Origin of the sequence: Streptomyces sp. NPDC051664 (genome assembly GCF_044453545.1) — a bacterium.
Lineage (GTDB): Bacteria > Actinomycetota > Actinomycetes > Streptomycetales > Streptomycetaceae > Streptomyces.
Window position 1 is genome coordinate 114,161 of the sequence record NZ_JBITCU010000015.1, and the last position, 56,763, is coordinate 170,923.

Consider the following 56,763-nt stretch of genomic DNA (forward strand, 5'->3'; position numbering starts at 1 on the left):
GCGTTCACGGACGGCTGCGGGCACCTTCGCCGCGATGGCTTCGACCTTCTTCTCCCGGATCCGGTGCTGGTCGGGGCCGATGTTGATGCCGGTGCCCCGCTGCCCCTTCGGATTGATCTCGTCGGTCGCGGCGTCGCTCGTACCGCAGGCCGTGAGGAGTCCGGCGGCGGTGAGGGTGGCGAGCGTGGCGGCGAGGGTACGGCGGACGGACACGTGGGCGCTCCTTGCAGACGGTGCGGAAGGGGTGGGCAGGGACATGGCAGGGTCACAGGACCTTGGAGAGGAAGGCGCGGGTACGCGGGTGTTCCGGACGGTCGAGTACGTCGGCGGGGGCGCCCTGCTCGACGATCCGTCCCTCGTCCATGAAGACGACGGTGTCGGCGACCTCGCGGGCGAAGCCGATCTCGTGCGTGACGACGATCATCGTGGTGCCGCCGTGCGCCAAGTCCTTGATGACATCGAGGACTTCGCCGACCAATTCGGGGTCGAGCGCCGAGGTCGGCTCGTCGAAGAGCAGCAGCTTCGGTTCGAGAGCGAGCGCGCGGGCGATGGCGACGCGCTGCTGCTGCCCGCCGGAGAGCTGCTTGGGGTACGCCCCCGCCTTGTCGGCGAGTCCGACCCGGGCGAGGAGCTTCTCGGCGGCGGCGACCGCGTCCTTGCGGGGGCGGCGCAAGGCGGAGACCGGCGCCTCGATGATGTTCTCCAAGACCGTGAGGTGCGGGAAGAGATTGAAGTTCTGGAAGACGAAGCCGATCCGGGTGCGCTGGCGCAGGACCTCGCGTTCGCGGAGCTCGTAGAGCTTGTTGCCGTCCCTGCGGTAACCGACCAGGGTGCCGTCGACGCTGATCCAGCCGTTGTCGACCTTCTCCAGGTGGTTGATGGTGCGCAGCAGCGTGGACTTGCCGGACCCGGAAGGGCCGAGGACGACGGTCACCTCTCCGGCGCGTACGGACAGATCGATGCCGCGCAGGACTTCGAGGGTTCCGAAGCTCTTGTGCACGGCCCGGATCTCGACCATGGCGTCCGGGACGGCATCCGTGGAATCGGTGGTCGTGGCGCTCATCGCGCGGCCCCCTTGGCGTAGTGACGTTCGACGTAGTACTGGAGGACGGAGAGCACGGTGGTCAGGAGGATGTACCAGACGGTGGCGACCATCAGCAGCGGCACGACCCTGCCGTTGCGTCCGTAGACGACCTGGACCTGGTAGAAGAGTTCGCCGATCGCCATCACGGAGACGATCGAGGTGCCCTTGAAGAGCGAGATGATCTCGTTGGCGGCGTTCGGCAGGATGGAACGCATCGCCTGCGGCAGCACGATCCGCCACAGCTGTCGGTGCCGGGGGATCCCGAGCGCGGCGGCCGCCTCCAACTGGCCGCTGTCCACGGCGAGTACGCCACCGCGGACGATCTCCGCCGCGTAGGCCGCCTGGTGCAGTGCGAGCCCGAGAACGGCCGCGCTCATCGCGCCGACGAGGTTCATCGTGTCGAAGGAGAAGAAGCCGGGCCCGAACGGGATGCCGAACTGCAACTCCTTGTAGAGATAGGCGAGGTTGAACCAGAAGAGCAGCTGGACGATGAGCGGTATGGAGCGGAACGCCCAGATGTACGCGTAGGCGACCGCACCGAGGAACGGGCTGGCCGACAGCCGCATGAAGGCGAGCACTATGCCGAGCGCGAAGCCGAGCACCGTGCCGTAGAAGGTCAGTTGGAGGGTGATCCAGACGGCCTTGAGGATGGTCTCGGCGGTGAAGAAGCGGGCGAAGACGTCCCACTCCCAGCCGGGGTTGGTGACCAGACCGTGCAGGAACTGGGCGAGCAGGACGGCAGTGGCGACGACGGCGGCCCAGCGCCAGGGGTGACGCACGGGGACGACGGTGAGCGCGCCGTAGTCGATGGCGGAAGCGGCTTCGGACTGTGGCCCGGTCGTTCTGTCGAGAGGTGGATCGCTGGTGAGCGACATGAGATTCCTTGGGATGCGGGCCATGGGGCCAGGGGGGTAAGGGGGCTGAGGAGGTGGGACGGCACCGCGGTCAGGCGCTGAGGCGGTCGCCGCCGTCTGTTCCGTCGCCGCGGTCGCCGCCGTCGCTACAGAGCAGGTCGCGGAGGAACGCCAGAGCCGTCCGTGCGGTGGCGTCGTTCTGCCGGAACGCCGGGCCGCCGGTGCGTGGCCGGGTGAAGGCGCCGCTCACCCGTGCGGTGGTGTGCGGGCCGAGGGCGAAGCGCCGGGGGTGCGGGCGGCCGTCGCGGCCCAGGATCCGGCCGTCGTCGGGGTCGACGGAGAGCAGTCCGGTGGCGGTGGCGGCGGCTCCGTCCTCGTACAGCGCCTGGAGGATCGGGCTGCGGGTGCGCTCCAGTGACGGATCCGGAAGTCGGGCCTCGACCAGCGCGCGGGCCTCGATCCACTCCCCCGGCACGGTGGCACTGCCGGCCCGGAAGACGCCCCGTTCCTCGTCCGCCTCGACGGTCATCCCCGCGCCGAGGAAGCGGACGACTCCGGCCCGGGAGAGGGCGAGCAGCTGGTGCAGCCGCGGTCCCGGCGGGCCGGACGCGAGGTAGCTGAAGAAGCCGTGCCACCAGCCGCCGATGTCGCCGAGCCGCATCAACTGCCCGTAGACAGAGAGCAGTCCGAGGAAGACGGCGAGGTCCTCGCTGTGCGCGGGGTCATGGCGACGGTCGAGGTCGGCGCTGATGTACTCGCGCAGCCCGACCTGGAGTGCGTCGTAGGACGGGTGGCGCACGCCGTCCAGCGGGTGGTCCAGTGCTTCGAGGTCGAGCCGGTCGGCGGGGTCGGGGACGGCGGCGACGACGAGTGCGCGCAGTTCCTGGCTGCCCGGGTCGGCGGCCGCGTACTTCTCCTCGAAGACCTGCCAGTCGACGGTCGTGCGCTCGGCATGGGCGGCGAAGAGCCGGTGGTAGTGGGCGTATCCGAGCTCCTTGTCGACAAGTGGCCACACATCGCGCCGGAAGTCGAGCGGGCCGGGCCGGCTCAGGAGCTCTTCGGTCCGGTCCGGGCCGAGGAAGCGCGGCAGCGGCGGCCGCTCACCCTGCCGGCCGTAGCCGATCTTGGAGTGGTACGGGACACCACGCCGCGATCCGATGTGCAGCACCGGTTCCTTGCCGGAGGGCAGGTACTCGCCGTTCTCGTACCGCCCCCCGCGTCCCTCGGTGAGCAGCACCATCAGATCGATGAAGGCGAGCCCGAAGCCCCGGACGACGACCGGTTCACCGGCGGGCAGGACGGTCAGGTCGCTGTCGGCGGTGAAGCCGGGCGGCAGGTGGACGAGCCCGTGCCGGTCCGCGAACTCCGTCAACTCGACGTGTTCGGGCGCTGGTTCGGCGTCGAGGTGACCGATCGTGAGCACGACGAGGTCGGCGGTCAGCGGTTCGGCGTGCCCCTCCAGCCAGACGTGCTGACGGCCGTCACGCTGCCCGGTGACGCGCAGGGCGTGCCCACGGTGCTCATGCACGGTGATGCCCGCCGGAAGTGCGGCCACCGCCTGCTCGTACACCCATCCCAGATAGACACTCTGCAGCCGTCTGCTCGGGAAGTCCTGGCTTCCCAACGCCTTTATCTGGGCGAGGAGTTCCGGCTCGGCCCCGAGGGTGACTCGGCCGTCGCGGACGTCGGCAGCCCAGGTGTGCAGCGCGGGCCCCGGACGTATCGGCCCCTGCTGCTGGACCGTGTCGTCGGTGAACATGGTGACGTCCTCGGCCATGGAGTTCATCCAGAGCAGCGGGGACTGGTCGTGCCGCCAGATCCGGCCGCCGCCGGGCGGGTGCGGGTCGACGATATGGATGTCCAGCCGCCGGCCCTCGTACAGCTCGGGGGCGTTGGCGGCGATGCGCTCGATGAGACCGGTGCCGCGCGGTCCGGCGCCGACGATGACGAGGGCCGGCCCGACGCTCACCGGGCACCCGCCGTGCCACGGGCGTAGTGCCGTTCGATGTAGTACTGGCCGACGCCGAGCAGCGAGGTGACCACCACGTACCAGAGAGTGGCGACGAGCAGCAGAGGGATCACCTGGTAGGTGCGGTGGTACACGAGCTGCACCGAATAGAGCAGGTCCTGCACGGCGATGATGCTGACGATCGAGGTGCCCTTGAGCGTGCCGATCAGCATGTTCCCGGCGGGCGGGACGATGGAGCGCATCGCCTGCGGCAGCACGATCCGGCGGAACCGGCGCCAGGCGCCGAGGCCCAGCGACTGTGCAGCCTCGATCTGCCCGCGCTCGACGGACAGGATGCCGCCGCGGACCACTTCGGCCGCGTACGCGGCCTCATGCAGGGTGAGGCCTATGACGGCGACCGTGACGGGCCCGAGGAGGTTCACCGTACGGACACCGAGGATCTCCGGGTAGAGCGCGCCGATGTTGAACCAGAAGAGCAGCTGGACCAGGATCGGGGTGGACCTGAAGAGCCAGACGTAGCCCCAACTGACCGCCTGCAGCACGCGGTTGGTGGAGAGCCTCAGTACGGCCAGCACGGTGCCGAGGGCGAAGCCGAGCGCCATGACGAGGGCGGTGAGCCAGAGAGTGAGGCCGAGGCCACGCAGGACGGAGTCGGTGGTGAAGTAGTCGCCGACGACGTCCCACTGGAAGGCATCGTTGCGGATGACGGAGTTCAGCGCCAGGGCAAGTAGCAGCAGGACCGCAACGGCCAGCGCCCACTGGCCTGTTCGACGCACCGGGACGATCCGCAGGCGGTCGGCGTCATTGTCCTTGCCGCTGTTCTCGGACAGCGGGTCCGGGCGTGATTGAGGAAAGGCATCTGTCTGCGCAGACATGCGAAGGCTCCGTGGATGCAGAGATCGAACACGGGACGTGCCTTCACGGAAGAACACAACGCGGACCGGGCCCCTCAGCGCGATCCGTCTCCGAGGTAAGCGCTGTTCACAACATATTGTCAAGCCTGTCCACACTGTGAGCCATACGTCTCAGGTCAGTTGACGGACCGGTGGATCGCCTGTTCCACTTGGTCCATGCATTCGCAGCAGTGGCTGGTCAAGCGCTCCCACATCGACTTCGGTCGCGTGTGGTCCTCCTCCTGTTGAGCTGACCCCCTGCGGTTTCTCGCGTCCGTGCCTCGCGCCGTGTCCGGCGCCTGAGCACCGTTCCCTGCGCGTCTTCACGTACACAACACCGATGCACCCTCCCCTCAGGCTGTTCGCCGTTCCGAGCTTCTTCCGCCCTTCCTTTCTTCCTTCGCCCCGCCCGTGGCCGTGCTGCCGTGGCGCGCCGCCCGGCGCTGCCCGGCTGCCCCCGCACGGTCGACGAACCTGGAGAACCACACCTCATGCCCCGTACCCGGCACACCGCCGCCTTCGCGCTGATCACCGTCGCCGCAGTCGCTCTCACCGCGTGCGGGTCCGGCGATCCGGCAGCCGCTCCGGCCGGCGCGGCCGGCCCGGTCACCTCCGCCAAGGGGAAGATTCCGACGCAGGACGTCGTGTCGTCGGTGAAGAAGAACAAGGCCGCGGCCGCGCTGCTGCCCGCCGATGTCCGAGCATCCGGCACGCTGACCATCGCCTCCAGCGTCGGCACGCCCCCCGGCGCCACCTATCTGCCGGACGGGAAGACCGTGGCCGGCACCGACATCGACGTCGCGGACGCCGTGGCCGGGGCGCTGGGGCTGAAGCTGAAGCGCGAGGTGGCCGCCTTCGAGGCGATCCTGCCTGCGCTGGGCAGCGGGAAGTACGACCTGGGGACGGGGAACTTCGGGGTCACCGACGAGCGCCGCCGGACGATCGACTTCGTCACGTACCTCAATGACGGGCAGGGCTTCGCGGTCCGCGACGACAGCAAGCTGGCGAAGGTCACCGATCTCACCCAGCTCTGCGGCCTGACCGTGGGCACCGCCGCGGGCACCACCTTCGAGGTGACGCTGGAGGAGAACAAGCACCGGTGCGCCGAGGCGGGCAGGAAGCCTTACGACGTGAAGACCTACTCCGACCTGGCGGCCGTCTGGGCCTCGCTCCAGCAGGGCCGCAGCGACGTGGTGATGTCGACCATCAACGGGTTGCGCTATGCGGTCGAGCAGCAGGAGGGTGTGCGCTTCCTCAATGAGTTCAAGCGGCTCGATGTCGGCTTCGCGTTCAAGAAGGGCACTCCGCTCGCGCCCGCCTTCCAGGCGGCGGTCAACGGGCTCAAGGCGGACAGGACGTACGACCGCATCCTGAAGAAGTGGGGCATCGGAGCGTCGGCGATCGAGTCCTCGCGGATCTCGCCGCCCGAGATCAAGTGACCCCGGGGCCGCCGGGCCGGCCCGAGGCGTGGCTCAGCAGTCGCACCCGCAGTCGCAGCAGTCGCAGGAGCTGCAGCAGTCCCCGCAGTTACTGCAGCAGTCGCACGCATCGCAGCAGTCGCTGCAGTCGCACTGGCTGCACAGCCCCTCGCGCCGCTGCCGGCTCCACGGGTCCTCGAAGGTCCCGCAGCACATCTGGCAGGTGCAGGCGAGGCCCGCCCACACCAGGCAGCCCGTGATCAGCCCACGCCGGTCGCGCGGCGGCTCCGGCGGGGGCTGAGGCGGGCCGAACGGACTGCCGGGGTTGTTCGGCGCGTACGGATTGCCCGGCGGCGGCCCGAAGGACCCGGTCCGCCGCAGCCCCGCCGCCTCGCCCGGCGGCGCCTTCGCGGAGGACTCCGTCTGCTGCCGGGCCGTCAGATCCCGGCGGGTGTGCTGCGCATCCGCCTGGTGCGAGCACGTCTGCGTGGCGAAGGCCCGGTCCACCGAACGCCGCAGTTCGTGCACGAGCAGCACATGTGTCAGTTTGTCGTCGGTGAATTCGGCGTCGCGCAGCGCCAGCCGTACACCGCGCAGCGCGTCGTCGCACAACCGCCGGGCCTCGGCGCGCGTGGTGCGTGTGGCGGTGAGCGGGTTCCAGGCGCCCGACGCGGCGTCAGCTTCCTGGTCCTCCACGGCATCCAGCAGATGCGCGAGCCGCCCGAAGAGCCGGCCGGCCTCGGCGAGAGGTTCGGCGTTCTGCGGTCGGCCCGCGAGCGCGGCGGTGTGGGCGAAGGCCGCCGCGGTGGCGGTCTCGGTGGGTTCGGTGACCGTCAGCAGCGGGGTGCCCGGCCCGGCCAGCCGTTCGACGCCGGTCTGCCGGTCGACGGCGTCCACGAGGACGGCGGTGTCGAACCCCAGCTCCGCGCCGGTACGCGCCCCGGCCCGGTCCCAGCCCGCGGCGACCCGGCGGGCGGCCGCGGCGACCGGACGACGCCTCAACAGCCCGTCCCGGTCGGCTATGTGGTCCCGTACCTTCGCCGAGGCGAGCACCAGCGAGACGGCGGCTGCCAGTCTGGCCCCCTCGCCGCGGGCTACCGGAGCGGTGCGCATGGAACGCAGTGGGCAGGGCCCCGCAGTGCGTCGCCATCCGGTGGTGCGCTCAGCCTGAGCCTCCGTCAGAACCGAGACGATCAGGCCGTCATAGTTCGTGACGATCCGGGCGAACTGCCCGTGGTCCGAGCGAAGCGCGAGGCAGAGCCCGCAGAGATGGGCCATCCACTCGGCCTTGAGGCCCTCCGGCAACCGATGGGCGCAGGGCCTGACTATTCCGAACACGACGATCCCCCGAGAGTCGTTCAGACGTGCGCCGCACTCGTGCGTGTGCGCGACGGGCATCGTATCGAGTGACCCGTTCACCCGTACGCACCCCACGTCACCCGTACGGACCGGGACATCATATTTTCTTTTCACCAGGGGCCCTATGCAGGAGGAACCTTGACGAATCGCCACATCTTCTGCACCAGTAACGTCACGAATCCCCTGCGCGCCGACTATCCACTTGGCGCACGATCCGCATCATGGTCGACCATAGGGATACGAATGAGATGCGGAACACCAAGGAACCGCGGTGAGAGGAGGCGTCCATGGGATCGGTGCGCAAGGCGAGTGCCTGGCTGGGCCTCGTAGAGGACAACGACGAGCGTTACTACGACGACGACGACGAGTACACCGAGGGTGCACGGACCGGGACCGGCAATGCCTGGGTGACCGACCCACGGGTGCAGGTGGTCTCCGAGGCGGCCGAGGAGACGGGCCGCCGGATCGCCACAGTCACCCCGGACAGCTTCCGGGACGCCCGCGGCATCGGCGAGCTCTTCCGGGACGGCGTCCCGGTGATCATGAACCTCACGGCGATGGACCCCTCGGACGCGAAGCGTGTCGTGGACTTCGCCGCGGGGCTGATCTTCGGACTGCGCGGGTCGATCGACCGCGTCGCCACCCGGGTCTTCCTGCTGACCCCGGCCGACACCCACGTGGTCAGCGGCGAAGCCGCCGGCCGACCGGCCGACGGCTTCTTCAACCAGAGCTGAGCAGGGCGCTCGCCGGATCGGTCCGGCCGACGTCCCGTTCTACCGGAATGCGTCCAGACCGGTGAGCGCCTTGCCCAGCACCAGCTGATGCATCTCCACGGTGCCCTCGTAGGTGAGCACCGACTCCAGGTTCGTCGCATGCCGCATCACCGGGTATTCGAGCGAGATCCCGTTGGCGCCGAGAATTGTGCGTGAGGTGCGGCAGATCTCGATCGCCTCCCGCACATTGTTGAGCTTTCCGAAACTGACCTGTTCCGGGCGGAGCCTGCCCGCGTCCATCCGACGGCCCAGATGGTGGGCGAGCAGGATGCCCTTGTGCAGTTCGACGGCCATGTCCGCGAGCTTGGCCTGAGTGAGCTGGAAGCCGCCGATCGGCCTCCCGAACTGTTCCCGGGTCTTCGCGTAGTCGACCGCTGCCTCGAAGCTGGCGCGTGCGGCGCCCATGGCTCCCCAGACGATGCCGTAGCGGGCGTGGCCGAGGCAGTTGAGCGGGCCGCGCAGGCCGGTGACCCCGGGGAGTACGGCATCGGCGGGCAGCCGTACCTCGTCGAGTACCAGCTCACTGGTGACGGAGGCGCGCAGCGACCACTTGTGCTTGATCTCGGGCGCCGAGAAGCCGGGGGTATCGGTCGGCACGACGAAGCCGCGGATACCCTCGTCGGTCTGTGCCCAGACGACGGCCACCCCGGCCACCGAGCCGTTGGTGATCCACATCTTGCGGCCGCTGAGGACCCAGTCTCCCCCACTCCCGGCTTCGCCCGAGCGGGAGGTGCCTCCCGGCTCTCGCTTGGCGTACGTCCGCATCCCGGCCGGGTCGGAGCCGTGGTCCGGCTCGGTGAGCCCGAAGCAGCCGATGATCTCGCCGGCCGCCATCCCGGGCAGCCACCGCTCCTTCTGCTCCTCCGAGCCGAAGCGGTGGATGGCGTACATGGCGAGGGAGCCCTGGACGGAGACGAGCGAGCGGATCCCGGAGTCCGCCGCCTCGAGCTCCAGGCAGGCCAGTCCGTACTGGACGGCGGTGGCGCCCGCGCAGCCGTACCCCTGGAGGGACATGCCGAGGGCACCGATCGAACCGAGCTCGCGGGCCAGCTCACGGATGCCGGGCAACTCGCCGTCCTCGTACCACTCGGCGATGTGCGGCAGGACCCGGTCGGTGGCCCAGGCACGGACGGTGGAGCGGATCGCGAGGTCCTCGGGGCCGAGCAGATCGTCGATACCGATCGGGTCGGCGGGGTCGAAGGGCGGCAGCTTCGACGGCTTCGCGGACTCAGCGGACTCGGTGGTGGACATGAGAGTGCCTCCGGCGGCTCGCACGGTACTAAAACTAGCAGTGTTAGTTATGGCGTCGTGCTGACGTTACGGCTCAGTGTGCCGCTCGTCCAGAGCCGGTGGCCTCGGCGGGTTGCCGCCGGACAGGCAGCGAACGGGGCCGGTTCCGACAGTCCTGTCCAGGGGCTCCCTGGGGACCGTGGAACGCCCGGGCCTCACGGGACTCGTGGTCGTCCTGCACATCGCGCGGATCGCAGAGAACCCGCGGCGGGCACTCCATCACCCGCGGCAGCCGCAGCGCGGCGAGCGAGCCGAGCAGCAGCAGCCCCGCGCTGACCAGCAGCGTGACATGCAGACCGTTGACGAAGGCGTGCCGGGCGGTGCTCCGCAGCGCCTCGCCCTGCGGACCGCCCAGCTGGGACGCCACCTGATAGGCCTCGCCCAGCGAGTGGGAGGCGGCGGCAGAGGCCTCGGCGGGAACGCCCGCCCCGGAGAGCTTGGCCAGCCCAGGGGTGTAGGCGGCGTTCATCACGCTGCCGAGCAGCGCGATCCCCATGCCCGCTCCCAGCTGGTACGAGGTCTCACCGATGGCCGCCGCGCCACCGGCCCGGTCGGCGGGGGCCTCGCTGAGCATCGATTCGTACGCACCGAAGAGCGTGGACTGGAGCCCGAAGCCGAGCACTACGAACGCAACGCTCAGCAGACCGGGCCGGTCGTGCTGCCCCATCAGGGTCAGGAGCAGCACCGAGGCCGCCGTGAGCACGAAGCCCCACCCGACCATCCGGCGCGGGCCGATCCGGCGCAGGGTGTACGAGCCGGTGGCGCCCGCCGCCATCGCGGCGAAGGTGAGCGGCAGCAGCCGCAGACCGGTGTCCAGCGGGCTGAGGCCCAGGACCAGTTGGAGGTACTGGACGGCGATCAGTTCGAGACCGACCAGGGCCAGCATGGCGAGGACGATGCAGCCGACCGCGGTGGAGAAGGCGGGTCTGGCGAACATCCCTATGTCGATCAGAGGATGCGTACGGCGCTTCTGCCGGCGTACGAACGCGACGATAAGCGCGCCGCCCAGGAACAGCGGCACGAGGGTGGCGAGGACGAAAACGCCCTCGCCGGTGCCCGCACGCTTCACACCGAAGACCACACCGAGCACTCCGGCCGCGGCCATCAGCGCGCCGAACACGTCCCAGGGGCCGTCATTGCTGCCCCGCGACTCGGGCAGCAGCAGCCGGCCGGCCGGAAGGATCAGGGCCATCAGCGGGATGTTGATCAGGAAGACCGAGCCCCACCAGAAGTGCTCGACGAGGAAGCCGCCGATGACCGGTCCGATGGCCGCGCCGACCGCGGCGACCGCGGTCCACACCCCGATGGCGACGGCCCGCTCGCGCCGGTCGGGGAAGACCTGGCGGAGGATCGACAGCGTCGCCGGCATGATCATCGCGCCGCCGACCCCGAGCAGGGCGCGCGCCGCTATGAGGACGCCCGGACTGTCGGCCATCGCGGCAACCGCGGAGGCGACCGCGAAGAGGGCGTAGCCGAGCAGCAGTATGCGGCGGCGGCCGACCCGGTCACCGAGGGTGCCGAAGAGGATCAGCAGTGAGGCACAGACCAGTGGATAGGCGTCCACGATCCACAGCAGACCGACGGCGCTCGGCCGCAGGTCCTCGGTGACGGCGGGGACTGCGACGTGCAGCACGGTGGCGTCGAGCGCCACGAGCAGCAGGCTGAGGCAGAGGACGACCAGGACGACCCATCGGTTGGCACCGTCGGCGGCTGCGCGCAGCCGGAGTCGGGCTGTGGTCGTCCCGGACATGCATGTACCTCCCAAAAGGCCTCGCGCTCGGCAGGCCAACCGGGGATGCAGCGTCTGCTGCCCCTCCAGGCCCGGCATCGACGGGCGAGTGATCCGTCAGCGTACGCGAGTTCGGCGTGGCCACACGTGGTCCATCTCATACCTCGGCGGACCACGGAGTGTGGCGTACGCCACGCCGGACCCCGCACCCGGCCCCGGCCGGACGGCGCCCGTCGCCGCCGTGCACGCACACCGGACTCGCCCCGTGACCGGCCCAGCACCGTCCGTTCACCCGGGCGTGACGGCCGCAGAAATGCATACAGCATCGCTATTTGTTATTCACGGATACCCAAACACCCTTCCGAAATGAGTACGGGAAAACAGATCGGAAGATCGCCGGCATTCGCCGAACGGTCGGGAAAAGATGCCCGACTGAGACATAGTCCACATCACATCGTCATCACAAAGCGGCCGGATCGACCGGAACGCGCACTCACTCGCTGTAACGTCGATTGGGTGCGTACCGACATCTTTGCCCGGCTGGACCGGGAGCCGGAACCGCCGAAGATAGAGCCACCGCGGATGAGTCGTCACCGCATCGCTCTCTTCGGCGGGACGTTGGCGTTCTATCTCGCCATCGTCATTGCCGTACTGATCGGCTCCTGGCTGGTGACCCTGGACTGGAAGGTCATGCTGTTCCGGCCCTACCAGCAGTGGCCCGGCATCCATGCCTTCCTCGACTACTACGTCGTACTGGGCCAGCGAGGCCCCACGGCCGTGATGGTCGCCTGCTGGCTCGGCTGGCGCTCCTGGCGGCAGCACACGCTGCGGCCCCTGCTGACGCTGGGTGCCTCACTGCTGCTGCTCAACCTGACGGTGGGTGCGGTCAAGCTCGGCCTCGGCCGGCTCGGCCCGCACTACGCGACCCAGATCGGCTCTGCGGAGCTCTTCGCCGGCGGCGATATATTCCCGTCCGGGCACACCGCCAACGCGGTCGTGACCTGGGGAATCCTCGCGTACCTGGCCACCACCCCGAGGGCCAGGCGCTATCTGTCGGCCGTATCGGCAGTGGTCTCGCTCGGGGTCGGGCTCACGACCGTCTATCTCGGCACGCACTGGCTCAGCGATGTGCTGCTGGGCTGGGCCGCGGGGCTGCTGATCCTGCTGGGCCTGCCGTGGGTCGAGCCGCTGATCACCCGCGCCGAGGACTGGATCTTCGCGGTGCGCGAGCAGTGGCGCGCGCGGGGCAGGGCAGTGCCTTCGGTGCCTGTCGCGGCCGGCGGCCCCCGGACCGTGCTGCTGCCGCAGCGGGCCGGTGCTGACGCCACGGACGAGGACCCGGCGCTCGAACCGGTCGCCGCGGGAAGCCGCACGGGGGCCGCGGCCCCGGCAGCGGGTACCCGGCCACGGGCCCACACGGTGCGCTCGGAGCGGACGCCCATCACCCCGGCCGGCAGCCGGCGACCGCCGCACGCGGACCGTACGCCGCGCGGCGGGACCAGCCCGGCCCGCCCGATGAGCGGCGGCTGACGGACCGCACCCCACGCATCGGGAACGGTACGCACAGCCTCACCCCGCACAGTCAAGGCCCCGACCTCGGTCGGGGCCTTGCTCGTGTCGCGGGCCTGTCGCAGCCGTCCGGCGGCGGCGCGGTCTCAGCCCACCCAGCAGCGGGTCACGACGGCATCGTCGACCTCGAAATTGATCCGTCCGGCCCGGTACTCCATGGTGATGATCGCGCCCGGCGGCAGGGATCTCACGCTGCTCCAGCCACGCGCACGGGCCCTCCGCTCGGCGGCTTCGGCAGCCAGGCCGACATACGCGCCGGGTGTGTCGTCAGGCTGTGCGGGAGGAGTCGGTATAGGTGCCATGTCTCTCACCGTAGGCGGCCGCGGACGGGTACGGAAGCCTGGCCCCGGCGGCGGCGCGGCATCCTCACGTACGCCACCGGTCACGCTTGTGTCACAGGATCACCACACACGTTTACTCGAACTGCTTCACTCGAACGTGCGATCCGTAAGCCGACGCACAGTAATCGAAGGCGCCGAAAAATGATCTCGGAACAGGCGGGGAAACCAAACGGATTACGGCATCCCAGGCAGTCGAAATACCCGTCCCGGGCGGCGCCCGGAAAATGATCCGGGCACCGGGAATTCACGCTTCCTTATGGCGGCCTTATCTCTTGGACACGATATCCACACCATCGGACCGGGGCGGCCGCCGACATCCACCCGTATACCGGACACAGCGAGTTGACAGACGAAAGAGCACGGCACGGTTCAGTCGAGCGCCCGGGACAGTCGGTCCCTGGCGGTCCTGATCGCGTCGGTGAGCTCCTGCGGCTCGACGACTTCGAAGTCGAAGCCCATGAGCATCACATGGATCACCAGGACGTCCAGACCGGCCGCCCCCGTGCGCAGCAGGCAACTGTCCCCGTCGATGCGCTCCAGAACACCGGAGGACGGGGAGATCCGCTCGGCCGCCCGCTCGACGGGCACCTTCAGCCGGATCACGGCACGCGCCGCGTACGCGTCGGTGGAGACGCCCCGGGAGACATACGCGGCAAGGTCGTCGGCGGGCGGGCGGCGCGGGACGAAGCGGGGGCCGTGCGGCGGCGTGGGGGTGATCCGGTCCGCCCGGAAGGTACGCCAGTCCGCGCGGTCCAGGTCCCAGGCGACGAGGTACCAGCGGCGCTCGGTGCACACCAGCCGGTGGGGTTCGACGATCCGGTGCGATACGGAGCCGTCATGGGCGCGGTACGCGAAGCGCACCCGCTCGCTGTCCCGGCAGGCCCCGGCCAGCTCGGTGAGAACCCCCGGGTCCACGGTCGACGCCTCGGGTCCGCGCAGCATGGGCACGGTGAAGGCGCCCAGCGCGCTCACCTGCCGGCGCAGCCTGTTCGGCAGTACCTGCTCGAGCTTGGCGAGTGCGCGTACGGAGGTCTCCCCGATGCCCTCCACGCCGTGGCCGGCCGCCGTGCGCAGCCCGACCGCGACGGCGACGGCCTCCTCGTCGTCGAGGAGCAACGGCGGCAGCTCGGCCCCGGCACCGAGCTGATAGCCGCCGCCGGTGCCAGGGCTTGCGTTGACCGGGTAGCCGAGCTCCCGCAGCTTGTCGACGTCGCGCCGGACGGTCCGGGGGGTGACGCCGAGCCGCTCGGCGAGCTCGGCGCCGGACCAGTCCCGGTGGGCCTGCAGCAGTGAGAGCAGGCGCAGCAGTCGTGCCGAGGTCTCCAACATGGGACGAGTCTGTCAGCGGTTGCGGACAGCTACCGTCCGCGATCCGGTTCGGCCTGCTGCGGCGCCCGGCTCCAGCCGTGCGCAGAGGTCGTCGCCGACCGAGCAGGTACCCGGCACGGGATCGTCGCGGTGACGGAAAACCGACACGATCCCGTTGTCATGGTGCTCCGTCGGCGCACCGGCGAGATGGAACGTCGTACGGATGACCCCCTGCATGTGTTGCAGTGCCCAGGTTCGACCGATGTGCTGCGGGTTGCACCTGGCGTGACGGCGAGAACCGGCTACCGCCTCACTCAACTCATGGACGACTTTCAGCCACTGGATACGTTCCCTGTTTTCCTGATTTGTCGACCTGTCGTCGCGCCCTCCCCTCCCTCGCCCGGCCCCGCCGATGCGGGTTCGATCAGCGGGTATTGACCGGGAGTAAACCCATCGGCCCCCCGATTCACCCTCTGCGCCGGATGGTTCGATTCCGTTCCCTTTCCCGCGTGACCCCGGCCGCAGCTCACCCGTTGTCTGTTCATGAGCCGGGAACCGCCCGGCGCACGCACCGAGTTCGAGGAGCCACCCGTGCCGCGCATGCTCGACGTCAGCGAGGACGTACGCGCCGAGATCGGCGACGCCGAAGCCGATCGGCTGCTCGTCGGCGACAACGCCCCAGGCAGCTACGACTGCACCTCCTGCCGCACCCCCGGCGACTCGGAGCAGGAGCGCACCAGCACGGTGCTGTTCGTCGGCGACGAGACCGCCGTGCTCGCCTTCGCCCACGCGACCTGCATCCCCTCCCAGGTCGTCCAGGTCTCCGAGGAGCAGCTGCAGGGCGCCGTGCGCAGCATCACCGGCAGTGAGCCGGAGACCCCGCAGGGCCTCATGCCCGAGCAGGCCGTCCTGGGCATCACCAGCGGACTCGTCCTGATCGATGACGAGCTCCACCCGGCGCTGGTCGTCGAGCCGACCGGCGCGATCACCCGCCCCGGCACGTACGGCAGCGGGGGCGACGAGTTCCTGCAGCTCCTGCTGGAGCAGGGCTTCCACCCGGTCCACCGGATGGACCAGGTGCCCGCCGTGCTGCACGGCTGGTCGATCCTGCTCGCCATGGGCCAACTGCACGCTGTGCTCCAGCCGGGGACCGGCGGCGGCGCCCCGGTCGCCTGGTGGCAGGCCCATGCACCGCTGCAGGTCACCGAAGGCTGGCGGGCCGCGGCCAACAAATCTCAGACCGTGCTCGTCTTCGCCGCGCCGGTCGGATCCATCGGCCAGCAGCCCCGCGAGGACCTGCTGCGCGACGCCCTGGAGAAGGCCGCGGCGAGCGGCCTCCTGGTCGCGGCCGCGATGCCGCTGGCCGGGACCTGATCATGTCCGTACGCTCCTCGCACCCCCGGCGAACAGCTATTTCTCCGCCGGGCCCGCATCCGACCGCCGATGGGGTCGTTGGCACATACGTGCACTCATACGACCCCTCCCACCAGCGCCCGAGCCCGATCCCTGCCATGCGTCCGTCGCAGGACCGCTCGGGCGGTCAGACCCACACCCCGATCTACGACTCGTTGTACTCCGAGTACCGCCGGTCGTTCCGGGCGCTGCCAGGGGATCGGAGCGGCGAGGAGAACCTGGGCTTCGTGGCATTCGGGACCGGCATGTTCGGCAGCCGGGCCCCGCTGAGCGGTCACTCGGCCCACTCGGCCCACTCGGCCCACTCCGGCCACTCCGGCCCGGGCACGCACACCGGAAGCCTCGGTTCCTGGCAGCGGGTCGGCCGGCACGCCGGGCGCCCCCAGCCGGCGGCGCTGCCCCCGGGATCCCGGGGAGTCTGACCGCCCGGCGAAGCCCCGCACCGTTCACAGCAGGGACGGTACGGGGCTTCGTCATGTCCGGCGCCATGGCCGGGACGGGGCGGATCAGGCCGGCGTCACTTCTTGCGGCCGCGCTTCTCGCGGACCCGCACCGAGATGTGGATCGGGGTGCCCTCGAAGCCGAACTCCTCGCGCAGCCGACGCTCGACGAAGCGGCGGTAGCCGTGCTCGAGGAAGCCGGAGGAGAAGAGCACGAACCGCGGCGGCTTGGTGCCGGCCTGGGTGCCGAAGAGGATGCGGGGCTGCTTGCCGCCACGGACCGGGTGCGGGTGGGAGGCGACGATCTCGCCGAGGAACGCGTTCAGCCGGCCGGTCGGGATCCGGGTCTCCCAGCCCTCGATCGCGGTCTCGATCGCCGGGACCAGCTTCTCCATGTGGCGGCCTGTGAGGGCCGAGACGTTGACCCGGGGGGCCCACGCGATCTGCGCGAGCTCCGTCTCGATCTCGCGCTCCAGGTAGTAGCGGCGCTCCTCGTCGAGGGTGTCCCACTTGTTGAACGCGACCACGAGCGCACGCCCGGCCTCCACGGCCATGGTGATGATGCGCTGGTCCTGGACGCTGATGGACTCGCTGGCGTCGATCAGGACGACGGCGACCTCGGCCTTCTCGACGGCGGCCGCGGTACGCAGCGAGGCGTAGTAGTCCGCGCCCTCCTGGAGGTGGACGCGGCGGCGGATACCGGCCGTGTCGATGAACTTCCAGGTGATGCCGCCGAGCTGGATCAGCTCGTCGACCGGGTCACGGGTGGTGCCGGCCATTTCGTTGACGACGACCCGGTCCTCGTTCGCCACCTTGTTCAGCAGCGAGGACTTGCCGACGTTCGGACGGCCGATGAGCGCGATGCGGCGCGGGCCGCCGAGCGCGGTGCCGAAACTCTGGGCCGGGGCCTCGGGCAGGGCTTCGAGGACGGCGTCGAGCAGGTCGCCGGTGCCACGGCCGTGCAGCGAGGAGACCGGGTGCGGCTCGCCGAGACCGAGCGACCAGAGCGCGGTGGCGTCGGCCTCGCCACTCTGGCCGTCGACCTTGTTGGCGCACAGCACGACGGGCTTGCCGGCCCGGCGCAGCAGCTTGACGACGGCCTCGTCGGTGTCGGTCGCGCCGACGGTCGAGTCGACGACGAAGACGACCGCGTCGGCGGCCTCGATCGCGTACTCCGCCTGGGCGGCGACGGAGGCGTCGATGCCGAGCACGTCCTGCTCCCAGCCGCCGGTGTCGACGACCTTGAAGCGGCGGCCGGCCCATTCGGCCTCGTACGTGACACGGTCCCGGGTGACGCCGGGCTTGTCCTCGACGACCGCCTCGCGGCGGCCGATGATCCGGTTCACCAGGGTCGACTTGCCGACGTTGGGGCGGCCGACGACGGCGAGGACGGGCAGCGGGCCGTGACCCGCTTCGTCGATCGCGCCCTCGACGTCCTCGACGTCGAAGCCCTCCTGCGCGGCGAGCTCCATGAACTCCGCGTACTCGGCGTCGCCAAGCGCTCCGTGCTCGTGGTCCGAGCCGTCGGAGTGAATCTGGTCGTTCATGAAGTCCGTTCCTCTTTGCATCATCATCGATGGACCACGATCACGCGGCCCACTACTCAAGTCTTACCTAGCGCCCGGTGAAACGCCTGGCGTTCTCCAGGTGCGAGGTCAGCCGTGCCTGGATCCGCACGGTCGCCTCGTCCAGCGCCCTGCGGGTCCGCAGGCCACTTCCGTCGCCCGCGTCGAAGGCGTCACCGAAGACGACATCGACCCCACTGCGCAACGGCGGCAGTGCCGATATCAACCGTCCGCGGCGCTCGGTGCTTCCCATGACGGCCACGGGCACGATCGGCGCCCCGCTGCGTACCGCGAAGTACGCGAGCCCGGCCCGCAGCGAGGCGAAGTCTCCTTCGCCCCGGGTACCCTCCGGGAAGATCCCGAGTACCCCGCCGTTCTCCAGTACACCGAGGGCCTGGGTGATGGCGGCGCGGTCGGCGCTCGTACGGTCCACCTTCAGCTGACCGATTCCGCGCAGGAACGGGTCGAGGGGGCCGACGAACGCCTCTTTCTTGATCAGGAAGTGGACGGGCCGGGGCGCGGTGCCCATCAGCATCGGCCCGTCGATGTTGTGGGAGTGGTTCACCGCGAGTATGACGGGTCCGGAGGCGGGTACCCGCCATGCACCGAGGACGCGGGGCTTCCACAGCCCGTACATCAGCCCGATGCCGATCCCGCGCCCGACCGCCGCTCCGCGCAGCGTGGGCGTGCCCGAGGCTGCGGTCACTTCGCGGCCCGCTTCTCCTCGACAAGGGTGACGACGCACTCGATGACCTGCTGCAGGGTCAGGTCGGTCGTGTCCACCTCGACCGCGTCGTCCGCCTTGGCGAGCGGCGAGGTCTTGCGGCTGGAGTCCGCGGTGTCCCGCTTTATCAGCGCCTCCTTGGTGGTGGCGAGATCGGAGCCCTTCAGCTCTCCGCTGCGGCGGGCCGCGCGGGCCTCCGGCGAGGCGGTCAGGAAGATCTTGAGGTCGGCGTCGGGCAGCACCGTGGTGCCGATGTCACGGCCCTCGACGACGATGCCTATCTCGGCGGCGGCGGCGATGGACCGCTGCAGCTCCGTGATCCGGGCACGCACCTCGGGGACCGCGCTGACGGCGCTGACCTTCGAGGTGACCTCCTGCGTACGGATCGGGCCCGCGGCGTCCTCGCCGTCGACCGTGATCGTCGGGGCGGCCGGGTCCGTGCCGGAGACGATCACCGGCTTCGCCGCGGCGGTCGCGACCTCCGCGGCGTCCTGCACGTCGATGCCGTTGTTCAGCATCCACCAGGTGATCGCCCGGTACTGGGCACCGGTGTCCAGGTAGCTCAGGCCGAGCTTGGCGGCGACGGCCTTCGACGTGCTCGACTTGCCGGTGCCGGAGGGCCCGTCGATGGCGACGATCACTGCGGCCGGGGCCGTCCGGGCTGCGGCGCTTACGGTTTCCACGGTGGTGGACACCTTCCTGGTACACGGGGTGGGCGGGACAAGGGCGCGCGAACCCGCCCCGCACAAGGTTACCGAGTGTCGGGACGGTCCTCTGCACCCCTGTGGACAACTCCCGCGGACCTCGGCCGCCAGGGGCCTACTGGCGGATCGACCAGCCCCGCTCGCGAAGCGCCGCCGCGAGTGCCGGGGCCACGCTCGGCTCGACCATCAGCTGCACCAGGCCGGCCTGCTGCCCGGTGGCGTGCTCGATACGGACGTCCTCGACGTTGATCCCGGCCTTTCCCGCGTCCGCGAAGATCCCGGCCAGCTCGCCCGGCCGGTCGCTGATGAGCACAGCCACGATGTCGTACGCCGCCGGGGCCGCCCCGTGCTTCCCGGGGACCCTGACCCGGCCCGCGTTACCGCGGCGCAGGACGTCCTCGATGGAGTCGGTGCCCTCGCGGCGCTTGTCGTCGTCGCCGGACTGGAGGCTGCGCAGCGCCCGGACCGTCCCCTCGAGATCGGCGGCGACCCCGGCGAGCACGTCCGCGACCGGTCCGGGGTTGGCGGAGAGGATCTCCACCCACATCCGGGGATCGGAGGCCGCGATCCGGGTGACGTCCCTTATGCCCTGGCCACAGAGGCGTACGGCCGTCTCGTCGGCCTCCTCCAGGCGGGCGGCGACCATCGAGGAGATCAGCTGCGGGGTGTGGGAGACGAGGGCCACGGCCCGGTCGTGCGCGTCGGCGTCCATGACGACCGGGACGGCGCGGCAGAGCGCGACCAGCTCCAGGGCAAGGTTGAGGACCTCGGTGTCGGTGTCCCGGGTCGGCGTGAGGACCCAGGGACGGCCCTCGAAGAGGTCGGCGGTGGCGGCGAGCGGGCCGGAACGCTCCTTGCCCGCCATCGGGTGCGTACCGATGTACGGCGTGAGGTCGACGCCGAGGGCTTCCAGCTCGCGGCGGGGGCCGCCCTTGACGCTGGCGACGTCGAGGTAGCCGCGGGCGACGCCGTCCCGCATGGCGGTGGCGAGCACCGAGGCCACGTGGGCGGGCGGTACGGCGACGATCGCGAGGTCGACGCGGCCCGCGGGCGCCTCGTCCGTACCGGCGCCGAGCGCGGCCGCCGTACGGGCCGACGCCGGGTCGTGGTCGACGAGATGAACGTGGATGCCACGCCCGGCGAGGGCGAGGGCTGCGGAGGTGCCGACCAGGCCGGTTCCGATGACGACGGCGGTTCTCACTGGGCAATGTCCTTGCGGAGGGCGGCGGTGGCGCCGAGGTAGACATGCTGTATCTCGGACTTGGCAAGGTACGTCTCGACATGGGCGAGGATGCGCACCACGCGGGGCATCGCCCCCACGATGTCGAGCTCCTGGGCGCAGATCAGCGGTACGTCGACGATGCCGATGCCCCGGGCGGCGGCGGCCGGGAAGTCGCTGTGCAGATCGGGAGTGGCGGTGAACCAGATGCTGATCAGGTCGTCGGCAACGAGGCCGTTGCGCTCCAGGACGGCGGTGAGCAGGGCGCTGACCTGCTCGTCCATGTGTCCGGCCTCGTCCCGCTCCAGCTGGACCGCTCCACGGACCGCTCGTACCGCCACGTCTGGCTCCTCACTTCTTCGTGCACTTCTCTTCATGCCGCTTCGTGCTTGTCGCGCCTGCTCTGTGCCCGCCTGCGCGATTTCAGCCTAGAGGGGCGGGGCGACGGGCGGCCGTGGTGCTCTGTGGGTGAGACGCGAGGTCAGCGGGGAGCGGCGGTGGAGTGCACGGCCAGCAGCATCCGCCAGATCCCGCCCGCCAGCTGCGCCGGGGTGGCGTCGGTCCGGCCGTGCACCCAGTCGGCGAGGATGCCGGTGAACAGTCCGGCGACGGCGCTCGCGATCAGGTCCTCCGCGGAGCCCAGGGGGCGGCGACGGCGCAGTTCGCTGATGCTGCGCTGCCGCAGCTCCTGGTGCAGCAGCTCGCCGAGCGGTCCGCCGCCGCCCGCGCGCAGCAGGCTCCGGTAGACCTCGGCCCGGGTGCGGACTGCCTCCAGCAGGGCGACGAGCTCGCCGGGGGGCGCCTCGGGACCGGGCGGCACCTCGTCCCAGGCGTGCAGGGCGTCGACCGCCTGCCGGACGATCTCCGCGCAGGCGTCCACGGCCAGGGCGCGCAGATCGTCGTAGTGCAGATAGAAGGTGGCCCGGCCGACTCCGGCCCTGCGGACCACATCGGAGACGCTGACCTGGTCGAGTGGCTGTTCCTCGCAGGCCGCGAGGAGCGCCTCGCGGAGCTTGCCGCGGGTGCGTGCGGTACGGGGGTCTCCGCTGCCTTCCGTCACTGCGGGCGTCATGGGCTCAGCCCGCGAGCAGGACAAGGGCCAGTGCCGCGGCGGCGGGGACCGCCTGGACGAACAGGATCTTGCGGTTCACGGTGGCCGCTCCGTACACCCCGGCGACGATCAGGCAGCCGAGGAAGAAGATCTGGGCCTGGTATGCGACAGGGTCGCCCGCGATCAGACTCCAGACGAGTCCGGCGGCCATGAACCCGTTGTACAGGCCCTGGTTCGCGGCGAGCGGTGCGCTCTCACGGGAGAACGCCGGGGTGGTGGCGAAGACCTTCCGGCCGCGCGCGGTGTCCCACAGGAACATTTCGAGCACCAGGAAATAGGCGTGGATCAGTGCGACCAGTGCGACCAGCACCTGGGCTGCGATGTGCATGGCGGACGGCCTCCCGTATCGATTTCCTGGACAACTGTACAGGAAATCGATACGGGGTTCGGCCGGCCCTGAACGCTCAGAGCGCCTGTGCCCGGATCAGGTCCTCGATCGAGCCGCCCTTCGGGACCTCGCCCGCGGGGGTCAGTTTGTCGACCGCCTCGGGCAGCGACCTAGCGATGTCGTCGGCCGCCTGCTGCGTCGACACCCCCGCGTCCTGGGCGACCTTCTGCAGGGTTTCGTCCGGGAGCGCCTGCGCGATCTGGGCGCCGCTCACCGGCTTGTTCTCACCGGTCCCGACCCAGGACTGGGTCTGGTCGAGAAGGCCGGACTTGGTGAGCATCCCGATCAGGCCCTCAAGAGCGTTCGCGCCGCCCGCGCCACCGGCGCTCGCGTTGCCGCCGAGCGCGCCCAGCAGCGCTCCGAGGATGTTCCCGGCGTTGCCGGAACCCCCGCCCTGGCTTCCGCCGCCCAGCAAGCCGCCCAGCAGACTGCCGAGGTCGTTTCCTGCCATGGTTCTGCCCTTCCGAAGGGGATGGATTATCGACAATGTCGATCAGAACCAGGGCTTCTGCCACTCGGGGCCCGACGGCGGATGTCCGTAGCCGTCGAACCGACGGCTAAGGGCTGTCCCGTAATCCCTGGTGGATCAGCGCGCAGCGTCAGATGCGGTGCATCGCAAGGCGGAGGGGCGTCCTCATACCGGGCGTATTCGGGCGTTCCGACAACGCAGCGAGGTGCCGTAGCTGTCGTCGTGCGCCCGCCAGGGATTACGGGACAGCACTTAGGGACATCCGCCGGCAACGCGGCCTCGACGGCCTCCGGGGACGCGCCGCCCCGCAGCGCGTACTGCCCCTTGCCCGGACGACGAGGCACATGAGGCCCCCTCGCGTACCCTCACCCGCATGATCACCCCCGATGCCGAGACTCTCGTACGCGATCACACGATCTACTCCTGTGTGATGGGCTCACGTGCGTTCGGGCTGGCCACGGGCGACAGCGACACCGACCGGCGCGGTGTCTTCCTGGCGCCGACCCCGCTGTTCTGGCGGTTCGACAAGCCGCCTACGCATGTCGAGGGCCCGGCGCCGGAGCAGTTCTCCTGGGAGCTGGAGCGTTTCTGCGAACTGGCGCTGCGCGCCAACCCCAATGTGCTGGAGTGCCTCCACTCACCGCTGGTGGAACAGACCGACGCGGTCGGCCATGAACTCCTCTCCCTGCGCGGCGCGTTCCTGTCCCGGCTCGCCCACCGGACCTTCGTCCGCTACGCGCTGGGGCAGCGCAGGAAGCTGGAGGCGGATGTCCGGCAGTACGGTGCGCCGCGCTGGAAGCACGCCATGCATCTGCTGCGGCTGCTGGCGAGCGGCCGGGATCTGCTGCGTACGGGCGAGCTGACGATCGAGGTGGGCGACGCCAGGGACGACCTGCTCGCGGTGAAGCGGGGCGAGGTCCCGTGGCCGGAGGTGGAGCGCCGCATGACACGGCTGGCCGAGGAGAACGACGAGTCGGCACCGGGCTCGCCGCTCCCACCGGAGCCGGACCGGGCCCGGGTCGAGGACTTCCTGATCCGCACCCGCCGGGCGTCCGTGCCGTTTCCCGGCAAGGGGTGACCGGCCACCCCGACCAACGCGAAAGTCAAGCCCGTCCGGAGCTTGAGGACGGAGACCCGGGCCCTTTCAACCGCGCTCGCACCACGAGTTCGTGCAGCCCGTCGAACCCTCCCGCCCCATCCGGCAGCTCCGACTCCGCCTGTGCCTCGTCCAGCACCCGGTGCAGCGCCTCGACGTCCCGGTACACCACCGCGCCGTCCGCACACCCCGCTCCCCCGTGCTCGGCCGCGGCCTTCGCCTCGATCAGCTCGGGCAGATACGCGGGCGCCGCCACCTCCCCCACGAGCGTCGGCAGATGCGCGAGCACCTCGCCGCTGCGCATCAGATGGATGCCGGTCAGCAACGCCCGGAACGTGTAGAGCAGCGGCTTCAGTTCGCCGGTCCTCTCGAACAGACGCCACTGCGTGTTGGCGAACCCCCGGTAGTGGTGCGCGTGGTTGCGCGTCAGTACCGCGGGTGCCAGCTCGACCAGTTCCGCGTGCAGCTCGCTCGTGTGCACGACCAGCGGCGACACCAGCTGCTCCAGCACATAGCCGTTCGGCTTCAGCATCAGCCGGACGAACTTCCGCAGGTCATGGGTGACGAGGTCCATCTCGACCCCTTCGCGGTCCCACATCCGCGAGCGCGTCTCGTCCGGTTCGCGCAGCCCCACCACGTCCTCGGCGGGCAGGAGGTGGACCCCCCGCAGGTCCACGTCCGAGTCACGGGACGGAAACCCGTACAGATGCGCCCCGGAGACCGTGGCGAACAGCAGCGGACCCGGCTCTTCGGCGAGGACCGGGCCGAAGTCCGTGACCGGCAGCCCGGCCTCGTGGAGGTGGATCGTTTCCGTACGCATGGGTCAAGAGTCCCAGAGCGCCCCCAGCGACAGCAGATCGCTCCGGTACTCGATCCGCTCCGACCACTCCTTGGGCCACGCCCCGGCCCCCAGATGCGCCCCCGCCAGCGCCCCGGTCAGGCACCCGATGGAGTCCGAGTCCCCGCGGGTGCAGGCGGCCCGGCGCAGTGCGGTGACCGGTTCGTCGGGGAAGAGCAGGAAGCAGTGCAGGGCCGTGGCGAGGGCGTCCTCGGCGATCCAGCCGTCGCCGGTCGCCTCGCACGGGTCGGTCTCCGGTGACGGGTCGCGCAGGGCGTCCTGGACGCGGGCCAGTGCGGTCAGGCACTCGTCCCAGCCACGCTGGATGTAGCTCTCGCCCGAGTCGTCACCCGCGTACCGCCACAGGTCGCCGAGCCAGCGTGTGAGGTAGCGGCTGCTGTTCTCGTACGCGTACGAACGCAGCTGCCCGATCAGCCCCGTCGGCTCCGCACCCTGCGCCAGCAGATACACCGCGCGCGCCATCAGGTCGGAGGCGGCGAGCGCCGTGGGATGGCCGTGTGTGAGGGCGGCCTGCAACTGCGCCGCGCCGGAGCGCTGTTCCTCGCTCAGCCCCGGTACGAGCCCGACCGGCGCCACCCGCATATTGGCGCCGCAGCCCTTGGAGCCGGTCTGGCTGGCCTCCTGCCAGGGCCGGTCGCCGTCAAGCAGCCGGCAGGCGCTCATGCAGGTGCGGCCGGGGGCACGGTTGTTGTCCGGCGAGTGGTACCAGTCGACGAACTCCTCGCGTACCGGCCGGACCAGCCGCAGCGGGGTGAGCAGTCCGCGGTCCATGGCGGTGCGGATGCCCCGCGCGAGGGCCAGCGTCATCTGGGTGTCGTCGCTGACGAACGCGGGGTTCGGCAGCCGCATCTGCCGCCAAGGACCGCACTTGGCGAGGATCGACGGGACATTGTTGAACTCGGTCGGGAAGCCCAGCGCGTCGCCGAGCGCGAGCCCGGTCAGCGCGCCGGTGGCGGCCTGTTTGGTGATGGTGCGGGTCACGATCATGCGCTTCGTCCTTCCGGTCGCAGAAGTGGAGGGTGCAGGGCGGTGGCGGCACCCGCCCGGTACAGAGCAGCCGGCTTCCCCCGCCCGCCGGTGCGGCGGGGTGATCCCTCCACGGCCTGGACGAAGCCGGGCGTGGTGAGGACCTTGCGCCGGAAGTTGGGCCGGTCGAGCTCGACGCCCCAGACCGTCTCGTACACCTGCTGGAGCTCGCCCAGGGTGAATTCGGCCGGGCAGAAGGCCGTCGCCAGGCAGGTGTACTCGAGTTTGGCGCCGATCCGGTCGTGCGCGTCGGTGAGGATGCGGTCGTGGTCGAAGGCGAGCGCGCCGAGTGCTCCGGCGTCCCACCAGCGGGCGTTGGCCGCGTCCCCGCCGCCACGCGGTTCGGGCAGATCGGGAATGAGTGCGGTGTACGCGACGGAGACGACCCGCATCCTGGGGTCGCGGTCCGGATCGCTGTAGGTGCGCAGCTGCTCCAGATGGAGTGCGGAGACGGTTGCCTCGGTCAGCCCGGTCTCCTCGGCGAGCTCCCGGCGGGCGGCGTCCTCGGCGGATTCGCGTGGGAGCACGAAACCGCCGGGCAGGGCCCAGTGGCCCTTGTACGGGTCCTCACCGCGCTCGACGAGCAGGACGTGCAGCCGGCCGTCGCGGACCGTGAAGACGGCGAGGTCGACGGTGACCGCGAACGGTTCGAAGGCGTACGGGTCGTAGCCCTCGGGGGCGCCGGTGCTCATCGTCGCTCCGGGAGGGGTGAGGCGAAGTCCCAGCCCGCCGTGAGCAGAGCGTCGACGGCGTCGACCGCGGTGTCCAGGCGTTGCCGGTGCGGTCCGGTGAGTTCGACGAACTGCCGCCCGGTGCGGGTGAGTTCTGACCGGAAGCGGTCGGTCATCCAGGGTCGCAGCTCCTCGCCGTCGCGCAGCCCGTCGTCCTCGAAGGCGACGCCCTCGTGGTCGGTGAGCAGCCACAGGTGGTGGGCGACCCGGTCGGCGGTCTCCTCGACGCGCGGGTTGCGACCTCCGATGTACCGCTCGTGCCAGACGGTGGTGGCGAAGGAGTCTGTGTCGCAGAAGAGCACCGGGGACCCGGTCCGGGCGGCCGCATCCTCCTTGGCGTTCTGGGCCGCGGCGATCAGCGGGAAGTCGTCGGTGGTGAACGCCACGTCCTCCCACTGGGCCCGGGGCCACCGGGTACGCAGCGCGGCCAGCTTCTGCTCGCTGAACTCCCGTCCGTACTCGGCGACGTACCGGGTCTGCGCCCAGACGCCGCCGCGCCGGCGGTAGTGGTCGACGAGGGCGCGAGCCATCGTGGTGGTGCCGGTGGACTCGGCGCCGAGGACGACGATGCGGCGGGTGAGCGCGGCCCGTACGGGCGGTTCGAGGAAGTCCCAGCAGCCGACCGGGTCCTTGCGGACGGCGGTGCCGGAGACCGGGAAGACCGTGCGGTCGGGGTCGACGCAGACGGCTTCGGCACCGAACCGGCGGGCCAGTTCGTCCCCGTACGGCTCCGAGGTGAAGACGGCATCGACCCTGTCCGGGACGGCCCCCTTGAAGACAGCCATATGGGCATGCCAGATCGCCGGGTCGTGGAGATCCATCCGGGTGTCGTCGACGGCTCCGACGACCCGTACGTCCGGGTGCACCTCCCGCATCCAGGCCACCCGGTCGGCGAGGGGGACGGACTCGACGGAGGCGGCGCAGACCAGGACGGTCAGCCGCTCGCAGCGGTCCTGGGCGGTGCGGACGAGGTGGTGATGGCCGGCGTGCGGCGGATAGAACTTGCCGAGCACGAGCCCGTGCCTGAATCGCTTCATCCTGTCACCTCCGCCAACTCCCGTTGCGGAACGTAGAGATCATGCTTCCAGTTGCGCAGCCCGACCAGGCACAGCGCCAGGAAGCCGACGTACAGCAGAGAGGTCAGATAGAGCTCCTTGTGCGCGTACAGCGGGATGTACACGACGTCGGCGGCGATCCACAGCCACCACGATTCGACGAGCTTCCGGCACTGCCCGTACGTCGCAGCCAAGGACAGCGCGGTCGTCAGGGCGTCCCAGAACGGCACGGTCGAGTCGGTGGCGTGGCTGAGGAGGAGGGTCAGACCGGCGGTCCCCAACACCCCTGCCGCGCACAGCCGGATCCATTCGGTGCGGCTGGTGCTCCGCACCGGCAGGTCCGGGGAGCCTGGTCCACCCCCGTGGGTCCAGGCCCACCAGCCGTACGCGGCAAGGGCGATGAAGACGATCTGCAGGCCGGCGTCGGCGTACAGACCGGACTGGGTGAACAGCAGGAGGAAGAAGAGGTTGTTGGCGATGCCGATCGGCCAGTTGGCGAGACGCTGGCGGGCCACGAGCCAGACGCACAGCGCCCCACTGCCGAAGCCGAGCACCTCGGTCCAGCCGACCGGGGTGTCCAGGACTGTCACCAGAGGTTGCTGCAGGGGATCGAGGATGTCCGCGAGACTCACACCCGCCTCCTTTATAGTCACTTTGACTATAAAGGCGATTCGACGGCAGCAAAAGGCCCGCGGCCGGTTTCCTGTTCGAAAATCGAAACCAGGAACCGGCCGCGGGCCGTACAGCGGACGCCGAAGGCGGACTACAGACCGACCTCGCCCATCAGCATGCCCACCTCGGTGTTGGTGAGGCGGCGCAGCCAGCCGGACTTCTGGTCGCCCAGCGGGATCGGCCCGAAGGACGTCCGCACCAGCCGCTCGACCGGGAAGCCGGCCTCGGCCAGCATCCGGCGGACGATGTGCTTGCGGCCCTCGTGGAGGGTCACCTCGACCAGGTAGTTCTTGCCGGTGTTCTCGACGACGCGGAAGTGGTCGGCGCGGGCGTACCCGTCCTCCAGCTGGATGCCGTCCTTGAGGTGCTTGCCCAGGTCGCGCGGGAGTGGTCCCTGGATGGCGGCCAGGTAGGTCTTCTTCACGCCGTACTTCGGGTGGGTCAGCCGGTGGGCCAGCTCGCCGTGGTTGGTGAGCAGGATGATGCCCTCGGTCTCGGTGTCCAGCCGGCCGACGTGGAAGAGCCGCGTCTCACGGTTGGTGACGTAGTCGCCGAGGCACTGGCGGCCGTCCGGGTCCTCCATCGAGGAGACGACACCGGCGGGCTTGTTCAGCGCGAAGAAGAGGTACGACTGGGCGGCGACGGTCAGACCGTCCACCTTGATCTCGTCCTTGTGCACATCGACGCGCATGCCCTGCTCGACGACGATCTCACCGTTGACCTCGACGCGGGACTGCTCGATCAGCTCCTCGCACGCACGGCGCGAGCCCATGCCGGCCCTGGCCAGGACCTTCTGCAGACGCTCGCCCTCCTGCTCGGCGCCCGGGTGGGTCTTGGGCGTCTTGATGTCGGGCTTGTTCGCGTACCTGTCCCGGTTGCGCTGCTCGATCTTGGCGTCGAGCTCGCGCGAGCGGGACGGGGCACCCTGCGGGCCACGCCGCGGGCCGCCGCTCCTCGCGCCGCCCTGCGGGGGCTTCGGGCCACCCTTGGCGCCACCGCGGGCCGCGGCGCCGCGGCCCTTGCGGGGGCCGTCGCCGCTCTTCTCGCCGGCCCCGGTGCCGCCCACGTCGTAGCGGCGCTCCTCGGGGCGGGGCCTGCGGGGACGCTTGTCCTGCCGGTCGTCGCGCCCGGCGCCGCCACCCCGGGGGTTCCGGTTGCCGCCGCTCTTGCCGCTGCCGCTTCCGCTGTTACTGCCACTGCTTCGCATCAAAATTCCGTCTTGTCGTCTGCGTGAGTATCCGGGGTGTCCGGTGCGTCCGGATCGAACGACGGCACACCCTCTAGCGTCTCAGCCTCGATCGCGTCCGCCTCGGGGAGGAAGGGCGCGAGCTCCGGGAGCTCATCCAGGCCGCGCAGGCCCATCCGCTCCAGAAAGTAGTTCGTCGTCCTGTACAGGATCGCACCTGTTTCGGGTTCCGCGCCCGCTTCCTCGACCAGGCCCCTCTGCAGGAGGGTCCGCATCACGCCGTCACAGTTCACGCCGCGTACCGCAGAGACCCTCGAGCGGCTGACCGGCTGGCGGTACGCGACCACTGCGAGGGTCTCCAGAGCCGCCTGGGTGAGGCGGGCCTGCTGGCCGTCCAGCACGAAGCCCTCGACGGCCTCCGCGTACTCCGGGCGCGTGTAGAAGCGCCAGCCGCCCGCGACCAGGCGGAGATCGAAACCGCGGCGCTGCACGGTGTACTCGTCGGCCAGCTCCCGCAGCGCGTCGGCGACGGCCCGCCGGGGCCGCTCCAGCACCTTGGCGAGATGTTCCTCGGTGGCGGGTTCGTCGACGACCATGAGAACGGCCTCGAGAGCGGGCTTGAGCTCAAGATCCGCGACGGTGCTCGCACCGGTGGGGCGCTGCTCGCTCATGCCTGCACATCCTCTTGTACGTCCATGTCCTGCACCTCTTGATCGAACTCGTCCGTCACCGCGGGCTCGGCCCCCTCGCCCCCGGCCCAGCGCACCATGAGCTCGCCCAGCGCCTCCTCCTGGTCGAGGGTGACGGCCTTCTCCCGGTACAGCTCCAGCAGCGCCAGGAACCGGGCGACGACGGTGAGGGTGTCCGGGGCGTCCTCGGCGAGCTCGCGGAAAGTGATCCCCCCCGCTTCCCGCAGCCGCGCCACGACGATCTCGGCCTGCTCACGCACACTGACCAGCGGGGCGTGGATGTGATCGACGTACACCTGCGGCTTGGGCTTCGGCTGCATCGCCTTCACGGCGAGCCGGGCGAACCCCTCGGCGCCGATGCTGATCACCACCTCGGGCAGCAGCTCGGCATGGTGCGGCTCCAGCCCCACGGTCCGGGGAAAGCGCCGCCCCTCGGACTCCAGCCGGGCGCTGAAGATCTCCGCGATGCGTTTGTACGCGCGGTACTGCAGGAGCCTCGCGAAGAGCAGGTCCCGCGCTTCGAGCAGCGCGAGGTCGGCCTCGTCCTCGACTTCGGCGGCGGGCAGCAGCCGGGCGGCCTTGAGATCGAGCAGGGTCGCGGCGACGACGAGGAACTCGGTGGTCTGGTCGAGATCCCAGTCCACCCCCATGGCCCGGATGTGGGCCATGAACTCGTCGGTGACCTTGGAGAGGGCGACCTCGGTCACATCGAGCTTGTGCTTGGAGATGAGCTGCAGAAGAAGATCGAACGGCCCCTCGAAGTTGGCCAGCCGAACGGTGAACCGTCCGTCGGCGGCGGGTGCCCCGGGGGCGGCGGGGTCAGCGGGGGCCGCAGGACCGACGGTGTCGGCCGGGGCGGCGGCGACGGTATCGGCGGGGGCCGCGGGCGCCGCGGCGGCATCCATGACGGTGGGGGCCGCAGGACCCGCGGTCTCGGCCGGGGCGGCGGCGGCATCGGCGTCAGCCACAGGCGTCGCGGCGTCCGTGACGGTGGCCGAGGGGTCCGGGGACGCCTCCCCGGTTCCGGGAAGGGGCGGGGTGGGGGACACACCGACAGTGGCGCCCTCCACCACCGCGGCCCCGGCCGCGGACGGCGCAGACAGGCCCCCCGGACCGCGCCCCAGGGGGCGCCGGGGTGTGCGGGCAGGCTCGTCGGTCGTCGGCATGGGGGTCCAGGGTGCGGCGGGGATACGGGCGGGCGGTGGGCTGCACGGAGACGGCCGGGCCGCTCGGCGGCGGCCCCCCTCGGGCAGGCTACCGGCCCGCCGTACCGGTCAGCGGCCGCGCAGCCGCCGCACGAGGATGCTCGCGTCGCCCCGCGACTCCAGGTCGGCGAGGACCACGGCGACCGCCTCGCGGACGATCCGCCCACGGTCGACGGCGAGCCCGTGCTCGCCGCGCAGGACCAGCCGCGCGTGTTCGAGGTCTATCAGTTCCTCGGCCGAGACATAGACGGTGATCTTCTCGTCGTGGCGTTCGCGGCCGCTCGGCCGCCGGTTCGCCCCGCGCCCGCCTCCGCGCCTGCGCTGCTGCTGGACGGCCGGAGCCGCCTCCTGCTGCGTCCCGGACGAGGGCTGGGGCCGACGGCCCGCCTGAGCGGCCGCCGCCCGGTCGCCCTCCCCGCCCCGGCTGCGGGAGTCCCCCGCGTCGGCGTCCGCCGCCGAATGTTCCTCCCCGGACGTCAGGGTCCCGGATCCACCGGCCTCGGCCGCCCCGGATCCGTCCGCCGCGGAATCGCTCTCACCGGCCGGAGCCGGAACCCGCGCCTCGCCGTTCGCCTTGCGCCGCCGGTCCGCGGGGGACGAGGACTGCAGCCCCATCCCCCCGGTGGTACGGAACAGTTCGTCGGCCCCCGGCAGACTCACTCGGCGTGACACCGGGCGAGCACCTCCCTGGCGAGCTGGCGATAGGCGGCTGCACCGACCGAGTTGGAGGCGTACGTGGTGATGGGCTCGCCGGCGACCGTGGTCTCCGGGAAGCGCACCGTGCGCCCGATCACCGTGTGGTAGACGTGCTCGTCGAAGGCCTCGACGACCCGCGCGAGGACCTCGCGGCTGTGCACCGTACGGGAGTCGTACATGGTGGCGAGAATGCCGTCGAGCTCCAGATCGGGGTTGAGCCGCTCCTGGACCTTCTCGATGGTCTCGGTGAGCAGTGCCACACCACGGAGTGCGAAGAACTCGCACTCGAGCGGCACTATCACCTTGTGAGCGGCCGTCAGGGCGTTCACCGTGAGCAGGCCCAGCGAGGGCTGACAGTCGATCACGATGTAGTCGTAGTCGGCCATCAGCGGCTTCAGGGCGCGCTGCAGCGTGGACTCCCGGGCCACCTCACTGACCAGCTGCACCTCGGCGGCCGACAGGTCGATGTTGCTCGGCAGCAGGTCCATGTTGGGCACTGCGGTCTTCAGGAGAACCTCGTCGGCCGACATGCCCCGCTCCATGAGCAGGTTGTAGACCGTGAGGTCGAGCTCCATCGGGTTGACGCCCAGGCCGACGGACAGGGCTCCCTGCGGGTCGAAGTCGACGAGCAGGACACGGCGTCCGTACTCCGCGAGCGCGGCACCGAGGTTGATGGTCGACGTGGTCTTGCCGACGCCGCCCTTCTGGTTGCACATCGCGATGATCTTCGCGGGACCGTGATCGGTCAGCGGGCCCGGGATCGGGAAGTAGGGCAGGGGCCGGCCGGTCGGGCCGATCCGCTCGCGGCGCTGACGGGCAGCGTCGGGCGCGAGGGTGGCCGCGTACTCCGGATCGGGCTCGTACTCGGCGTCGGGGTCGTAGAAGTGCCCCTGGGGCACCTCGTCGAAGTCGGCGAAGTGGGCGGTCTCTCGGCCACTCTCGTTGCCGGCCATGGCGTTCACGTTTAGGCCGTCCATCATCTGGGGGGCTGTCGTCATGTGCTGGTGGGTGGCGAAGGTGCGGACAGCGACGGAGCCGACAGCCTCCAGCCCGATCGGGCTCTGGCCCCGTGCAGGCATCCCTGGTTGAACACCCCCGGGAGTAAATGTCGACTCATTCACAAGTCGTCTTACCTCCTTGGACGTGACCAGGAAACTTATCGATAGGTCAGCGTGACACCATGCCGACGATTGGCGACTCTATGGCGTGTCACCGGTTCGCAGCAACACAATCCGCCGGACCCGGCCCGATGTGTCGGCAATCGAACACCCCCCTGTCAAGGGTGCACAGTCACTCCGGCGCACATTCCACCGGTGTGCGAAACGGGTAAAGGGTTACGTTCAAGGCAAGTTGCGCAAGGCTCTCACAGTGGCCCGACACGCGTCCGGCCGGACCTTGCTCGGCAAGGTCCGGCCGGACGCGTGAGGTTGACGAAAGGTGTTGACCCGTCAGCCGAGAAGCGTGCTCAGCTCGACGTGCTCCAGACCGTGCGCCTCCGCCACCTCGCGGTAAACGACCTGGCCCTCATGGGTGTTGAGGCCCTTGGCGAGCGCGGCGTCGCGGCGAAGCGCCTCGACCCAGCCGCGGTTGGCGAGCTCCAGGATGTACGGCAGCGTGGCGTTGGTGAGCGCGTACGTGGAGGTGTTCGGCACCGCGCCCGGCATGTTGGCGACGCAGTAGAAGACCGAGTTGTGGACCATGAAGGTCGGCTCGGCGTGCGTCGTCGGGTGGGAGTCCTCGAAGCAGCCACCCTGGTCGATTGCAATGTCGACAAGTACACTTCCGGGCTTCATCTTGGCGACGAGCTCGTTGGTGACCAGCTTCGGAGCCTTCGCGCCGGGGATCAGCACGGCACCGACGACGAGGTCGGCCTCGATGACCGCCCTCTCCAGCTCGAAGGCGTTGGAGACGATCGTCTTCACCTTGGTGCCGAAGACCTTGTCGGCCTCGCGCAGCTTGTTGATGTCCCGGTCGAGCAGCGTGACGTGGAAACCGAGACCGACGGCGATCTGCGTGGCGTTCCAGCCGGAGACGCCGCCACCGATGACGACGGCCTCGGCGGGCGCGGTACCCGGGACGCCGCCCGGCAGCACGCCGCGGCCGCCGACCGAGCGCATCAGGTGGTACGCACCGACCTGCGGGGCCAGCCGGCCCGCGACCTCGGACATCGGGGCGAGCAGCGGCAGCGCGCGGTTGGCGGTCTCGACGGTCTCGTACGCGATCGCCGTGGTGCCTGACTCCAGCAACGCGTCCGTGCACTCGCGGGAGGCGGCGAGGTGCAGGTAGGTGAAGAGCGTCTGGTCCTTGCGGAGGCGGTGATACTCCTCGGCGACCGGCTCCTTGACCTTCAGGAGCAGGTCGGCGGTGGCCCAGACCTCGTCGGCGGTGGGGAGGATCCGCGCCCCCGCTGCGATGTACTCCTCGTCCGTGATCGAGGACCCGGCACCGGCGTTCTGCTCGACGACGACCTGGTGGCCGTTGCGGACGAGCTCATGCACACCGGCGGGCGTGATGGCCACGCGGAACTCGTTGTTCTTGACTTCGCGGGGGATGCCGACCTTCACGTCGATCACGGTCCTTGACTCAGAGGGTTACTCCGGGCATAGAGGCGCATACCCGGATACACACAGTGTAAATGGAGACACCGCGAACGTACGCGGCAGAGCCAGTTTAATGAAGGGCTTCTCGCTGTCTAGCCTTACAAAGCATTAACTTTCAGTCGACGCACTACGGATTTCGCAGGCTGACTCATCCTCGCCCAGCAGTCTCTGCGCGGTACCGCGGTGCAACCCGGCCGCAGCCGGGTCGCCGAGCCGGTCGAGTGTGTCGGCCAGCCGGAGCTCCAGCGCGGCCTGCAGCCGTACGTCCTTGGCCTGCCGTGCCCACCCCACGGCCTCCTGACAGGTGCGCAGCGACTCCTGCGGCCTTCCCGCGTACTCCTGCACCCGCGCGGCCTCGCTGAGCGCCCGCGCCTGGGCGACCAGGTCGCCGAGCCTGCGGTACACGGCCGCCGCGGCCCGCCAGTTCCGCAGCGCCTCGCCGTACTGCCCGGCGTAGGTGTGGACGGAGCCGAGCCGTCCGTACAGCCGCGCCTCGTCGGCGAGCTCGCCGTGGGTGAGCCGCTGCGCGAGCGCCCGGCCGTACCAGTCGGAGGCCCGGTGGAAGTCCCCCATCTCCGCGTAGGCACCGCCTACGGATTCCATCGCCCTGCCCGTCGCGTAGGGGTCCTTTGCCGCCCGTCCGGCGTCCAGGGCCGCCCGATAGCGGGTCAGCGCCTCCCGCGTGCGGCCGGTCCTGGCGTCCAGATCCGCGAGATTGAGCAGTGCGGCGGCCCGCTCACGGGGCAGCTCGCGCCGCTCGGCGACGGCCAGGACCAGTCCGTGCAGTCCGTACAGATCGGATGCCGCGGCCTCGGTGCCCTGGTGCACGGCCAGCGCCCGCACCAGCGCGGCCACCAACCTCCGTGCCAGGGTGTCCAGTTCACCGTCCTCCACGGCGATCCGGGCGGAGGCGAGCAGGGCCTGGCGGCGGATCCGCAGCCAGGCGGCGGCCGCTTCGGGGTGCGGAAAGCGCAGCGAGCGCGGCAGTCCCGCGAGCTTCCGGCGGGCCTCGGAACCCTCCGGGTCGGTGATCGCCCGGCAGGACTGGAGCTGGCGTACGGTCCGCTCCAGCAACCGGGCCCTGGCGAGCTGGATCTCGGCCGGCCGGTCCCGGTCGGCGAGCAGGGCCTGCAGCAGCGGGGCGAGGCACCCGGGCACCTCGTACTGCGGCAGCTCCGCGCCGTCGGTACGCAGCAGGCCCAGCCGGACGAAGTCGTCGAGCGTCGACTGGGCGGCCGAGACCGAGCAGCCGGCCAGCGCGGACGCGGTGTGGGCGTCGGCGAGCCCCGCGGGTGCGAGCGCGAGCAGTCGCAGTATCCGGCCGGCGGTCTGTGGCAGGGACTCGTAGACCAGCCGGAAGGCGCGGGCCAGCGGGCGGACGCCGGTGGACTGCTCGGCGTCGTCCGGCAGCTCGCGCAGCTGCTTCGTGACATCGGCGACCGATGCCATCGGGTGTGCGGCGAGCCAGCCGCCGATCATGATCAGGGCGGCAGGCTGTCCACCGCACTCCTCGGCGAGGCTCTCGGCGGTCAGCGGGTCCACCGTGATCCTGACCTGGCCGATGGCACCGGCCAGCAGCTGGACGGCGGAGCCCTTGTCGAGGCCGCCGATGGTGCACGGGCGGACGCCGGGGATGCCGGTGAGCGGACCCTGGGCGGTGGCGACCACCAGGCAGCCGGGGTTGTCCGGCAGCAGCGGGTCGACCTGTTCGGCGTCGGCCGCGTCGTCGAGCAGCAGCAGGACGTGCCGGTCGGCGAGAGCCGCGCGGACCAACTGGGACAGTTCGTCCCCGTCCGCGCCGGGCGGCCCGGCGACCTCCAGCTGGTCGAGGAGGTCCCGGGCGGTGCGTTCGGTGGGGACGGGGGCGCCGCCGAGGTCGGTGAGCCCGACCCGGAGCAGCCCGTCAGGGTAGTCGCCGGTGTCCAGCAGTGCGCGGGTGAGTTCCTCGGCGAGTGCGGTGCGCCCGGAGCCGGGGCGTCCGGCAATCAGCAGGACCCTGGCGCGGGCCGCTTTGCGACCGGCCAGGGTGTCCAGTCCGGCCCGTTCGATGTCGGCCTTCAGTTCCTTCAACTCGCGTTCGCGGCCGAAGAATTGGCGCGGTGCGGTGCCGGACGGCCCCTCGGTCCCCGCCGCCGATGCCGGGCCGCTGGTGTCCACCGCCTGATCCGTCACGGGCCACGCTCCACTTCGCTGCACGCGTTGCCCGCCGGGACTCCGGCCAGGGCATTCCGAGCGTAGTTCAGGCGGGTACGCGAACACGGTGGAGCGCGGCGGGGAGGTCCCCCGATCGGATCAGCATTTTGTCCGATCAAAGGACCCTTGTTCGCCGCAACAGACCGACGAACCGCCGGACCTGCGGGACCTCAGACCTCGAACGGCCTGGCCGGCCACGGCGCCTCCGCCGGTCGCAACGAGTCGATCCCGTCGCCGCCGAGCACCGCCGCAAGGGAAAGGACGCCCACCACGAGGCAGTTGTTGTGCAGCTCCCCGGCGAGCACCCCCCGCACGAGCTCCTTGAGCTCCACCCGGGCCAGCTCCATGTCGGCCTCCTCCTCGGAGACCTCGAAGCGCTCGCCGTCGGCCTCGGAGAGATTCCGGGCGAGGAAGATCCGTACCGCTTCGTCGCAGCCACCGGGCGTGGTGTAGACGTCGGTCAGCACCCGCCAGTCCTCGGCCTTGACGTACGCCTCCTCGTAGAGCTCACGCTGCGCCGCGTGCAGCGGGTTCTCACCGGGAATGTCGAGCAGACCTGCCGGGATCTCCCAGAGCTTGTGCCGCACGGGGTGCCGGTACTGCCGCAGCACGAGGACCCGGCCCGCGTCGTCGAGCGCGAGCACGGCGACCGATCCCGGGTGGACCTGGTAGTCGCGGCGCACGACGGAGCCATCGGGCATCACCACGTCGTCGGTGCGGACGCTGGTCTTGTTGCCCGTGAAGGGGGTCTCGGTCGCGGTGACCGGCCACTCGTCGGGCGTGTCCTGGATACCCATCTACGTCCTCCCACAAAAAACAGAAACCGGGGCACGGACCCTCAGTGGATCCGTACCCCGGTCAACGGTAACGCCTGCCTGCCGTCGGACTACTTGCCCGACGTGGTGCCCTGCTTGCCGGCGGTCCTGCGCTCGACAGCCGCCTTGACCAGGCCCGCGAAAAGCGGGTGCGGACGGGTCGGCCGGGACCGGAGTTCCGGGTGCGCCTGGGTGGCGACCAGGTAGGGGTGGACCTCGCGCGGGTACTCGACGTACTCGACGAGCTTGTTGTCCGGGGACGTGCCGGAGAAGACCAGACCGGCCTTCTTCTCCAGCTCGGCGCGGTAGGCGTTGTTGACCTCGTAGCGGTGGCGGTGACGCTCCTCCACGTACGGCTGGTCGTCGTACGCCTCACGGACCAGCGAACCCTCGGCGAGCTTCGCCGGGTACAGGCCGAGCCGCATGGTGCCGCCCAGGTCGCCGGCGCCCTCGACGTACGCGAGCTGCTCCTCCATCGTCGAGATGACCGGGTGGGAGGTGGCGGCGTCGAACTCTGTGGAGTTGGCGTCGGGGATCTCGGCGAGGTTGCGCGCCGCCTCGATCACGATGCACTGCAGGCCGAGACAGAGGCCGAGCAGCGGCACCTTGTTCTCGCGGGCGTACTGGATGGCGCCGATCTTGCCGTTGACACCGCGGTCGCCGAACCCGCCGGGAACGCAGATCGCGTCGACGTCGGAGAGCTGCCCGGCGGCGCCGGCCGGGGTCTTGCAGTCGTCGGAGGCGACCCACTTGACCTTGACGCGAGCCTTGTTCGCGAAGCCGCCGGCCCGGATGGCCTCGGTGACCGAGAGATACGCGTCGGGCAGGTCGATGTACTTGCCGACGAGCGCGACGGTGATCTCGTGGTCGGGGTTGTGGACGCGGTCCAGCAGGTCGTCCCAGGTGGTCCAGTCGACGTCGCGGAACGGCAGGTCGAGCTTGCGCACGACGTACGCGTCCAGGCCCTCGGTGTGCAGCACCTTCGGGATGTCGTAGATCGACTTGGCGTCCACACAGGCCACCACGGCGGCCTCGTCCACGTCACACATCAGCGAGATCTTGCGCTTGATGGCGGTCGGTACGTCACGGTCGGCGCGCAGCACGATCGCGTCCGGCTGAATACCGATGTTCCGCAGCGCCGCGACCGAGTGCTGGGTGGGCTTGGTCTTCAGCTCGCCGGACGGGCCGATGTACGGCAGCAGCGAGATGTGCACGACGAAGACGTTGTCCCGGCCGACCTCGTGGCGGACCTGGCGGACGGTCTCCAGGAACGGCAGCGACTCGATGTCGCCGACCGTGCCGCCGACCTCGGTGATGACGACATCGACGTCGTCGGTGGCCATGCGGCGGATGCGGTGCTTGATCTCGTTGGTGATGTGCGGGATGACCTGGACGGTGTCACCGAGGTACTCGCCGCGCCGCTCCTTGGCGATGACCTGCGAGTACACCTGACCGGTCGTGACGTTGGCGGAACCGTCGAGGTCGACGTCGAGGAAACGCTCGTAGTGGCCGATGTCCAGGTCGGTCTCGGCGCCGTCGTTGGTGACGAACACCTCGCCGTGCTGGAACGGGTTCATCGTGCCAGGGTCGACATTGAGGTACGGGTCGAGCTTCTGCATCGTGACCCGAAGGCCCCGCGCCTTGAGCAGGGCACCCAGGCTGGAGGCAGTCAGACCCTTGCCGAGGGAAGAGGCGACACCCCCGGTGACGAAGATGTGCTTGGTCGTCGTGGATGTGGGCTGCATAGCCAAAGGGGGCTCCCGTGGTCGCGGATCTTGAGGTGCGTACCGGCGTTGCCATTCGGAGACTCCGAAGGTGCCGTCGCTGCGGTTCGGGGGCCTCGTCCGCTGTTGCTGACGACCACCGGTCCACGGGCTACCAGGGTATCAGCGACTGGGGGAGCCTGCTTCCGGCCACACCCGGCGCACCAGCCTCGCAAGATCACCACACCGTGTTCGGTCCCCACCCGTTCGGCTCAGATGTGTTACCTGGACCGTCGCGCGGATCATGGACGTGCGTCGTATCCTGCTCGGACACTCGCAGCCGGGCGACCCGTACGAGCCCTCGGCTCCCCACAACAACCCCTTGAAACGACCTTTTTACCCGCAGTAAGCGCCCCACGGGGCGACGTGGCCGTTCGACTGGAGATGCACGTGGCCGGGCGCATCGAGGATTACGCACTCATCGGAGACATGCAGACCGCCGCACTGGTCTGCCGGGACGGAACGGCGGACTGGCTGTGCCTGCCCCGCTTCGACTCGCATGCCGTCTTCGCGGGACTGCTGGGTACCGAGGAGCACGGCTTCTGGCGCCTGGGCCCCGCGCACGCGGCCGGGTCCGAACCACCCTCCGCGGACCGGCGGCGCTATCGCGGCGACTCCCTGATCCTGGAATCGGAGTGGGACACGCCGCGCGGCACGGTCCGGGTGACCGATTTCATGCCCCCACGTGACAGCGCACCACAGCTGATCCGGATCGTGGAAGGGATCAGCGGCCGGGTGTCGATGCGTTCCGAGCTGCGGATGCGGTTCAGCTACGGGCGGGTGATCCCGTGGGTGCACCGGGTCGACGGCCGTACCGTCGCGGTGGCCGGCCCGGACTCCGTCTGGCTTGACACGCCCGCCGACACGTTCGGCGAGAACCTGACGACGTACTCCGACTTCACCGTCGCACCGGGCGACCGGATCGAGTTCACCCTCAGCTGGCAGCCCTCGCACCGGGAGCCGCCCGCGCTGCCGGACCCCGAGGGCGCGCTGGAGGCGACCGAGGACTTCTGGCGCGAGTGGGTCGAGCAGTGCACGTACCACGGCCCCTACCGGGAGGCGGTGGTGCGCTCCCTGATCACGCTGAAGGCCCTGACGTATGCCCCGACCGGCGGCATCGTCGCCGCGCCGACCACCTCGCTTCCGGAGGACATCGGCGGCTCGCGCAACTGGGACTACCGCTACACCTGGCTGCGCGACGCCGCGATCACCCTCTCCTCCCTGCTGCGCACCGGCTACCGCGAGGAGGCCCGCGCCTGGCGTGAGTGGCTGCTGCGGGCGGTCGCGGGCGACCCGGAGAACCTGCAGATCATGTACGGCATCGCGGGCGAGCGCGAACTGGGCGAGGCCGAACTGGACTGGCTGCCCGGTTACGAGAACTCCGGCCCGGTCCGGGTCGGCAACGGCGCGGCGAACCAGCTGCAGCTCGATGTGTACGGCGAGGTCGTCGAGGCGCTGCATCTCGCACACATGACGGGCCTGACCCGCAACGACTACGCGATGGGGCTTCAGCTCAAGCTGATCGAGTATCTGGAGAACCACTGGGACGAGCCGGACGAGGGCATCTGGGAGGTGCGCGGGCCACGCCGCCACTTCGTCCACTCCAAGGTGATGGCCTGGGTCGCTGTCGACCGCACCATCAAGCTGATCGAGTCCGGGGACACCGATGGGCCGTTGGAGCGGTGGCGCGAGCTGCGCGACGACATCCACCGCGATGTCTGCGAGAACGGCTACGACAAGGAACGGAACACCTTCACCCAGTCCTACGGGTCGAAGGAGCTGGACGCGTCACTGCTGCTGATCCCGCAGATGGGATTCCTGCCGCCGGACGACAAGCGGGTGATCGGCACGATCGAGGCGATCCAGCGGGAGCTGTCCACGGAGGACGGGTTCGTGCTGCGCTACCCCACCTCGGGCGAGGCCGCAGGCGTCGACGGCCTGGAGGGCGACGAGGGCGCGTTCCTGGCGTGCTCGTTCTGGCTGGCGGACGACCTGGCGATGATCGGCCGGGTCGACGAGGCGCGCCAGCTCTTCGAGCGGCTGCTGTCGCTGCGCAACGATCTGGGGCTGCTTGCGGAGGAGTGGGATTCGCGGCTGCAGCGTCAGGTGGGAAACTTCCCGCAGGCGTTCAGCCACGTCCCTCTGATCGACACGGCGCTGCGGCTGACCGCGAGCGGGGCGTACGTCGGCTGACCGACGGATGGCGTGGCAGGACCGTGTCCGACGGCCGGTGCGGGCCGGGCGAGGCCCGGCCTGAGGGACAGCCCTTAGGATGGAACTGACCTGTCACGCCCTCGGAAGGGGGCATCATGACGCCCCGCACCACCGGCATCAGCAGTGCGACGGGCAGTGCCCTGGACGGTCTGCGCCGGGACTTCACCGGTGAGGTCTTCGCCCCCGGTGACTCCGCATACGACGAGGCGCGCACGGTCTTCAACAGCATGATCGACCGGCGGCCCGCGGTGGTCGCCCAGTGCGCGTCGGAGACCGACGTGGCACGGTCCGTGCGCTTTGCACGCGAGCACGGTCTGGAGATCGCGGTCCGTGGCGGCGGCCACAGCGTCGCGGGCATGTCGTCCACCGACGGCGGCCTGGTGGTCGACCTGCGCCGCCTGAACGGCGTGACCGTCGCTCCGGCCGACCAGGCGGCACGTATCGGCGGTGGGGCCCTCATCAGGGATCTGGACCGGGCCACCCAGGCGTACGGCCTGGCGACCACCGGTGGCCGGGTCTCCACCACCGGCGTGGGCGGCTTCGTGCTCGGCGGCGGCTCCGGCTGGCTGGAGCGCAGCTTCGGACTGGCCTGCGACAACCTGCTGGCCGCCGAACTGGTGACGGCGGACGGCAGCACCGTCCACGCGAGCCTCGACGAGAATCCCGAGCTCTTCTGGGCCCTGCACGGCGGCGGCGGAAACTTCGGCGTCGTCACCTCCCTCACACTGAATCTGTACGAGCTGCCCGTCATGTCCTACGTGATGCTGCTGTACCGCCCCGAGGACGGGCCCGAAGTCATGCGCGCATACCGGGACTTGATGGCCTCCGCGCCGGACGGGGCGGGCGGCGCCTTCCTCTACTTCACCGCGCCGCCGGAGGACTTCGTACCGAAACACCTGGTCTCCACGCTCATCTGCGCGGTCCTGGTCACCTGGACGGGCCTTCCGGGCGAGGCCGTCGACGTGGCCCGGCCGGCCCTCGCCATCGGCCACGAGGCGGAGGTGGTCTCCGACATTCCTTACGCGGAGCTTCAGTGCATGCTCGACAATCCGCCAGGACTGCGGAACTACTGGTCCGCCGAGCATCTCGACAGTCTCCCCGACGAGGCGGTGGACCTGTTCTGCGCACGCGCCCCCGACATGCCGGTCCCGTCCAACTCGCAGCACGTCCTCTTCCCGATGGGCGGCGCGGTGGCCCGGGGCCCCGCCGACTACCCGCTGCCGTGGCGCGCCGCCCCCTGGGCGGTGCATCCCTTCGGCGTCTGGGAGAGCCCGTCCGACGACGAGCGCGGCAAGCAGTGGGTGCGCCGGTTGCGCGCCGATGTCCGCCCCTGGTCCAGCGGCGCCGTCTACCTCAACTTCATCGGGCGCGAGGGCGAGGACCGGGTCGTCGCCGGACTCGGCGCCGAGAACCACGCCCGTCTCGCCGCGGTCAAGGCCACGTACGACCCCGACAATGTGTTCCGCCTCAACCACAACGTCGAGCCCGCCTCCGTCGCCCGATGAACTCCCCCGACGACGCCCTCCGGTCATCCGGCCGGTACCTTCCTGGTCAGGGCGACAGCCCACCCCACGCGAACGGAAGCACGAGGCCCGAACCAGTGGAGAACCAAGGCGGCATCACCGTGCAGCGCGCCCTTGAGCTGCCGGGGCTGCGCAGCGGACTCCCCGAGGTGGTGGCGGGCGCGGACCGGCTGGGCCGCACGGTGCGCTGGGTGCACGCGGGCGAGGTCCCGAACATCGCCTCGCTGCTCAAAGGCGGTGAACTGCTGCTCACCACCGGCCTGGGGCTCGGCACCCGGCCCGCCGAGCAGCGCGCCTTCGTGCGCAGGCTCGCCGACCGGGGCATCGCCGCCGTGGTGGTGGAGCTCGGGCCGCGGTTCAGCAGGCTGCCCGCCTCGATCGTGGACGCCGCGCGGACCGCCGGTCTGCCGCTCGTACAGCTGCACCGCGAGGTGCCGTTCGTGACGGTCACCGAGGAGATCCACACCGAGATCGTCAACGGTCACTACGCACTGCTGCGGCAGGCCGAGGACGTGCACCGGCGGTGTACGGAGGCGCTGCTCGGAGGCGGCGGGATCCCGCAGGTGCTCGGCATCCTGGCGGACTTCACCGCCAACCCGGTCTTCCTGGAGACGGCGGACGGTCAGCTGCTGTACGCGGCGGGCCCCGGCTCCGGCCCGGTCTCCGCCGATCCGCTCCAGGTCTGGGACGGGATGCGCGGCGGACGGGCGGCCCGCGAGACACCGCCCACGGGCGCGGTGCTGGTGGATGTGCCGGGCGGCGGTCCGGGGTCCGATGCGGTACGGGCCAGGCTGGTCCTGCTCGCCGTGTCCGGGCCGCTGGTGACCGTGCACCGGATGGCGGCCGAGCGGGCGGCGGGCATTCTCGCCGTGGTGCTGATGCAGGCCCGTCAGGAGGAGGAGCTCGCCGCCCGCGGCCGCGGCGACTTCCTGACGGACCTCGCGGAGGGCCGGATCACGCCGGAGGACGCGCCCGCGCAGGCGCGCGTCCTGGGCTTCAGGCCTGGCGAGGCGCCGTTGCTGCCCGTGGTGATGCGGCTGGCCCCCGAGCTGTCCCCGTCGGGCAACTGGGCGCTGCTGGCGCGCGCGGTCCTGGAGGAGCTGTCATCGGTGGGGGTGCCGGTACTGCTCGGCGTACGGCCCGTGGAGGGCCGGGTTCCGCTGCTGGTCGGGCTCCGGTCCGAGACGGAGCGCACGGCGGTGGCCGACCGGGTGGCGGCGGCGCTGCGGGCGGGCGTCGAACGGGCCGGTCTGGAACGGGCCGGCTCACATCCACCGGTCGTGGTGGTCGGGGTCGCGGGCGGCTGGGCGTCGGCCGGAGCGGGCCTGCGACACGCCGCGGAGACGGCGACCGCCGCGCAGGGTCTCGATGACCGGCCTTGGTACGACGCCCGGCGGCTCGACATCGACCTGCTGCTGTGGCGGCTGCGGAACCACCCGGACCTGGCGGCGTTCGTGGACCGGGCGATCGGCCCGCTGCGCGACCACGACCGCACGTCGCGCCCCCCGCTGCTGCCCACCCTGGAATCGTATCTCGCCCACGCGGGCCGCAAGGCGGAGACGGCACGCGACCTGCATCTGAACCGCCAGACGCTCTACAACCGCCTGGCCCGCATCGGCGAGCTGCTCGGCACGGACCTGGACGATCCCCAGACGGTCCTGGCCCTGAGTCTGGCCCTGAGAGCCCGCCGCCATGCCACATCGGGCCCGTCCGGCAATTGAGAACGGGACGTCGACCGGGTCGCCGAATTCGGGCCCGTCCGGCGGTCGAGGACGAAGCGGCCACCGGGCGGCGCCCCGGTAACACGTCACCTCCCCCGCGCACCCTCCAACGGCTGAGCCAACTCGTCGTAGACACTCAGCACTTGTGCGATCGTGTCGTCCTCCGTGGGCCAACTCGCCGCCTGCTCCCGCCCCGCAGCAGCCATCCGCTCCCGCGCCGCCGCATCTCCGAGCAGTCGCGCAACGACCCGCGCCAGCGCCTCAGCGTTCCCGTACGGCACAAGTTCCGCAGCGTCCCCGACGAGTTCGGGCACTCCGCCCACCGCGGTGGCGACCAGCGGTACCCCCAGCCGCAGCGCCTCCTGTGCGAGTACCGACCGTGCCTCCCAGCGGCTCGGCAGCACGGCCAGATCCGCGGCGGCGAGGAGTTCGGCGATGTCGTCCCGGCTGCCGATCAGCCTGGCGGGCAGATCCTCGTTCCGGATCCGCCGCTGCAGTGCACCCCGCTCCCGCCCCTCCCCCGCGACGACCAGCAGGGGTACCGGGTCGAGTTGGCGCCACGTCCGTGCCGCGTCGAGCAGCGTGCCGTACCCGCGATGCGGTACGAGACTGCCTACCGAGATCAGTAACGGCCGTCCCACCGCACCGAGTTCGGCGCGCACCTTGCCGCCGTGGAGCAGAGCGGGACTGCGCGGCACGGGAACGGCGACCGGAGCGAGCCGGGCGTCACGCGCACCTCGGTGCCGCGCCCGGTCGACCAGATCCGACGACGTACCGAGCACAACGGCCGCAGCCCGGACGGCCCTTCGCTCAAGCAGGTGGAGCAACCGGCTGCGGGCACCTTCGGCATGAGCCCGGGTGTGCCAGGTCAGGACCAACGGTGTGCGCCGTCCACCGAGCGCAAGACCGGCGCGTACGGCGGTGTGCAGCCCGTGCGCATGGACCACGTCCGCCCCCGCGCATCCCGCCCGCAGCGCGGCGACGGCGGCCGGGTCACTGCGTCGCGGTACGGGGACGAAGCGGGCCCCGGTACCGGAGAAGTCGTAGACGCGGTCCAGTTCGGCCGGGGCGCAGACGGTGACCTGCACGCCTCTCGCCACCAGCCCCGCGGCCAGCGAGCCGACATGAGCGCTGCTGCCGGCACTGCCGCCGCCCAGGACTTGGACCGTACGCAGCTGTGACACGTTGAATGGCTCCCGGAGCTCCCGAGTCGGCGGTATGTGCACCGCCAAGGATGCCAGTCCGTACGCACGTTCCGGGACCGTCGGGCCGTCGTTCCGGCGTGCGCGGCGACAACCGGGCATGCGTTACCACCCGGACGGGTGAGTACAGCGGTGCGATATTGCCGCGTCAGCGACCCGACAGCGCCCGGGCGAGCCCGCTGATCCGGCCCCCGTACACAGCCGCTGCCACAACCCCCGCCGCATGGGCGGCGAGCCCGGCCCGGCCGTTGCCCGCGACGACAGCGACGCCGATGGCCGCGCCCAGGGCGTGCGCCCCGGTGTCGCCGATCATGGTGCGTTCCGCCCGCTCGTCCGCGGCGACGGCCGCCACGGCCCCCATCGGCGCGGCGGCGAGTCCACCCCGGACCAGTCCCGGGGCCCCGAGGGCGAGCACAGTGGCGGTCGCGGCACCGGGCCGTACGTCGGTGAGGTTGACGAGATGAGCGGTTCCGGCGATAACGACGCCGGCGAGGATCCGGTCGACGGGCCGGTCCTTGAGCAGCGCACCGGCGGCGAGCGCGGCAGCCCCGATCCCGAAAAGTTTCACGGCGCCGCTGGTGACCTCGCCGTGGCGCAACGCGGTCAGATGGGCGCGGAACCCGCGGCGCGGATCGTCGGCTCCGGCGAGGTCGTCGTACGCACCGCAGCCCCCGGCGGCCAGTACGGCAAGCGCAGCGGCAGTCCGGGCGCGGAGCGGCAGCGGAAGGACTGTGGCTCCGGCCGCGGCACCGAGCGTGGTGGCGGGCCCCGCGTACAGATCGACGGCGCGGCCCGCGTAGTTGGTGCGCTGCCACCGCTGGTGCGGCCGGGCCCTGAGCGCCCGGTGGACCCCACCGGCGACCCCGGCGGCGACGGCACCGGCGACGGTCCTGCTGATCATTGCTCCCATAGGGGCCAGGCTACGAACCCGGCCCCGGACCGAAGCACCGGGGCACCAGGACCCAGCTCTCCAGGGCGTCGCGCCGCCGCTACCCGTCCGCCCGCGCCGCGGCCAGCAGCTCCTCGGCGTGCGCCCGGGCCGTCTCCGAGTCCTCCTGCCCCGCAAGCATCCGGGACAGTTCCCGTACCCGCTCCTCGCCCTCCAGGACCTTGACACCACTACTGGTCACCGAGCCGTCGACCGTCTTCTCGACCAGCAGCTGGCGGTCGGCGAAAGCCGCCACCTGCGGGAGGTGCGTGACGACGACCACCTGTGCGGACCTGGCGAGCTTCGCCAGCCGCCGCCCCACCTCGACGGCCGCCTTGCCGCCGACACCCGCGTCGACCTCGTCGAAGAGATAGGTGGGTACGGGGTCGGAGCCCGCGAAGACCACCTCGACGGCCAGCATCACCCGGGACAGCTCACCGCCCGAAGCCCCCTTGGCGATCGGCCGGGGCTGGGCACCGGGGTGCGGTGCCAGCAGCAGCTCGACGTCGTCGGCGCCGGCCGGACCGTAGACGACGCTCCGGCCGCCGATCTCGATGCCGGAAGCCTCGTCCGCCGCGTCGGTCTGCCGGATGTCGAAGGAGACCCGGGCGTGCGGCATGGCGAGCGAGGCCAGTTCCGCGGTCACCGCTTCGGCGAAGAGTGCCGCCGCCGCCGTCCGCGCATCGGTCAACGCCTGTCCGAGGTCGGAGAGTTCGGCCCGCAGTGCGTCCCGTTCCGCGGTCAGCTCGCCGATCCGGTCGTCGTCGCCCTCCAGCTCGGTGAGCCGGGCGGCCCCGTCCTCGGCCCAGGCGAGGACAGCGGCGATGTCCTCGCCGTACTTGCGGGTGAGCCCGGTGAGCGCGGCGCGCCGCTCCTCCACCGCGGCGAGCCGCAGCGGGTCGGCGTCCAGCTGATCGGCGTATCCGGCCAGTTCGCCCGCCACATCGGCGAGCAGGATGGAGATCTCACCGATCCGGTCGGCGAGCGCGGCCAGCGCCGGGTCGTGGGCGCGGACGGCGTCCAGCGACCGTCCGGCGGCCGCGACGACGGTCGTCGCGTCGACGGCCTCCTGGTCCTCCGGGTTGCCCGCGAGCGCGGCGTGCGCGAGGGACGCTGCGGAGGCGAGCGCTTCGGCGTGGCCGAGCCGATCGGCTTCGGCGGCCAGGTCGGTGTCCTCGCCGGGGAGCGGTTCGACCCCGGCGATCTCACCGAGCCCGAAGCGCAGCAGATCCGCTTCCTGGGCGCGTTCGCGGGCGCGCGTGGTCAGCTCGTCGAGCTCCGTGACCACGGCCCGCAGCCGCCGGTACGCCGCCGCGTACTTGGCGTGCGGCACGGCGACCCCGTCGCCCGCGTACCGGTCCAGGGCCTGCCGCTGCCGGGCGGGCTTGAGCAGCCCCTGCTGGTCGGTCTGGCCGTGCACGGCCACGAGTTCGTCCGCGAGTTCGGCGAGCACACCCACCGGCACGGACCTGCCGCCGAGATGGGCGCGCGAGCGCCCCTCCGCGGAAACAGTACGACTGATCAGCAGCGCACCGTCGTCGAGCTCGGCCCCCGCCTCCTCGGCCCGCACGGCGGCCGTGTCACCGGCGGACACCGTGATCCGCCCTTCGACGACAGCAGCTTTGGCGCCGATCCGCACCAGGGCGGGGTCGGCGCGCCCGCCGAGCAGCAGTCCCAGGCTGGTGACGACCATGGTCTTGCCCGCGCCGGTCTCACCTGTCACCGCGGTGAAACCGGGTGACAGCTCCACCACCGCGTCGTCGATGACCCCGAGCGACCGTATCCGCATCTCCTCCAACACGGACACGACCTTACGAGGTCCGGGCCCCGCTGTGCGACGGGCCCCGGCCGCGGATTCACTCTCCCGTGCGCCGAGCGGCCACGACCTGCGGTTCCGGAGCAGTCATCCGGCGCACCACGAGCGGTCAGTGGGGGGCGCCCCGCCACCCCGAGACCGGCAGCGCGAACTTGGCCACCAGCCGGTCCGTGAACGAGGCGTGGTGCAGCCGCGCAAGCCGCACGGGCACCGTGCCGCGCCGCACCTCGACGCGTGCCCCGGCCGGCAGTTCCACGGTCCTGCGTCCGTCGCACCAGAGCACCCCGTGCGGCGTGTGCGGCTGGACCTCGACGGCGAGCACCGAGGTCGGCGACGTCACCAGCGGCTTGGCGAACAGGGCATGGGCGCTGATCGGTACCATCAGCAGCGCCTCGACCTCCGGCCACACCACCGGTCCGCCGGCCGAGAACGCGTACGCCGTCGACCCGGTCGGCGTCGCACAGACGATCCCGTCACAGCCGAATCCGGTGACCGGCCGGCCGTCGATCTCCAGGACGACTTCGAGCATCCGCTCGGGCGACACCTTCTGCACGGCCGCTTCGTTGAGCGCCCAGTCGGTGTGGACGATGTCGCCGTTGCTGTGCACCACGACATCGATCGTCATGCGCTCCTCGACCGCGTACGCCCGGGTGACGACCCGGTCGACCACCTTGTCCAGGTCGTCGCGCTCGGCCTCGGCGAGGAAGCCGACCCGACCGAGGTTGACGCCGAGCATCGGCACCCCGGAGGCCCGGGAGATCTCCGCGCCACGCAGCAGCGTGCCGTCCCCACCGAGCACGACCAGCAGCTCACAGCCGTCCACGGCCCCGGGCGTGGCGTCCTCGACCGTCTCCACGGACGGTGGGAGAGGCAGATCGGCTGCCTCCGCGGCAAGGACACGTACACCGAGTCCGCTGCGCAGCAGCCCTTGTACGACGAGCTCGGCGCTGCGGATCGCGGCCGGCCTGCCGGTATGTGCCAAAAGAAAGACAGTTCGTGCCGCATTCGTCGTCAACGAGGCCCCTCCGCCACTGCACGGTCGACATCCGCGGGATCCAGTTCCGGTGCTCCGGCCCGCAGCCACAGAAAGTACTCGACATTGCCGGACGGCCCGGGCAGCGGGCTCGCGGTCACCCCGCGCACTCCGAGCCCCAGCGCCCAGGCCCGGCGCGCCACCTCCCGTACCGCTTCGGCCCGCAGCTCCGGGCTGCGCACCACACCACCGCTGCCGAGCCGCTCCTTGCCGACCTCGAACTGCGGTTTGACCATCAGGACCAGGTCCGCGTCGGGGGCGGCGCAGCGCGCCAGAGCGGGCAGTACGAGCCCCAGCGGGATGAACGACAGGTCGCCGACCACCAGGTCCACCGCCTTCCCGTCGATCGCCTCCAGCGTCAATTCCCGCACGTTGGTACGGTCCTTGACGGTGACGCGTTCATCGGACTGCAGCGACCAGGCGAGCTGCCCGTAGCCGACGTCGACGGCGACGACATGGCCGACTCCGGCCCGCAGCAGTACGTCGGTGAAGCCGCCGGTCGACGCCCCGGCGTCCAGCGCCCGCCGCCCCTCGATCTTCAGCCCGAGGGGTACGAAGGCGGCGAGGGCGCCCGCGAGCTTGTGCCCGCCGCGCGAGACGTACTCGGGGTCGCTGTCGTCCTTGACGACGACGACCGCGGCGCTGGTCTCGACCTGGGTGGCGGGTTTGGTCGCGGTGTTGCCGCCGACGGTCACCCGTCCTGCGGCGATCAGCTGGCTCGCGTGCTCGCGAGAGCGGGCGAGATTACGGCGTACCAGCTCGGCGTCGAGGCGGCGACGTGCCACTCCTGCCACGTTCGGTTCAGCTCCTGTTGTTGTACGAGGGCATCGGTGCGGGTACCGGTGCGGGTGCGGGCCGGGCGTCCAGCGCGGTCAGCGCATCGCGCAGCCCACGGTGTACATCCTCGTACACCTCGATGTGTCCGTCCGCCGGGAGGTGGTCCGCGTCCGCCAGACGCTCCAGCCGCGCGTCCACCTCGGCGTTTCCGGTGGGGGTGCGCACGACGCCGAGGGGCGCGGGGGCGGCGGGGTCGGGAGCGGGCCCGGCCGTCCCCTCCTGCTCCCCGGGCACCGCTGCGGGCTCCGGCATCAAGTCGCTCATGCGGAAACGCTACCGCGAAGGGCTGAGGTACCGTCGATCACGATGGCGACCATGGCGGAGTGCCGCAGCGCACTCGACAGACTTTCCGACAACCTCACGACGGCCGAGGGCGACGTGCGCAGCGCGGCCGCCCTGGACCGCTCGCTGAGCTGTCACATCAAGGACCTCGCAATCACCTTCACCGGCCGTCTCAAGGACGGCCGGATCGAGGTACTGGACACGATCGAGGGCCCACCGGTGGAGAAGGCCGAGATCCGTCTCACGATGACCGGCGACGACCTGGTGGCCATGGTGAACGGCCAACTGAACTTCGCAAGGGCCTGGGGCTCGGGAAGAGTCCGTCTGGAAGCAGGCTTCCGAGACCTTCTGCGCCTCAGAACACTGCTGTAGGCCCGACGCCGACGGTCGAGGGCAGCACGCCCCCGCCCGCATCGAGCCCATCCCGCTCCAACGGCGCACGCCGGGCAGTCCCGAGCCCGTGCGGCGCTCGACGACGAAGCGCGCCCGCAGATCGCGCGAACCACCGCAGCACCACACCCACCGCCGTTCAGGCGCCCACCGAATCGACCACCCGCGCGCCCCGCGCGCTGCGCGCGGCCGGCACCACCAAGGGCGTCCCCGTCTCCGGATCATCGATCACCTGGCACCGCAGCCCGAACACCCGCTCCACGAGCTCCGCCGTGACCACATCCCCCGGCGCCCCCTCGGCGATGATCTCGCCCTGGCGCATGGCGATCAGATGCGTGGCATAGCGTGCGGCATGGTTCAGATCGTGCAGCACGGCGACCAGCGTGCGCCCCCGCGTCTCGTGCAGTTCCGCGCACAGGTCGAGGACATCTATCTGGTGCTGGATGTCGAGGTACGTCGTCGGCTCGTCGAGGAGCAGCAGCGGCGTCTCCTGAGCGAGCGCCATCGCGATCCAGACCCGCTGTCGCTGTCCGCCGGACAATTCGTCGACATAGCGATCCGCAAGCTCGGCGACACCGGTGGACATCATCGATTCCTCGACAATGCGTTCGTCCTCCGGTGACCACTGCCGCAGCAGCCCCTGATGCGGATACCGGCCGCGCGCAACCAGGTCGGCGACGGTGATGCCGTCCGGCGCGATCGAGGACTGCGGCAGTAGCCCCAGGGTCTTCGCGACCTTCTTCGCCGGCATCCCATGGATCGTCCTGCCGTCCAGAAGCACCTGACCCCGGCTCGGCTTGAGCATCCGTGACAACGCCCGCAACAGCGTGGACTTCCCACAGGCGTTGGGGCCGACGATCACGGTGAACGAGTTGTCGGGGATCTCGACCGAGAGGTTCTCCGCGATGACCCGCTGGTCGTAGCCGAGGGTCACCGAGTCCGCGGTGAGGCGCTGCATGGTCGTACTCCCGGAGTCGGTGGGAAGGGTCGTCGATGTGCTGGCGTCACGGGGCGGATTCACTGTCCGGCGGGCCGTCATATCCGCCCCGTCCTGCGCTCGGAGACGAGCAGCCACAGCAGGTAGCAGCCACCGAGCACCCCGGTGACGACGCCGACCGGCAGCTGCCGGTCACCGAAGGCGTCCATCGCGATCCAGTCGGCGACAAGCAGAAGTGCGGCGCCCATGAAGGCGGCGGGCGCCAGATTGGGTCCGGGCGAGCGAGTGAGCCGACGGGCCAGCTGCGGGGCGCTCAGCGAAACGAAGGTGATGGGGCCGGCCGCGGCGGTGGCGACGGCGACGAGCAGTACGGCACAGCCCATCAGCACGAGCCGGGTGCGTTCCACCCGTACACCCAGCGCGTACGCCGCGTCGTCGCCCATCTCCATCATGCGCAGCGCCCGCCCGTGCCCGAGCACCAGCGGAATGAGCAGGCCGCACACCACCAGCAGCGGCCAGACCTGCGCCCAGTCGCGCCCGTCGAGCGAGCCGGTCATCCAGACGACTGCGCGGGTCGCGTCGACCAGGTTGGCCTTGGTGATCAGATACTGGGCGGCGGCGGTGAGCATCGCGGCCGAGCCGATGCCGACGAGCACCAGCCGGTAGCCGTGCATCCCGCGCTTCCAGGCGAGCAGGTAGACGACGACCCCGGTGACCAGCCCGCCGACCACGGCGCCGCCCGCGACCGCGGCAGCGCCGCCCTGGAAGAGGACGATCACCGTCAGCGCCCCCACCGTGGCGCCCTGGCCGAAGCCGAGTACGTCGGGGCTGCCGAGCGGATTGCGGGAGACGGTCTGGAACACTGCTCCGCCGACCCCCAGCGCCGCGCCGACCAGCAGCCCGACGAGGACCCGTGGCAGCCGCAGGTCGGTGACGATGAACTCCTGCTGGAAGGTGCCGTGCCCGAACAGCGTGCTCACGACCTCGCCGGACGTCATGGCGTAGTCGCCGCTGCCGATGAGCACGACCCCGGCCCCTGCCGCCACCGCGGCGAGCACCACGATCACCACGAGCGCTCGGACGTCCACCCGGAAGGAGAGCCCCCCGCCGGTCCGCACGGCCCGCACCGACCGGACCGCGCCGGTTCCATCCTTCGTACGAGTCTTCATAGCCTTCACAGCTGGGCCATCCTCTTGCGACGTACGAGATGGATGAAGACGGGCCCGCCGAGCAGTGCGGTCACGATGCCGACCTGCAGCTCGGACGGCCGGGCGATCACCCGCCCCACCACGTCCGCGCCGAGCAGCAGGGCCGGCGAGAGCACGGCCGCGTACGGCAGGATCCACCGCATGTCGGGCCCGGTGATGGCGCGCACCAGGTGCGGGATCATCAGCCCGATGAAGACGATCGGGCCGCAGGCAGCGGTCGCGGCCCCGCACAGCAGGGTGACGGCCAGCATCGCGAGGATGCGGGTGCGGACCAGATGGGCGCCGAGCGCCCTGGCGGTGTCGTCGCCCATCTCCAGGGCGTTCAGCGGCCGGGCGATGAGCAGCGAGAGGACGATGCCGACCGCTATGAACGGCCACACCTTGCCGACGGTCTCCATGTTCGCCGAGGCCAGCGACCCGACCGTCCAGAACCGCAGCCGGTCGAGCGCCGCCGCGTCCAGCAGCTGTACGGCGTTGACGTAGCCGAACAGTGCGGCGCTGGCCGCGGTACCGGCGAGCGCGAGTCGTAGAGGGGTCGCTGACCGGCTGCCGCCGAGGAGGTACACCACCGCCGACACGATCGCGGCACCGAGGAACGCGAACCAGACGTATCCGGTCAGCGAGGTGACACCGAAGAAGCTGATGGCGGATACGACGGCTGCCGACGCGCCCGCGTTGACCCCCAGCAGTCCCGGCTCGGCCAGCGGGTTACGAGTCAGGGCCTGCATCACCGCACCGGCGAGGCCGAGCGCGGTACCGACGATCAGCCCGAGTACGGTCCGCGGGATGCGCACGTCACGAACGAGGACATCGCCATGGGTTCCGGAGGCGTGGAACAGACCGTGCCAGACATCGCCGAGTGGCAGCGCCTTGGCGCCGATCGCGATACTCGCGAGGCATACCAGCACCAGCGCGACCACGGCGAGCAGCAGTCCCACGGCACGTATCGCAGGGCGCCCTGGGGACGCGGATGTCACCGGCGCGGCTATCGGACCTGCGCTCGGCTCTGGGGGACTCTCGACCAACACGAGGTTAGGTTAGCCTACCCTCCAAAGCTGTCGAGCCGCCCGGCTCCCCGCGCACAACGCAGCGCCGGTTACGCCCGATTCATCCCGCACGCATCGGCCACCCGGCGAACTCCCGGACGCACCCGCCGAGTAGCTGATCCCAAACGGCGCCCTACAGCCCGAGCCTGGCGACGGCCTTCCCCGCGTCCAGCCCGCAGGTACCCTCACCCGCGTACGACCAGGCAGCCCCGCACAGCGCCCGCAGCCCGTCGAGAACCTCTCCGTCGCCCTCCAGCACCAGCTCGTCGCCGCGCACCACGGCCGTCCAGCCACCGCAGCCGCACCCTCCGGCGGTCTCGGTCACCTCGGGCTGCCCGGTCAGCATCCCCCGCAGGTCCGCATCGACATATGTCGGCCGGTGCCTGGGCTCGGCCGCCACCAACTGCCTCGCGTCCGTGACCCCGGTGAGCACGAGGAGCGAGTCCACATCGCCGTTGAACGCACCTTCGATGTCCGTGTCCAGCCGGTCCCCGACCACCAGCGGTCGCTTCGCCCCGGTCCGCAACACGGTCTCCCGGTGCATCGGAGGCAACGGCTTCCCGGCGACCTGCGGCTCGGCACCGGTGGCGATCCGTACGACCTCGACCGCCGCGCCATTGCCCGGCGCGATCCCCCGCGCACTCGGAATCGTCAGGTCGGTGTTGGACGCGAACCACGGCACCCCCCGGGCAATCGCGTACGCCGCCTCCGCGAACCGCCCCCACGTCATGTCGGGGCCGCCGTACCCCTGCGCCACCGCCACCGGATCATCGTCCGCAGACTCCACCGGCACCAGACCACGCTCGACCAGCGCGGCCCTCAGCCCCTCTCCCCCGACCACGAGCACCCGAGCCCCGGCCGGCAGCTGATCGGCCATCAGCCGGGCCACCGCCTGCGCCGACGTGATCACATCGGCGGGCTCCGCCGGCACCCCGAGTTCGGTCAGATGCTCCGCCACCGCAGCCGGTGTACGCAGCGCATTGTTGGTGACATACGCGAGATGCATCCCGCCGTCCCGCGCGGCACCCAGCGAGTCGACGGCATGGGCGATCGCAGCGCCGCCCGCGTACACCACCCCGTCAAGATCGAGCAGAGCCGTGTCGTACGCCTCGCTCAGCGCGGTGCTGCTCCCGCTCGGCCGGGTCCTGCTCGCCTGACTCATATTTCTTACGCTCCTCATTGCATGCTTCTCCCCCGATCATCGCTCATCCCCGGAACGCACATACGATGCAGAAATGAACACACCAGGTCCCGCCGACCAGGGACTGCGCCTGATCCCGTTCCGTGGACTGCGCTACGTCCCCGAGCGGGTAGGCAGTCTCGCCGCGGTGACCTCACCGCCGTACGACGTCGTCGTGCGCCCCGACGGGCTGCATCACCTGGAATCCGCGGACCCGTACAACATCGTCCGACTGATACTGCCGCAGGCCGACACGGCCGCCGCGCGCAACGAGCAGGCCGCCGAGACCCTGAACCGGTGGCTCGACGAGGGCATACTCGCCCCCGAGCCCGAGCCCGCGCTCTACGTCTACGAGCAGCGCGACGGCGAAATCCTGCAACGCGGCATCGTCGGGGCACTGGCGCTCTCCGCCCCCGCCGACGGCATCGTGCTGCCGCACGAGGACGTGATGGCCCATGTCGTCGAGGACCGGGCCGACCTGATGCGGACCACAGCCGCCCACCTCGAACCGCTCCTGCTGACCTACCGCAGCGAGGGTCACCCGACCGGCGCGACCGCCGTCATCGAGCGCACCATCCACCGGCCGCCACTGCTGGCCACCACCACGGAGGACGGCTACTCCCACCGGCTCTGGGCGGTCACCGACCCGGCCGACCGGTCCGAGATCGAAACCGATCTCGCCCGGCACCAGGCGCTCATCGCCGACGGCCACCACCGCTGGGCCACGTACCTCCGTCTCCAGCAGGAACACACGGTTCCCGGCCCTTGGGACTTCGGCCTGGTCCTCCTGGTCGACACGGCCCGCTACCCGCTGCGGGTCCGCGCCATCCACCGGCTGCTGCACCGCCTCCCGGTCGCCGACGCGCTGGCCGCTCTGGACGGCGCCTTCCGCATCCGGGACGTCGAGGGGCCGCTCCCCGTGGCCCTCGACGCCCTCGCCGAGGCGGCCGCCGAAGGCAACGCGTTCCTGCTCGCCGGCGACGGCCGCTTCCACCTCGTCGACCGCCCGGACAAGGCGCTGCTGGCCCGCACCGTCCCGGCCGACCGCCCACCCGCCTGGCGCGCCCTCGACGCGACGGTGCTGCACGCGACCCTTCTCGACCATGTGTGGCAGATCCCGGACACCCCGGAACACATCGCGTACATACACGACACCGAGGCTGCCGTGGACCAGGCCGAGCGCCACAACGCCACCGCTGTCCTGATGCATCCGGTACGAGAAGAAGTCGTCCGGGACCTG

53 protein-coding genes (2 of these 53 only partly in view) are annotated in these 56,763 nt (G+C 70.8%); 11 read left to right on the forward strand and 42 right to left on the reverse strand.

What is annotated here, in order from left to right:
- From ACIA8E_RS25990 to ACIA8E_RS26010, 5 genes are all read right to left on the reverse strand, one after another.
- A protein-coding gene (locus ACIA8E_RS25990; protein ID WP_399301722.1) for an ABC transporter substrate-binding protein crosses the window boundary here: on the reverse strand, positions 1 to 213 show its 5' end (the start). Its footprint begins 762 nt before the window's first position; only the first 213 of its 975 coding nucleotides appear in the window; the start codon lies at positions 211 to 213; its stop codon lies beyond the left edge, outside the window.
- Positions 214 to 265: 52 nt separating this feature from the next.
- A complete protein-coding gene (locus tag ACIA8E_RS25995) occupies positions 266 to 1,018 on the reverse strand; it encodes an amino acid ABC transporter ATP-binding protein (protein ID WP_313941505.1) in 753 nt (250 codons plus the stop codon).
- Between the two features lie 41 nt (positions 1,019 to 1,059).
- The gene (locus tag ACIA8E_RS26000; protein ID WP_399301723.1) at positions 1,060 to 1,959 is read right to left on the reverse strand and encodes an amino acid ABC transporter permease; all 900 of its coding nucleotides are present in this window, start codon (positions 1,957 to 1,959) and stop codon (positions 1,060 to 1,062) included.
- Between the two features lie 70 nt (positions 1,960 to 2,029).
- A complete protein-coding gene (locus ACIA8E_RS26005; RefSeq protein WP_399301724.1) occupies positions 2,030 to 3,907 on the reverse strand; it encodes an FAD/NAD(P)-binding protein in 1,878 nt (625 codons plus the stop codon).
- Entirely contained in the window at positions 3,904 to 4,782 is an 879-nt protein-coding gene (locus ACIA8E_RS26010) for an amino acid ABC transporter permease (protein WP_399301725.1), read from the reverse strand. The genes ACIA8E_RS26005 and ACIA8E_RS26010 overlap by 4 nt, the downstream gene beginning before the upstream one ends.
- A 509-nt stretch (positions 4,783 to 5,291) precedes the next feature.
- Here ACIA8E_RS26010 and ACIA8E_RS26015 point away from each other — a divergent pair.
- Positions 5,292 to 6,239 (forward strand): ABC transporter substrate-binding protein, encoded by a 948-nt coding sequence (locus ACIA8E_RS26015; protein ID WP_399301726.1) that lies wholly within the window; start codon positions 5,292 to 5,294, stop codon positions 6,237 to 6,239.
- Between the two features lie 33 nt (positions 6,240 to 6,272).
- Here the strand turns inward: ACIA8E_RS26015 and ACIA8E_RS26020 are convergent, their stop codons facing one another.
- Positions 6,273 to 7,556 (reverse strand): DUF5685 family protein, encoded by a 1,284-nt coding sequence (locus ACIA8E_RS26020; RefSeq protein ID WP_399301727.1) that lies wholly within the window; start codon positions 7,554 to 7,556, stop codon positions 6,273 to 6,275.
- A gap of 308 nt (positions 7,557 to 7,864) precedes the next feature.
- On the opposite strand from ACIA8E_RS26020, the gene ACIA8E_RS26025 reads away from it, so the two are divergent.
- On the forward strand, positions 7,865 to 8,311 hold the full coding sequence (locus ACIA8E_RS26025; RefSeq protein ID WP_399301728.1) for a cell division protein SepF: 447 nt from the start codon (positions 7,865 to 7,867) through the stop codon (positions 8,309 to 8,311).
- 39 nt (positions 8,312 to 8,350) lie between these two features.
- On the opposite strand, the gene ACIA8E_RS26030 is transcribed toward ACIA8E_RS26025, so the two are convergent.
- Together ACIA8E_RS26030 and ACIA8E_RS26035 are read right to left on the reverse strand one after the other, a co-directional pair.
- Complete coding sequence (locus tag ACIA8E_RS26030) at positions 8,351 to 9,601, reverse strand: acyl-CoA dehydrogenase family protein (protein WP_399301729.1); 1,251 nt, start codon at positions 9,599 to 9,601, stop codon at positions 8,351 to 8,353.
- 73 nt (positions 9,602 to 9,674) lie between these two features.
- Positions 9,675 to 11,390 (reverse strand): MFS transporter, encoded by a 1,716-nt coding sequence (locus ACIA8E_RS26035; protein ID WP_399301730.1) that lies wholly within the window; start codon positions 11,388 to 11,390, stop codon positions 9,675 to 9,677.
- A gap of 495 nt (positions 11,391 to 11,885) precedes the next feature.
- Here ACIA8E_RS26035 and ACIA8E_RS26040 point away from each other — a divergent pair, with 495 nt between their 5' ends.
- The gene (locus ACIA8E_RS26040) at positions 11,886 to 12,899 is read left to right on the forward strand and encodes a phosphatase PAP2 family protein (RefSeq protein WP_399301731.1); all 1,014 of its coding nucleotides are present in this window, start codon (positions 11,886 to 11,888) and stop codon (positions 12,897 to 12,899) included.
- Between the two features lie 125 nt (positions 12,900 to 13,024).
- Here ACIA8E_RS26040 and ACIA8E_RS26045 read toward each other — a convergent pair whose 3' ends face one another.
- Positions 13,025 to 13,240, reverse strand: coding sequence for an I78 family peptidase inhibitor (locus ACIA8E_RS26045; protein WP_030917974.1), 216 nt, complete (start codon positions 13,238 to 13,240; stop codon positions 13,025 to 13,027).
- 408 nt (positions 13,241 to 13,648) lie between these two features.
- Positions 13,649 to 14,608 (reverse strand): helix-turn-helix transcriptional regulator, encoded by a 960-nt coding sequence (locus ACIA8E_RS26050; protein WP_399301732.1) that lies wholly within the window; start codon positions 14,606 to 14,608, stop codon positions 13,649 to 13,651.
- Positions 14,609 to 15,178: 570 nt separating this feature from the next.
- Here ACIA8E_RS26050 and ACIA8E_RS26055 point away from each other — a divergent pair.
- A complete protein-coding gene (locus ACIA8E_RS26055; protein WP_399301762.1) occupies positions 15,179 to 15,961 on the forward strand; it encodes a hypothetical protein in 783 nt (260 codons plus the stop codon).
- A gap of 137 nt (positions 15,962 to 16,098) precedes the next feature.
- Entirely contained in the window at positions 16,099 to 16,422 is a 324-nt protein-coding gene (locus tag ACIA8E_RS26060) for a hypothetical protein (RefSeq protein ID WP_399301733.1), read from the forward strand.
- A 95-nt stretch (positions 16,423 to 16,517) separates the two neighbouring features.
- On the opposite strand, the gene der is transcribed toward ACIA8E_RS26060, so the two are convergent.
- From der to ACIA8E_RS26100, 8 genes are all read right to left on the reverse strand, one after another.
- Complete coding sequence (gene der / locus ACIA8E_RS26065) at positions 16,518 to 17,987, reverse strand: ribosome biogenesis GTPase Der (RefSeq protein WP_399301734.1); 1,470 nt, start codon at positions 17,985 to 17,987, stop codon at positions 16,518 to 16,520.
- 67 nt (positions 17,988 to 18,054) lie between these two features.
- Positions 18,055 to 18,642 carry a lysophospholipid acyltransferase family protein gene (locus ACIA8E_RS26070; RefSeq protein WP_399301763.1) on the reverse strand — a complete coding sequence of 196 codons (588 nt, stop codon included), beginning with the start codon at positions 18,640 to 18,642 and terminating at the stop codon, positions 18,055 to 18,057.
- A gap of 65 nt (positions 18,643 to 18,707) precedes the next feature.
- The gene (gene cmk / locus ACIA8E_RS26075) at positions 18,708 to 19,424 is read right to left on the reverse strand and encodes a (d)CMP kinase (protein WP_352266602.1); all 717 of its coding nucleotides are present in this window, start codon (positions 19,422 to 19,424) and stop codon (positions 18,708 to 18,710) included.
- 124 nt (positions 19,425 to 19,548) lie between these two features.
- Complete coding sequence (locus ACIA8E_RS26080; protein ID WP_399301735.1) at positions 19,549 to 20,634, reverse strand: prephenate dehydrogenase; 1,086 nt, start codon at positions 20,632 to 20,634, stop codon at positions 19,549 to 19,551.
- Entirely contained in the window at positions 20,631 to 20,993 is a 363-nt protein-coding gene (gene aroH, locus ACIA8E_RS26085) for a chorismate mutase (RefSeq protein ID WP_267005931.1), read from the reverse strand. The genes ACIA8E_RS26080 and aroH overlap by 4 nt, the downstream gene beginning before the upstream one ends.
- Before the next feature lie 140 nt (positions 20,994 to 21,133).
- Positions 21,134 to 21,724: a TetR/AcrR family transcriptional regulator gene (locus ACIA8E_RS26090; RefSeq protein WP_399301736.1), complete on the reverse strand. Its 591-nt coding sequence runs from the start codon at positions 21,722 to 21,724 to the stop codon at positions 21,134 to 21,136.
- A gap of 4 nt (positions 21,725 to 21,728) precedes the next feature.
- A complete protein-coding gene (locus tag ACIA8E_RS26095; protein WP_399301737.1) occupies positions 21,729 to 22,091 on the reverse strand; it encodes a DUF1304 domain-containing protein in 363 nt (120 codons plus the stop codon).
- Positions 22,092 to 22,167: 76 nt separating this feature from the next.
- The gene (locus ACIA8E_RS26100) at positions 22,168 to 22,602 is read right to left on the reverse strand and encodes a YidB family protein (RefSeq protein WP_399301738.1); all 435 of its coding nucleotides are present in this window, start codon (positions 22,600 to 22,602) and stop codon (positions 22,168 to 22,170) included.
- 391 nt (positions 22,603 to 22,993) lie between these two features.
- Between ACIA8E_RS26100 and ACIA8E_RS26105 the strand changes: the two genes are divergently transcribed.
- Complete coding sequence (locus tag ACIA8E_RS26105) at positions 22,994 to 23,698, forward strand: DNA polymerase beta superfamily protein (protein ID WP_399301739.1); 705 nt, start codon at positions 22,994 to 22,996, stop codon at positions 23,696 to 23,698.
- 25 nt (positions 23,699 to 23,723) lie between these two features.
- Here the strand turns inward: ACIA8E_RS26105 and ACIA8E_RS26110 are convergent, their stop codons facing one another.
- The 14 genes from ACIA8E_RS26110 to ACIA8E_RS26175 form a co-directional block, all read right to left on the reverse strand.
- Positions 23,724 to 24,536, reverse strand: a complete 813-nt coding sequence (locus ACIA8E_RS26110) for a DNA polymerase beta superfamily protein (protein WP_399301740.1) — start codon at positions 24,534 to 24,536, stop codon at positions 23,724 to 23,726.
- Between the two features lie 3 nt (positions 24,537 to 24,539).
- On the reverse strand, positions 24,540 to 25,562 hold the full coding sequence (locus tag ACIA8E_RS26115; RefSeq protein ID WP_030917932.1) for an ADP-ribosylglycohydrolase family protein: 1,023 nt from the start codon (positions 25,560 to 25,562) through the stop codon (positions 24,540 to 24,542).
- The gene (locus ACIA8E_RS26120) at positions 25,559 to 26,293 is read right to left on the reverse strand and encodes an NUDIX domain-containing protein (protein WP_356001457.1); all 735 of its coding nucleotides are present in this window, start codon (positions 26,291 to 26,293) and stop codon (positions 25,559 to 25,561) included. The genes ACIA8E_RS26115 and ACIA8E_RS26120 overlap by 4 nt, the downstream gene beginning before the upstream one ends.
- Positions 26,290 to 27,369 (reverse strand): AAA family ATPase, encoded by a 1,080-nt coding sequence (locus ACIA8E_RS26125; RefSeq protein ID WP_399301741.1) that lies wholly within the window; start codon positions 27,367 to 27,369, stop codon positions 26,290 to 26,292. The genes ACIA8E_RS26120 and ACIA8E_RS26125 overlap by 4 nt, the downstream gene beginning before the upstream one ends.
- Positions 27,366 to 28,019 carry a nicotinamide riboside transporter PnuC gene (gene pnuC / locus ACIA8E_RS26130; RefSeq protein WP_399301742.1) on the reverse strand — a complete coding sequence of 218 codons (654 nt, stop codon included), beginning with the start codon at positions 28,017 to 28,019 and terminating at the stop codon, positions 27,366 to 27,368. Before pnuC ends, ACIA8E_RS26125 begins: the two co-directional genes overlap by 4 nt.
- A gap of 131 nt (positions 28,020 to 28,150) precedes the next feature.
- Positions 28,151 to 29,266, reverse strand: coding sequence for a pseudouridine synthase (locus ACIA8E_RS26135; RefSeq protein WP_399301743.1), 1,116 nt, complete (start codon positions 29,264 to 29,266; stop codon positions 28,151 to 28,153).
- Entirely contained in the window at positions 29,266 to 29,916 is a 651-nt protein-coding gene (gene scpB / locus ACIA8E_RS26140; RefSeq protein ID WP_030977295.1) for an SMC-Scp complex subunit ScpB, read from the reverse strand. The genes ACIA8E_RS26135 and scpB overlap by 1 nt, the downstream gene beginning before the upstream one ends.
- Positions 29,913 to 31,100, reverse strand: coding sequence for a segregation and condensation protein A (locus ACIA8E_RS26145; protein WP_399301744.1), 1,188 nt, complete (start codon positions 31,098 to 31,100; stop codon positions 29,913 to 29,915). The genes scpB and ACIA8E_RS26145 overlap by 4 nt, the downstream gene beginning before the upstream one ends.
- A 108-nt stretch (positions 31,101 to 31,208) precedes the next feature.
- Entirely contained in the window at positions 31,209 to 31,799 is a 591-nt protein-coding gene (locus ACIA8E_RS26150) for a hypothetical protein (RefSeq protein ID WP_399301764.1), read from the reverse strand.
- Positions 31,796 to 32,914, reverse strand: coding sequence for a ParA family protein (locus tag ACIA8E_RS26155; protein ID WP_393307302.1), 1,119 nt, complete (start codon positions 32,912 to 32,914; stop codon positions 31,796 to 31,798). Before ACIA8E_RS26155 ends, ACIA8E_RS26150 begins: the two co-directional genes overlap by 4 nt.
- Before the next feature lie 369 nt (positions 32,915 to 33,283).
- Positions 33,284 to 34,399 carry an alanine dehydrogenase gene (ald, locus tag ACIA8E_RS26160; protein WP_399301765.1) on the reverse strand — a complete coding sequence of 372 codons (1,116 nt, stop codon included), beginning with the start codon at positions 34,397 to 34,399 and terminating at the stop codon, positions 33,284 to 33,286.
- A 144-nt stretch (positions 34,400 to 34,543) separates the two neighbouring features.
- Positions 34,544 to 36,607 carry a tetratricopeptide repeat protein gene (locus ACIA8E_RS26165; protein WP_399301745.1) on the reverse strand — a complete coding sequence of 688 codons (2,064 nt, stop codon included), beginning with the start codon at positions 36,605 to 36,607 and terminating at the stop codon, positions 34,544 to 34,546.
- Between the two features lie 191 nt (positions 36,608 to 36,798).
- Positions 36,799 to 37,425, reverse strand: a complete 627-nt coding sequence (locus ACIA8E_RS26170) for an NUDIX domain-containing protein (RefSeq protein ID WP_399301746.1) — start codon at positions 37,423 to 37,425, stop codon at positions 36,799 to 36,801.
- 89 nt (positions 37,426 to 37,514) lie between these two features.
- Entirely contained in the window at positions 37,515 to 39,188 is a 1,674-nt protein-coding gene (locus ACIA8E_RS26175; RefSeq protein ID WP_399301747.1) for a CTP synthase, read from the reverse strand.
- 408 nt (positions 39,189 to 39,596) lie between these two features.
- Between ACIA8E_RS26175 and ACIA8E_RS26180 the strand changes: the two genes are divergently transcribed.
- The 3 genes from ACIA8E_RS26180 (at position 39,597) to ACIA8E_RS26190 (ending at position 44,664) form a co-directional block, all read left to right on the forward strand.
- Positions 39,597 to 41,399, forward strand: a complete 1,803-nt coding sequence (locus ACIA8E_RS26180; protein ID WP_399301748.1) for a glycoside hydrolase family 15 protein — start codon at positions 39,597 to 39,599, stop codon at positions 41,397 to 41,399.
- 116 nt (positions 41,400 to 41,515) lie between these two features.
- The gene (locus ACIA8E_RS26185) at positions 41,516 to 42,925 is read left to right on the forward strand and encodes an FAD-binding oxidoreductase (protein WP_399301749.1); all 1,410 of its coding nucleotides are present in this window, start codon (positions 41,516 to 41,518) and stop codon (positions 42,923 to 42,925) included.
- A 95-nt stretch (positions 42,926 to 43,020) separates the two neighbouring features.
- Positions 43,021 to 44,664, forward strand: coding sequence for a PucR family transcriptional regulator (locus ACIA8E_RS26190; protein WP_399301750.1), 1,644 nt, complete (start codon positions 43,021 to 43,023; stop codon positions 44,662 to 44,664).
- Positions 44,665 to 44,750: 86 nt separating this feature from the next.
- On the opposite strand, the gene ACIA8E_RS26195 is transcribed toward ACIA8E_RS26190, so the two are convergent.
- From ACIA8E_RS26195 to ACIA8E_RS26220, 6 genes are all read right to left on the reverse strand, one after another.
- Positions 44,751 to 45,848, reverse strand: coding sequence for a glycosyltransferase family 4 protein (locus ACIA8E_RS26195; protein ID WP_399301751.1), 1,098 nt, complete (start codon positions 45,846 to 45,848; stop codon positions 44,751 to 44,753).
- A 166-nt stretch (positions 45,849 to 46,014) separates the two neighbouring features.
- On the reverse strand, positions 46,015 to 46,767 hold the full coding sequence (locus tag ACIA8E_RS26200) for a hypothetical protein (protein ID WP_399301766.1): 753 nt from the start codon (positions 46,765 to 46,767) through the stop codon (positions 46,015 to 46,017).
- A gap of 88 nt (positions 46,768 to 46,855) precedes the next feature.
- Complete coding sequence (gene recN / locus ACIA8E_RS26205) at positions 46,856 to 48,601, reverse strand: DNA repair protein RecN (RefSeq protein ID WP_399301752.1); 1,746 nt, start codon at positions 48,599 to 48,601, stop codon at positions 46,856 to 46,858.
- Between the two features lie 118 nt (positions 48,602 to 48,719).
- A complete protein-coding gene (locus ACIA8E_RS26210; protein WP_330244079.1) occupies positions 48,720 to 49,625 on the reverse strand; it encodes an NAD kinase in 906 nt (301 codons plus the stop codon).
- Positions 49,622 to 50,437 carry a TlyA family RNA methyltransferase gene (locus tag ACIA8E_RS26215; protein ID WP_399301753.1) on the reverse strand — a complete coding sequence of 272 codons (816 nt, stop codon included), beginning with the start codon at positions 50,435 to 50,437 and terminating at the stop codon, positions 49,622 to 49,624. The genes ACIA8E_RS26210 and ACIA8E_RS26215 overlap by 4 nt, the downstream gene beginning before the upstream one ends.
- Before the next feature lie 7 nt (positions 50,438 to 50,444).
- Positions 50,445 to 50,744, reverse strand: a complete 300-nt coding sequence (locus tag ACIA8E_RS26220; RefSeq protein ID WP_326816830.1) for a hypothetical protein — start codon at positions 50,742 to 50,744, stop codon at positions 50,445 to 50,447.
- Positions 50,745 to 50,786: 42 nt separating this feature from the next.
- On the opposite strand from ACIA8E_RS26220, the gene ACIA8E_RS26225 reads away from it, so the two are divergent.
- Entirely contained in the window at positions 50,787 to 51,134 is a 348-nt protein-coding gene (locus ACIA8E_RS26225; protein ID WP_313936598.1) for an SCP2 sterol-binding domain-containing protein, read from the forward strand.
- A 157-nt stretch (positions 51,135 to 51,291) separates the two neighbouring features.
- On the opposite strand, the gene ACIA8E_RS26230 is transcribed toward ACIA8E_RS26225, so the two are convergent.
- From ACIA8E_RS26230 to ACIA8E_RS26245, 4 genes are all read right to left on the reverse strand, one after another.
- The gene (locus ACIA8E_RS26230) at positions 51,292 to 52,110 is read right to left on the reverse strand and encodes an ABC transporter ATP-binding protein (RefSeq protein WP_399301754.1); all 819 of its coding nucleotides are present in this window, start codon (positions 52,108 to 52,110) and stop codon (positions 51,292 to 51,294) included.
- 77 nt (positions 52,111 to 52,187) lie between these two features.
- Complete coding sequence (locus ACIA8E_RS26235; protein ID WP_399301755.1) at positions 52,188 to 53,258, reverse strand: FecCD family ABC transporter permease; 1,071 nt, start codon at positions 53,256 to 53,258, stop codon at positions 52,188 to 52,190.
- Positions 53,259 to 53,263: 5 nt separating this feature from the next.
- On the reverse strand, positions 53,264 to 54,274 hold the full coding sequence (locus tag ACIA8E_RS26240; RefSeq protein WP_399301756.1) for a FecCD family ABC transporter permease: 1,011 nt from the start codon (positions 54,272 to 54,274) through the stop codon (positions 53,264 to 53,266).
- 202 nt (positions 54,275 to 54,476) lie between these two features.
- A complete protein-coding gene (locus ACIA8E_RS26245; RefSeq protein ID WP_399301757.1) occupies positions 54,477 to 55,505 on the reverse strand; it encodes an HAD hydrolase-like protein in 1,029 nt (342 codons plus the stop codon).
- A gap of 73 nt (positions 55,506 to 55,578) precedes the next feature.
- Between ACIA8E_RS26245 and ACIA8E_RS26250 the strand changes: the two genes are divergently transcribed.
- A protein-coding gene (locus tag ACIA8E_RS26250) for a DUF1015 family protein (RefSeq protein ID WP_399301758.1) crosses the window boundary here: on the forward strand, positions 55,579 to 56,763 show its 5' portion. Its footprint extends 93 nt past the window's final position; only the first 1,185 of its 1,278 coding nucleotides appear in the window; the start codon lies at positions 55,579 to 55,581; the stop codon falls past the right edge of the window.

Coding starts and splice junctions, on each gene's coding strand:
- ACIA8E_RS26125 (WP_399301741.1), bottom strand. CDS start 27,369: ATGAAGCGATTCAGGCACGGGCTCGTGCTCGGCAAGTTCTATCCGCCG.
- ACIA8E_RS26030 (WP_399301729.1), bottom strand. CDS start 9,601: ATGTCCACCACCGAGTCCGCTGAGTCCGCGAAGCCGTCGAAGCTGCCG.
- ACIA8E_RS26045 (WP_030917974.1), bottom strand. CDS start 13,240: ATGGCACCTATACCGACTCCTCCCGCACAGCCTGACGACACACCCGGC.
- ACIA8E_RS26145 (WP_399301744.1), bottom strand. CDS start 31,100: ATGCCGACGACCGACGAGCCTGCCCGCACACCCCGGCGCCCCCTGGGG.
- der (WP_399301734.1), bottom strand. CDS start 17,987: ATGAACGACCAGATTCACTCCGACGGCTCGGACCACGAGCACGGAGCG.
- ACIA8E_RS26135 (WP_399301743.1), bottom strand. CDS start 29,266: ATGCGAAGCAGTGGCAGTAACAGCGGAAGCGGCAGCGGCAAGAGCGGC.
- ACIA8E_RS26235 (WP_399301755.1), bottom strand. CDS start 53,258: ATGAAGACTCGTACGAAGGATGGAACCGGCGCGGTCCGGTCGGTGCGG.
- ACIA8E_RS26170 (WP_399301746.1), bottom strand. CDS start 37,425: ATGGGTATCCAGGACACGCCCGACGAGTGGCCGGTCACCGCGACCGAG.
- ACIA8E_RS26000 (WP_399301723.1), bottom strand. CDS start 1,959: ATGTCGCTCACCAGCGATCCACCTCTCGACAGAACGACCGGGCCACAG.
- scpB (WP_030977295.1), bottom strand. CDS start 29,916: ATGAGCGAGCAGCGCCCCACCGGTGCGAGCACCGTCGCGGATCTTGAG.
- ACIA8E_RS26120 (WP_356001457.1), bottom strand. CDS start 26,293: ATGAGCACCGGCGCCCCCGAGGGCTACGACCCGTACGCCTTCGAACCG.
- ACIA8E_RS26050 (WP_399301732.1), bottom strand. CDS start 14,608: ATGTTGGAGACCTCGGCACGACTGCTGCGCCTGCTCTCACTGCTGCAG.
- ACIA8E_RS26100 (WP_399301738.1), bottom strand. CDS start 22,602: ATGGCAGGAAACGACCTCGGCAGTCTGCTGGGCGGCTTGCTGGGCGGC.
- ACIA8E_RS26185 (WP_399301749.1), top strand. CDS start 41,516: ATGACGCCCCGCACCACCGGCATCAGCAGTGCGACGGGCAGTGCCCTG.
- ACIA8E_RS26060 (WP_399301733.1), top strand. CDS start 16,099: ATGCGTCCGTCGCAGGACCGCTCGGGCGGTCAGACCCACACCCCGATC.
- ACIA8E_RS26115 (WP_030917932.1), bottom strand. CDS start 25,562: ATGATCGTGACCCGCACCATCACCAAACAGGCCGCCACCGGCGCGCTG.
- ACIA8E_RS26015 (WP_399301726.1), top strand. CDS start 5,292: ATGCCCCGTACCCGGCACACCGCCGCCTTCGCGCTGATCACCGTCGCC.
- ACIA8E_RS26010 (WP_399301725.1), bottom strand. CDS start 4,782: ATGTCTGCGCAGACAGATGCCTTTCCTCAATCACGCCCGGACCCGCTG.
- ACIA8E_RS26110 (WP_399301740.1), bottom strand. CDS start 24,536: ATGCGTACGGAAACGATCCACCTCCACGAGGCCGGGCTGCCGGTCACG.
- ACIA8E_RS26155 (WP_393307302.1), bottom strand. CDS start 32,914: ATGCCTGCACGGGGCCAGAGCCCGATCGGGCTGGAGGCTGTCGGCTCC.
- ACIA8E_RS26105 (WP_399301739.1), top strand. CDS start 22,994: ATGATCACCCCCGATGCCGAGACTCTCGTACGCGATCACACGATCTAC.
- ACIA8E_RS26090 (WP_399301736.1), bottom strand. CDS start 21,724: ATGACGCCCGCAGTGACGGAAGGCAGCGGAGACCCCCGTACCGCACGC.
- ACIA8E_RS26025 (WP_399301728.1), top strand. CDS start 7,865: ATGGGATCGGTGCGCAAGGCGAGTGCCTGGCTGGGCCTCGTAGAGGAC.
- ACIA8E_RS26095 (WP_399301737.1), bottom strand. CDS start 22,091: ATGCACATCGCAGCCCAGGTGCTGGTCGCACTGGTCGCACTGATCCAC.
- ACIA8E_RS26070 (WP_399301763.1), bottom strand. CDS start 18,642: ATGTACGGGCTGTGGAAGCCCCGCGTCCTCGGTGCATGGCGGGTACCC.
- ACIA8E_RS26220 (WP_326816830.1), bottom strand. CDS start 50,744: ATGAGCGACTTGATGCCGGAGCCCGCAGCGGTGCCCGGGGAGCAGGAG.
- ACIA8E_RS26245 (WP_399301757.1), bottom strand. CDS start 55,505: ATGAGTCAGGCGAGCAGGACCCGGCCGAGCGGGAGCAGCACCGCGCTG.
- ACIA8E_RS26175 (WP_399301747.1), bottom strand. CDS start 39,188: ATGCAGCCCACATCCACGACGACCAAGCACATCTTCGTCACCGGGGGT.
- ACIA8E_RS26200 (WP_399301766.1), bottom strand. CDS start 46,767: ATGATCAGCAGGACCGTCGCCGGTGCCGTCGCCGCCGGGGTCGCCGGT.
- ACIA8E_RS26225 (WP_313936598.1), top strand. CDS start 50,787: ATGGCGACCATGGCGGAGTGCCGCAGCGCACTCGACAGACTTTCCGAC.
- ACIA8E_RS26035 (WP_399301730.1), bottom strand. CDS start 11,390: ATGTCCGGGACGACCACAGCCCGACTCCGGCTGCGCGCAGCCGCCGAC.
- ACIA8E_RS26230 (WP_399301754.1), bottom strand. CDS start 52,110: ATGCAGCGCCTCACCGCGGACTCGGTGACCCTCGGCTACGACCAGCGG.
- ACIA8E_RS25995 (WP_313941505.1), bottom strand. CDS start 1,018: ATGGTCGAGATCCGGGCCGTGCACAAGAGCTTCGGAACCCTCGAAGTC.